Genomic DNA, 55868 nt, shown 5'->3' with positions numbered 1-55868 from the left:
GCTGTGGATTAACTGCCTCGACTGGCTAACGGAACGCGACTGATGACCACCACCCTTCAACTGGCCCGGCAGCTGCTGGGCTTTAACACCATCAACCCGCCGGGTAGCGAAGCTGACTGCATGCGCTTCTTTGCCGACTGGCTTCAAGAGAGCGGCTTTGAGGTTTCGCTGTCGTCGTTCGGCGAGGGACGCAGCAATCTGATCGCCAGTCTGCCCGGGATGACAGCCGGTAAACCGCTGGCTTTTACCGGACATCTGGATACCGTGCCGCTTGGGAACGCGCAGTGGCGATACGATCCTTTCGGTTCACAGACGGAGGACGGTCGTCTTTATGGACGCGGCGCCAGCGATATGAAAGCAGCGGTGGCGGCATTTGCCGTCGCCTGCGTTCATCAGCGGGAAACTATTCTCGCCGGCAGCGGTGCGGTATTGCTGATTACCGGAGGGGAAGAAACCGGCTGTGACGGCGCCCGGGCGCTGATCGCCTCCGCTCCGTTGCCGGAGATCGGGGCGCTGATCGTCGGCGAACCCACCGCCAATTACCCGGTTATCGGGCATAAAGGCGCCCTCTGGCTACGTTGTGAAACGCGAGGGAAAACCGCGCACGGCGCGATGCCGGAACTGGGGATTAACGCTATCTATCTGGCGGCGGATGCGGTAGGTAAGATTCAACATTTCTCGCCAGGCGCGCCGCATCCGCTGATGAAACAGCCCACTCTTAACGTCGGACGAATCGAAGGCGGGCTCAATATCAACTCCGTGCCGGACCGCACGCGTTTTGATGTCGATATCCGTAGCGCGCCCAATTTACAGCACGCCACTATCCGGCAGCGATTGACCACGCTGCTTGGTGAGAGCGTCACGGTGTCGACATTGGTTGACTTGCCCGCGGTACTGAGCGAAGCGGACCACGTTTGGATAAAGCAGGTTTATCAACGCTGCCAGCCGCTGCACGATCGGCCGCTTGAGCCGCGCGTGGTTCCCTACTTTACCGATGCCTCCCTGCTGCTGCCTGCGCTGGGCAACCCGCCCTGTATTATTCTCGGCCCCGGCGAGCCGTCTCTGGCTCATCAAACCGATGAGTACTGCCTGCTCAGCCGACTGGAGGAAGCGGAACAGCTGTACGGAGAAATTATCCGCGACTGGATGCGGTAATCTGCCTGCCGGAGTCGCATAAAAGTGACAGCGTCACACGGAAAGAATGCCTGCGTTCGAACCTCCGCAGGCACACTCGTTGATAAACATTTGAATACCCTCGCTGAATAGCAGAGGATGACCGCATATCACGCCGAATTTATCCTACCAGGCAAGGAGGCATTACCATGACCGTGAGACGCAGTCCGCTACTCTTTTGTTTCCTCTCTTTACTCCTGACGGCCTGCTCAGGCACCGCTTCCCCACCTGAGAGCGCTGAAAAGGCTAAATTATCGGCAGAAGTGGATAAGCTGTTTGCAGATTATGAGATGGGGTCAGACAATTCGCCACGGGCGACTAATTTGCGCTATCTGCATCAGGTCAGAACGGCTATCTTCGCTAAAATAGACCAGCCGCAGGCGTATCAGGGGCAAAAATGCTCCGTGCGCTTAACGTTCCAGCGTGACGGGAAGGTGCAGAATCCAACGCAAGCGCATGGCGATCCGGCTTTATGCGCGGAAATTATAGCCGCGCTACAAGAGGCGCAGATTCCGCCAGCCCCGGATGAACAAACCTATCAGACATTCAACAATGCCATTATGGATTTCAGACCGTGAGCGGGATTTCCGCAATATTGTCTCAGGGGCCCTTGGCCCCTGCATCATTCTCAGAACTCCACGCGGCCGCCGAAATTATAGCGCCGCCCTTCCAGCATCGCGGTCTGCCTGTAGGTGGTGGTGTAAACCGGATTCACATCAAACAGATTGTAGATCCCGCTCATCAACGTGACGTGTTTATTCAGATGGTAACGCGCGCCTAAATCAACCAGCGCATACGCATCCGTTGAGCTGGACTTGCCGATATCCGGCGAGTTGCTGCGCCAGCTCGCCTTGGTCCACAACTCCAGATCGGACGTTGTATTCCACGACAGCGAAACGTTGGCCATACTGCTCGGAAAATCATTTAGCGCATAGCCCTTATACTCACCGCTTTTCTGTTCACTGTGGGTATAGGTATAGTTGGCGTTGGCCTTCAGCGCCGCGGTCACCTGCCAGTCGCCGTTCAGCTCCAGGCCGTAGATCTCCGCATCCCCGACGTTAATATATTGCGACACGCTATCAGCGGTATAGCCATTGTATTGACACTGTTGGCTGGCCGATGAGGTACAGATGGTATGGTCGCTGATTTTATCTTTAAATTTGGTATGGAAAAGCGTCGCATCCAGCGCCAGCGCGTTTTGCTGCCAGTACACGCCCAGTTCGGTGTTGATGCTCTGTTCCGGCTTCAGATCGTCGTTGCCGATACCAATCTCAGAATAGGGATAAGCACCATAGACGCTGGTAAAACCGGCGTTGTTCTGCCGTAAATCCGGTTTTTTATAACCGGCGGAGACACCCCCTTTCAGCGCCCAGGTCTCGTCGATAGTCCAGTTACCATACAGCTTAGGCGTGACGTGATAGCCAAAGTAGCTATCATGATCCAGGCGCGCAGAGGTGGTCAGCGTAAAGTCCGGCACCATCATCCATGCATCTTCCGCAAAAACCGCCCAACCATGACGCGTAATTTTACTCACCGGAGTGACGCCGGGCGCCTGCTTATCCGCAATACCGAAGGTGTCATTCAGCTCATTGCGCGTGAAGTTTACGCCTAACGTCAGCTTGTGATCGGCCAGAGTAAAGGTATTCGCGCTATTGGCCTCAAAATTATTCTGCTTAATAAATTGCGAATCCATCCCGGGCACGCGGTACTCCGTGCGGGCCTTCTCGTAGCTGATAAAGTTCTTCACCTCCACCAGATCATCGCCGTACCAGGCATGCTGTGACAGTGAGGCCGCATCGCGGTCAAAGCCCCAGTACCACGCTTTATCGTTATGGGTTTTCTCCTGATTGCCTTTAGAGGCGTTCAGATCCCAGAGCTGAGTATCGGTAGGCGACAGAGAAATGGTGGCGTCCAGATTCCCGGCCTGATGCTTCACGAAGCGCTCTTTGGTTGGGCTATCATCATCGCGACGATCGAGGTAGTCTGCGCCCACGCTGATCCCGAGTTTGCCCGGGATGACAGGCCCCATCAAGAAAGCGTTGGTCTGATTAGTGTTGCCGTATTCACTTTTTTCCTGCAGGAAATAATTATCCTCCAGCACCCCGGTCCATTTTTCGAGGTTCCAGGACTTTTTGGTGATGACGTTGACCACGCCACCAATCGAGTCAGAGCCATACAGCGAGGACATGGGGCCGCGAATGACCTCCACCCGTTCAATGGCAGCCAGCGGCGGCATAAAAGCCACTTCGCTACCAATGTGATGCCCGTAGGGACGGGATTCGCGGGTAGACTGCTTGATACCGTTGACCATAAACGAGGTATAGGTCGAATCCATACCGCGCATCTGTACATCGCCGGTGGCCAGACTGCCGTGACCGTTGCCCACCAGCACGCCCGGCATCTCGCGCAGCGCTTCCGCGACATTCTGATTGGAACGGGTATTCAGCGCCTTCTCATCAAGCACCGAGATCGTCGCCGGCGCCTCGCGCCTCTCCTGGCTGAAACCCGTGGCGGTGACTACCATCTGCTCTTCGTTTACGGCAACGCTATCTGCAGCGTAGGCAGCCGCGGGCAGATTGACGAAGGCGAGCGCAATCGCCACCTCCATGTGTGTCTTAATCGTCACAAAAAAGTCCTTAGAATTTAGTTAGATCAATCTTGAGAACGTAGTCAGCCTGGTCGCTTTTTTCGTCCTGTTTGACGCTGGCATAAAGCGTTCCGGCATCCGCAGAAAGCGCCAGACTGTTGGGCATGGCCGCCGTTTTGATGGCGTGTTTGAGATGATGGTTTTTTGCGTCGATGACGCTAATCGAACGATCGTTGCGATGGGTAACGTAGATTTCATCGCGCGCGGCGTTATAGAGCACGGCGACCGAATTGGGCGAGGCAATACGATCCACCAGCTTGCCGGAGTCCAGCCGCACCACCAGCACATCGCGAGTGTTGGTATCAGCGATATACCCGACTCCCGCGGCGCTGTTCAGGGCGATATTGAGGAAATAATGGTCCGGTTCAGCCGGGTCGACCTTCACGCGGGCAAGGAGCTTCGACGTTTTGCCATCGAGGGTCACCAACTCCCCGTTGCCGGTAACTACATACACTTTGTTACCCGCGTCATCAACGGCAAACCCCACCGGTTCGAGATGATTCAGCGTTTCGCTAAGCTGCTGCTTTCGCGTATCGACAACCCACAGCAGCCCTTTGTCTTTGCGCCCGATCCCGGACACATACAGACGTTGATTTTGCTTATCCAGCACCACTTCGCGCACGTGAGCCTGTTTCTCAGGATCCGCATCATCGCTTAGCTGAATAGTTTTAATCACCTTATTGGTCAACGTATCCACGAGCGTTAGCGAACCATCCAGCGCATTGCCCAAATACAGGATATGGTTTTCTTCATCCAGAGAAAGTGCAAAGGTACGCCGTTCGGTGGCTATCTTCTGATTAATCTGCAGAGAATCGGCCGCCAGCCGAAATACAACGCCCGTCGTTTTATCTTTCTCAAACGAGGGCGCTGAGGCGGCATAGAGCGTCTTCTGACTGTTGTCATAAGCCAGCTCATAAACGCCGTGGCCAAGAGGCTGTGAGCGGAAGGCCTGCTCGGTAAAATCCTTAGCCGAGGCAGAGAAAACAGGCAGAGAAGATGAAATGGCCAGCGCGCAAAGCGTTACTTTCGTCAGGGATACGGTAGACATGTAATTTTTCTTTACAGTAGTTTACGGAATGCAAACATTAATGAAAATAAATATCATTTGCAATTGCATTTATCTTCATATTCCCTACCATTTTTTGTGCTAGCGTTGAAGCCGCCGCGCTATAAGCTGGTGAAATGACCGGACGAAAATGCTTTATCTTCAGGCGCTCATCATCAGGGCTGAGATATACAGCCCTCCCCCATACGCCAGATGCGTGAGCAGACTGAGCAGACGAGCCAGCCAGGGACGAGGGGTTCGTGAAGCAGCGAAACCAAAACCCAATGCCGGCTGCAGAATGATGAACGGAGCAAATAGCGTCGATAAACCGGCCAGAAGACCGACTTTAAGAGAGGGCTCGCTGAACCAGGCGGTTGCGTTCAGCATAAGCGGTACAAAAGCAAAAACGACCCCGATCAGGTAGTGGAACATCCAGCCGGTGAACATCTCCCCTTGTATTCGCGGCGTTGTCGCAATCGTATAATGCCAGTACTTTCCTCTGGGCAACCATAAAATCCAGCGCCCAACCAGCGCATAGTTTAACGGCGGTACTTTGAGCAGGTATTTCTGCAAAAGTGACCAGATATCCATGATCAGCGTGGCGCCGATGCCTGTTATGACCGTTTTACCGAGAATAATCATATCCAATGTCTGCTCCTTATTGATGGAATGCTAAGCTGACAGCCAGTGTGCAACTTAAAGTGAGGTTTAAGTCAACAATGAAAGAACGGGATATCAGAGAGATCGCTGACCTTGCCGGGGTTAAACCCTCCGCATTGCGATATTACGAAACGAAAGGATTAATTCGGCCTGTCGGGCGAAATGGTCTTCGCAGGCAGTACCATGAGAATGTGCTTTATAAACTGCAACTCATTGCGCTGGGACAGGCCGCAGGGTTTTCTCTGGATGAAATCGCCGTGATGATCGGTACGGAAGCTCCTCCAGATATTAATCGCGAACTGCTCCACAAACGCTCACGGGAAATTGACGTGACCATTCGCAGACTGCAATTATTAAGCCGCGGACTAAAACATGTTGCGCGCTGTACTCAGCCCGAGCATACCCATTGTGAGGAATTCAAGAGAATCGTTTCACGAGGACTTCGACTGGTCAGGTAACATTTCCCAGCGAGCATATGCTGATTATGCCACCGCCTCTCAGAATGCGCGTCGGGTTAGCCCCGTCTGCTACGTGTACAGGGCCGCCGGTCGCCCTGCCAACTTAAAAAAAACAATAAATTCATATCATTACAACGACAAACAAACCTCAGCGCCCCGGTAATGAGCCGGGCTTTATGGCCACTGTGCGGTGAAAACATCAAATACACCTTTAGAGAAAAGCCACTTACTCTAATGCCTATTTATAGGTAGCCTGTCGGGATATCAGCAACGCTATTGGACAATACCCCCATGCTGATTAAACATTTAACATTCGCGGAGAAATAATGATTTTAATTGTTACGATGTTTATATTTTCCCTCACCATGTCATTTTCACCAGGCCCGGTAAATATGATCATTATATCGTCAGCGGCGGCGCATGGATTTAGAAAAACCTTCCCGTTTGTCTCTGGTGCGACAACAGGATTTACTGCCTTGCTTATATTCGTTTGTTTCGGATTCTACGCTGCAATTGAACAGCACCCGTTATTTTTCAAATATCTCAACGTTGCTGGCGCAGTATTTATCATGTACCTGGGTTATAAAATAGCGTCGTCTCACCCTGATTTGTCATTACAAAAAGCAGAGACCCCAGGTTTCATTCAGGGTTTTTTAATGCAATGGTTCAACCCGAAAGCCTGGACTGCCTGCGCATCAGGAGCGGCGTTATTTTCCGACCCGGCAACCAGAACAACGGTATCCGTCTTTATCATGATTTATTTTTTAGTCTGTTATCTCTCACTGGCTTCATGGGCAGTCCTTGGTGACAAAGTGTCAATGCTGCTCAGGAGCAGACAACGTATCCGTACGTTTAACTTATTGATGGGCAGTTCGCTGATCGTTACGGCTGGCTACATGCTCTGTCTGCCATTCCTGAATCATTCATAATTTATGCGACTCAAACGAATTATAAATATTATTAATCAATTTGTAGGCAATACTGCTGGTCGATATATTCGCCGGCCATATGGCGTATACCTTTAGAGGTTCTAATGACCAGTCCGGGAGTACTTCCTGCATTTCTGCGCGCTTAACATCATTCTCACTCAGATAGCGAGGGGGAGCGGCCAGTCCAATGTGTTGCTTTGCAAGAGCATAGGCCGCTTCAACATTATCAACGACAACCGTTGGCGTATACTTTACTAACGCCACCTCGCCATTTTTATGCCTGAACGCCCGCTGGTTCTGCCTCATGGTCAGTCCAATCCAGGGCAGTGGTTCAAGATCATCAGGGTGGTTGATGGGCTTATATTGGCTTAACAACGCCTTTGATGCGACGAGCTGCCGGGGCAGCACAAAAAGATGCCGGGCTTTGAGTGAGCTGTCCGGGAGCTCCCCAATCCGAAAAGCAACATCAATACTCTCTCCGATAATATCTTTCCGCGTGTCGCTATAAGAAATATTGAGGAAAACATCCGGATATTCCTTTATAAAAACCGCAAGATGGCGAGTAAATGCGCTATTGATAAAAACGGCAGGAACAGAAATATGCAGCTTGTTAGCCGTTGATATAGACCGCTGCTTAAATTCAATAACCCCCTTCTCATACAGCTCCAGCATAGATTTGGCCGTCTCCAGCAAACTGAGGCCATCGTGAGTCAGAGAGAATTTCCGGGTATTTCTATATAGCAGAGCACTACCCAGATTTTTTTCCAGTTTTGCCAGATGCGTGCTCGCCGTTGCGGTCGTCAGCCCTAAAGCTTCTGCGCCACCTGAGATGGATCCCGCCTCTACAATTTTTGCAAAAACGATCAGGTAGCGGATGTCATCAATCATTTATATTCCTTTGGTCACTCATTCGCTTTGCCCCTGAGCCTAACCACATCATGGTCAAAGACCAGCGACAAGCAACCCTGGCGCCGTCATGCAAAAAACATCCCTGTCCAGATATATGGCCTTTACTTATCTTGGGACCACGCCCGTCCGCCAGGTCCGCAGGCCGAAAACGTTGATATACAGCCCGGCCATAATCAAAACGGCCCCCAGCAGCTGCAAGCCGTTCAGCGTTTCGCCGAGCAACAGCGCGGCGCTGGCCATCCCCACTACCGGCACCAGCAACGACAGCGGCGCCACGCGCCAGGTTTCATAGCGCCCAAGCAGCGAGCCCCAGATGCCGTAGCCCACAATCGTGGCAATAAACGCCAGATAAAGCAGCGAGAGCACGGTCAGCATATCAATATGAATCAGGCTCGCCACCATCGTCTGCGGGCCATCGATCGCCCATGACGCCAGCATAAACGGCAGCACCGGAATCAGCGCGCTCCACACCACCAGGGACATAATCTGCGGTTTCTCGGCGCGGGACATGATCTTCTTATTAAAGATATTACCGCACGCCCAGCTCAACGCCGCCGCCAGAGTCAGCATAAATCCGACGACCGGAACATGCTGGCCGCCGAGGCTGGCTTCCACCAGCACCAGGATGCCAAAAATAGCCAGCGCAATCCCGGCCAGCTGTTTTCCCTGCAGGCGTTCACCGAAGGCAAAAGCGCCAAGAATAATGGTGAAGAACGCCTGCGCCTGCAGCACCAAAGAGGCCAGGCCAGCGGGCATCCCAAGATTAATTGCGCAGAATAAAAAGGCGAACTGACCAAAGCTGATGGTCAGGCCATAGCCGAGCAGCAGGCGCAGCGGAATTTTGGGACGGGCAACAAACAACAGCGCCGGAAAGGCCACCAGTAAGAAACGCAGTCCCGCCAGCATCAGCGGCGGCATATTGTGGAGTCCGACCTTAATCACCACAAAATTCAGCCCCCACACCACTACCACCAGCAGCGCCAGCAGCCCGTCTTTACGTGTCATACCCTGCCTCTGTTGTTATATGAATTTTTGTGAACAAAATCAAAGTACCCAAAAAAGCGCCCGCCGGATAGATCATTATTTTTAGCAGGGTACCAAAGCACATGATGACACCGGGTTGCGCTATACAAGGTCCTGAGAGCATGGTATTTCTGAGCAGTACCACATAAAAAAAACATTTCATCAGGCAAACAACATGATACCGACCATCAGGCGCTCCACCATCGCGCTGCTGGCATCCTCGCTGCTGCTGACTATCGGCCGTGGTGCAACGCTGCCCTTTATGACCATTTTCCTCACCCGCCAGTACCAGCTTGAGGTGGATAAAATTGGCTATGCGCTCTCCATCGCCCTCACCGTCGGCGTCGTCTTTAGCATGGGGTTTGGCATTCTGGCCGATAAGTTTGATAAAAAGCGCTATATGCTTATCGCCGTGCTGGCCTTTATCTGCGGCTTTATCGCGATTCCGCTGGTCAATAGCGTAAGCCTGGTGGTGTTTTTCTTTGCTCTGATCAACTGCGCCTACTCCGTCTTCTCCACCGTGCTGAAGGCGTGGTTTGCCGATGTTCTGTCGCCGGAAAAGAAAGCGCGGATCTTCTCCCTCAACTATACCTTTCTCAACATCGGCTGGACCGTCGGCCCGCCCATCGGCACGCTGCTGGTGATGCACAGTATCAACCTGCCATTTTGGCTGGCGGCGGCCTGCGCCGCATTGCCGCTGGTTGGTATTCAGCTCTTCGTTCAGCGCTCCTCGGCGACCATTGCCCAGGATAATGCCACCCAATGGTCGCCTTCCGTATTGCTGCGCGACCGCGCGCTGATGTGGTTTACGCTTTCCGGCCTGCTGGCCTCGTTCGTCGGCGGTTCATTCGCCTCCTGTATTTCGCAGTATGTGCTGGTGGTCGCCGATAGCGATTTTGCCGAAAAGGTGGTGGCGGTGGTACTCCCGGTCAACGCCGCCGTGGTGGTTGCGCTGCAGTACGCCGTCGGCCGTCGCCTGAGCGCCAGGAATATTCGTCCGCTCATGACCTTTGGTACGTTCTGTTTCGTCCTCGGTCTGGGGGGATTTATTGTTTCCGACAGCAGCCTGCTGCTATGGGGGCTCTCTGCCGCCGTGTTTACGCTTGGCGAGGTCATTTACGCGCCCGGTGAGTATATGCTGATTGATAACATCGCCCCCGCCGGCATGAAGGCGAGCTACTTTTCCGCCCAGTCGCTGGGCTGGCTGGGCGCCGCCTTCAACCCGATGATTACCGGATCTATCCTGACCCATATGCCGCACTGGTCGCTGTTTGTGGTGCTGATGCTCGCTATTATCGTTGCCTGGCTGATGATCTTCCGCGGAATGAAAATTCGCCCGTGGCAGAATGGCTGTTCGGCCGTCAGCGCGTAACCCCAGGCGTCATGCGGCTGTCGGGTTAATGTCGTGCAACTGTCGGCTGCGGATCGTGGTGCCCGACAGAGCCCGGCGCCACACTCCATCTCAGGTTTTCACCCGGAGATAGACATGATGAACAGCACTAATCAGGTTAAACAATTACGTCTACAGCGCGCCTGGTCCCAGGAGCAGCTGGCAGAACTTGCCGGCCTCAGCGTGCGGACAATTCAGCGCATTGAAAACGGCGACCGCCCAGGGCTGGAAACGCTGAGCGCCCTTGCCGCCGTCTTTGAAGTTAACGTTGCCGATATCACCGGTGACTCCCCGGCGGGGCACGAAGAGTCTCTCGATTTACGCATCGAAGAGGCAAAAGCGCGCGTGCATCAGGAAAGCCGCTTTTTCCGCTCACTGTCGACCGCTGTGGTGGTATGCGTGTTGCTGGTTTTACTTAACCGGTTTACCAACCCGGAGAACAACTGGTCTGCCTGGGTCGCCGGGATCTGGGGGGCGTTGCTGCTGGTGAGAGGCATGCGATTGTTTGTTTTCGGCGGATGGATCCGCAGCTGGCGTCAGACGCGGCTGCAGCGACTGCTGCGCAAATAGCGACAGGAGCGGGGAAGACGCTTATCGGCCCTCACGGGCCGATAAGGTTAAATCGTCACCATGCCGCGCACCCCTTCCGCTTCCATCGCCGCGCCGTTCCCCTGCTGAATAATCGTTCCCCGCGACATCACCAGATAGCGATCGGCCAGCGCCGCGGCAAAGTCATAAAACTGCTCGACCAGCAGAATGGCCATATCGCCACGGTTCGCCAGCTGGCGGATCACTTCGCCAATCTCTTTGATGACCGACGGCTGAATACCTTCCGTCGGCTCATCCAGAATCAGCAATTGCGGCCGGCTGGCCAGCGCGCGACCGATAGCCAGCTGCTGCTGCTGACCGCCGGAGAGATCGCCGCCGCGCCGCTGTTTCATGGTTTTCAGCACCGGAAACAGCTGATAAATCTCCTCCGGTACCTGCCCGGCCTCGCTGGCCGGAAACCGCGACAGCCCCATCAGCAGATTCTCTTCAACCGTCAGGCGAGGAAATATTTCACGACCCTGCGGCACATAGGCAATACCGGCCTGCACCCGCTGGTGCGGTTTACGCTGGGTGATGGTTTTCTCCTGCCAGATGACTTCACCGCTGCGCGCCGGGATCAGCCCCATCAGGCACTTCAGTAAGGTGGTTTTACCCACGCCATTGCGCCCCAACAGACAGGTGACCTCGCCTTGCCGGGCCTCAAAATCGACCCCGCGCAGAATGTGGCTGCCGCCATAGTATTGATGTAACTGATTAACCTGTAACATTCGCTCTCCTTAACGACCGAGATACACCTCAATCACCTGCTCATTCGCCTGTACCTCGCGGAGCGAGCCCTCTGCCAGTACCTGGCCCTGATGCAGCACCGTGACCCGATCAGCGATGGTTTCGACGAACCCCATATCGTGCTCCACCACCATCAGGGAATGTTGCCCGGCCAGGGTGCGGAACAGCTCGGCGGTATACTCGGTTTCAGCATCGGTCATCCCGGCAGCGGGCTCATCCAGCAGCAACAGATGCGGCTCCTGAACCAGCAGCATGCCGATCTCGAGAAACTGTTTTTGCCCGTGAGAAAGCAGCCCCGCCGGGCGCGCGCGTTCGCCATCAAGACGCAGCAGGCGCAGAATGTCGCTGATGCGGTCCTCCTGCTCGCCGTTCAGCCGCGCCCGCAGGCTGGCCCAGACCGACTTATCGCCTTTCAACGCCAGCTCAAGGTTTTCGGCGACGGTCAGCGCCTCAAACACCGTCGGTTTCTGAAACTTGCGGCCGATCCCCTGGCGGGCGATAGCGATAGGATCAAGCCCGAGCAGATCGATCGACTGGTCATACCGCGCCCTGCCGCTCTGCGGCCGGGTTTTGCCGGTAATGACATCCATCAGCGTCGTTTTCCCGGCGCCGTTCGGCCCGATAATACAGCGCAGCTCGCCCACGCCAATCTGCAATGAGAGATCCGTCAGCGCCTGGAAACCATCAAAAGTGACGTTGATGTTCTCCAGCTCGAGCACCGGGTCGGTCTGCTCGCGAAAGCGGTCCGTGGGCTGCTGGCGGGTAAACAGGCCTTCATCCGGTTGCATTAGCGGTCTCCTTTGCGCAGCAGGCCAATAACCCCGCGAGGTAGAAACAGGGTCACGATGATAAAAATCAGACCAAGGAACAGCTGCCAGTATTCCGGCATAGTGACGGTGAACAGGCTCTTCGCTCCGTTCACCAGCCCGGCGCCAAGTACCGGGCCAATTAAGGTGCCGCGACCGCCAAGCGCCACCCAAATAGCCGCTTCAATGGAGTTGGTTGGCGACATTTCGCTGGGGTTAATAATGCCCACCTGAGGCACGTACAGCGCCCCCGCGAGGCCACACAGCACCGCCGACAGCGTCCACACCAGCAGCTTAAAGCCGCGCGGATCGTATCCGCAGAACATCAGCCGGTTTTCCGCATCACGCACCGCCGTCAGGACACGGCCGAATTTACTCTGCGCCAGCAGATAGCCGATCCCTAACGTCAGCAGCAGCAGTAAAACCGTGACCATAAATAGCGCGGCCCGCGTGGTGGTCGCGGTAACGGAATAGCCAAGCAGCGTGGTGAATCCGGTAAAACCGTTGTTGCCGCCAAAACCGGTTTCGTTACGGAAAAAGAGCAGCATGCCGGCGTAGGTCAACGCCTGGGTCATGATCGAGAAGTAGACCCCTTTGATTTTAGAGCGGAAAGCAAACCAGCCGAAGACCAGGGCCAGTACGCCCGGAACCAGCACCACCAGCAGCATCGCCCAGGCAAAATGCTGGGTTCCCCACCAGAACCACGGCAGCTCGCTCCATGACAGAAAAGACATGAATGCCGGCAGACCATCGCCCGCCGCCTGGCGCATCAGATACATCCCCATCGCATAGCCGCCGAGGGCGAAAAAGATGCCGTGGCCCAGCGACAGCATACCGGCGTAACCCCAGACCAGATCCAGCGCTACGGCGACAATCGCGTAACAGAGAATTTTACCGCTGAGGGTCAGCAGCCAGGTGGAGACCGCCAGCGGATGTGACTGCGGCAGCAGCGCCAGAAACGGCATGCTCAGCAACCCCAGCACCAGGAGTACACCAAGCCATTGCAGCGATCGCGGCGCCTTACGCGCTAATGTTAAGCTAATTGGTTGGCTCATCAGTCAATAACCCTCCCTTTTAAGGCAAACAGACCCTGCGGACGCTTCTGAATAAACAGGATGATCAGCACCAGGATCAGGATCTTGCCCAACACTGCCCCGAGCTGAGGTTCGAGGATTTTGTTGAAGATGCCGAGGCCAAAGGCTGCCACTACGCTCCCCGCCAGCTGGCCGACGCCGCCGAGCACCACCACCAGGAAGGAGTCGATGATATAGCCCTGGCCCAGTTCCGGGCCGACATTTCCCAGCTGCGACAGCGCCACACCACCCAGACCGGCGATACCCGAACCGAGACCAAATGCCAGCATATCCACTCGCCCGGTTGGCACGCCGCAACAGGCGGCCATCGCCCGGTTTTGGGTCACCGCCCGCACGTTCATGCCTAAGCGGGTTTTATTGAGAATTAACCAGGTGAAGAACAGCACCAGCAGCACAAAGCCGAGCACCGCCAGGCGGTTCCACGGCAGGATCAGGTTCGGCAGAACCTGCAAGCCGCCGGAGAGCCAGGCCGGGTTTGCCACTTCCAGGTTCTGGGCGCCGAACAGCATGCGCACCAGCTGGATCAGCATCAGGCTAATCCCCCAGGTGGCCAGCAGCGTCTCCAGCGGCCGGCCGTAGAGATGACGAATGATAGTGCGTTCCAGCGCCATACCGATGCCGCCGGTTATCAGGAAAGCGACCGGCAGCGCGACCAGCGGATAGAACGCCAGCCACTGCGGCGCCAGCTGTGCCAGCGCTTGCTGCACCAGCCAGCAGCTGTAGGCGCCGATCATCAGCATCTCGCCATGCGCCATATTGATGACGCCCAGCAACCCGTAGGTGATGGCCAGCCCCAGCGCTGCCAGCAGCAGCACCGACCCCAGCGATAGCCCCATGAATGCCTGGCCGAGAATATCGCCGAGCAGCAGACGCTGTTTAATCTGGCTCAGGCTGTTTGCCGCCGCATCGCGCACGCGGGCGTCAGGCTCATGTTGAAGATCGGTATAGGGAATCAGCAGCGCCTGAGTCTCCGGATCCACGGCGTGACCGAGCTGTTCAACGGCGGCCAGCCGTCTGGCGCTGTCCGGGCTGGCAAGCTGCAGGCGGGCCAGCGCAATGTCCAGCTGCGTTTTAACCCCCTCATCGGTTTCAACCGCCAGCCGTTGTTGCAGCAGCCCCGCCATTTCCGGCGTCGCCTCCCGCTGTAGCGTTTTGACGGCTGCCGCCCTCTCCGTGACACTGTCACTGAAAAGCAAATGGGTGGCCAACGCCCCGGCGACCAGGTTACGCAGGCGGTTGGTGAGGCGAACCGGTTTTGTCGCCCCTTGCGGAGTGCGCGCGGCCCCCAGCGCCTGTTGCTGGCTGAAGGCGTGGCCACTGTCATCAGCCACCAGGGTTTCCGCTTTCAGCGCCCGCAGCAGCGGCAGCCGCCGGGCATCGGGTGCGGCGGCCCACTGTTCCAGCAGGCGCGCCTGCTGGGTACGGTTGGCCGTCACAAAATCATCCGCATCCGCTGCCTGCGCCCGCCACGGCACGATCATCACCAGTAGCGCGAGGTAATACCCCACTATGCGCCATGTGCTCATGAGTATCTCCTTGTGTCATTTCCCCGTTAACGCTAACGAGGGTCGCGCGGGATTCCGGGATAGCCCCGGCAGCGCTGGCGCTTGCCGGGGCTACTTATGTCGCCCGGGCAAGGCGTTCGCGCCCGGGAAAGAGGCGCTTAATTAGCGGCAGTTTTTATCGGATGATCGGGTTTCTTATCGTTGCCGGCGATCCACGGGCTCCACGGCTGGGCGCGTACCGGCTTATCGGTCTGCCAGACGACGTTGAACTGCCCGTTGCTTTCGATTTCGCCAATCATCACCGGTTTGTGCAGATGGTGATTGGTCGCGTCCATAGTCAGAGTAAAGCCTGATGGCGCGTTGAAGGTCTGGCCGGCCATCGCTGCCCGCACCTTATCGACATCGGTGGTTCCCGCTTTGGTTACCGCCTGGGCCCACATGTGCAGCCCAACCCAGGTGGCTTCCATCGGGTCGTTAGTCACCACGGTATCGGCGTTTGGCAGCTTGTGGGCTTTGGCATAGGCACGGTAATCCGCCACAAACTGTTTGTTGGTCGGGTTATCGACGGACTCAAAGTAGTTCCACGCCGCCAGGTTCCCCACCAGCGGTTTGGTATCAATACCGCGCAGCTCCTCTTCACCGACCGAGAAGGCCACCACCGGCACATCGGTCGCTTTCAGCCCCTGGTTTGCCAGCTCTTTATAAAACGGGACGTTGGAATCGCCGTTGATGGTAGAAACCACCGCCGTTTTGCCGCCGGCGGAGAATTTCTTAATGTTGGCAACGATGGTCTGGTAATCGCTGTAACCGAACGGGGTATAGACCTCTTCGATGTCCTTATCCTGGATCCCTTTCGCATGCAGGAATGCGCGCAGAATTTTGTTGGTGGTACGCGGATAGACGTAATCGGTGCCCAGCAGGAAGAAGCGTTTCGCCCCGCCGCCATCTTCACTCAGCAGGTATTCCACCGCCGGAATCGCCTGCTGATTCGGCGCCGCGCCGGTATAGAAGACGTTTGGCGACATCTCTTCGCCTTCGTACTGTACCGGATAGAACAGCAGGCCGTTCAGCTCTTCAAAAACCGGCAGCACCGATTTTCGCGAGACCGATGTCCAGCAGCCAAAGACCGCCGCCACTTTGTCCTGGGTTAGCAGCTGACGGGCTTTCTCCGCAAACAGCGGCCAGTTTGAGGCGGGATCGACAACCACCGGCTCGAGCTTTTTCCCCAGCACGCCGCCTTTGGCATTGATGTCGTCAATTGCCATCAGCGCCACGTCTTTCAACGGTGTTTCGGAAATCGCCATGGTCCCGGAGAGTGAATGCATAATCCCGACTTTAATGGTGTCGGCGGCATAAACCTGGAAAGAGTAGCCCATGAGAACGGTAGAGGCGGAGAGGGCAAAAGCTTTTAATAATGTTCGACGCTGCATGATTCACTCCTGAAAATCGCAAAAACGAAAAATGAATGAACGACTATCCGGAAGTGATAAGGCAAAAACGGTGCCAGGTTGGCTGACGGCGGGAAAGCGCGCGACGGCGCGGCAGGAGAGAAACAGACAGGCAGCGTTGCCTCAAAACGGTGCAACGCTGCGCTATGAAGAGCGGTTACCAGACCTGAGCGGCGATCCCGGTGACCAGGCGGACTTTATCCCACTGTTGGGATTCCGTCAGCGCATTCCCCTCTTCGGTCGAGGCGAAGCCACACTGCGGGCTGAGGCAAATCTGCTGCAGCGCAACATACTGCGCGGCCTCCTGCAGACGGGCCTTCACTCCCTCCGGGTTTTCCAGCTCGCCGTTTTTGGTGGTGATTAATCCCAGCACGACCTGCTGCTTGCCCGGACGGATAAAGCGCAGCGGGGCGAAATCGCCGGAGCGGTCATTATCATACTCAAGGAAGAACGCATCGACGTTGACGCCGCCAAACAGCACCTCGGCAACCGGCTCATAACCGCCTTCCGAGATCCAGGTGGAACGGAAGTTCCCGCGACAAACGTGCAGGCCGATGGTCAAATCGTCCGGTTTGCCTTCCAGAGCCTTATTCAGCACCCGGGCATACGTTTTTGCCAGCTCGTCGGGATCGTCGCCGCGATCGCGCACCTGCTGGCGCTGTTCATCGGAACACAGATAGGCCCAGACGGTATCATCGAGCTGCAGATAGCGGCAGCCGGCATCATAGAAGGCGCGGATGGCATCGCGCCAGGTCGTCGCCAGATCGTCGAAATAGTCGGCGAGATCCGGATAAACCGTGGCATCGATATCTTTACGCCCGCCGCGGAAATGGAGCACGCTCGGGCTTGGAATGGTCATCTTCGGCTGTGCTTCGCCGCTGACGCTTTTCAGATAGCGAAAATCTTCCAGCATCGGATGATCGCCAAACGCCAGTTTGCCAATGACGCGAACGCCGTGTGCCCGGGTCTGCACGCCGTTAAACTGGATCCCTTTGTCGGAATCGTAGCGTTCAACGCCTTCTAAGCCATCGAAGAAATCGAAGTGCCACCACGCGCGGCGAAATTCCCCGTCGGTCACCACGTGCAGCCCGCAGTCACACTGCTGCCTGACCAGCTGGCGGATAGCATCATTTTCAATCTGGCGCAGCTGTTGTGCATCTATGGCGCCTTCGGCAAGCTGCTGACGCGCGACTTTTATTGCCTCTGGACGTAAAAAACTGCCGACGATATCCGCGCGGAACGGGGCCTGTTGACGTTGCATGGTGTCTCCTTAGCGGTAAGCACAATTAGTTGCCTGCCGTGATAGTTCATTATTTGAATTTTAGACTTCTGGATGGCTATATGTCCAGATACTGTCATGCACTGCCGTCAGCGGCAAACGAGAAAATTTCATCGGTCATGAAATAAATTCATTGTGCGGCCTGCTCCCCGCAGGAAACCGGCCGCGGTGAGTTAGTCGGCGAAAGGCAGCCCCTCGTCCTGCCAGCCGGTGAGGCCGCCGAGCATCATTTTGACCGGACGCCCCAGTTCAGCCAGCCTGAGAGCGGCAATATCCGCACCGTTGCAGTGTGGGCCGGCGCAATAGACGACGAACAGCGTCTCAGCTGGCCACTCGCTCATTCGGGCGGCATCGATCAGGCGATGCGGTAAATGCAGCGCCCCGGGCAGATGCCGTCGGGCAAAGGCCTCCGGACTGCCGACAACGTGCAGCAGCACAAAATCGCAGGCCCCGTCGCGCATCGCGCTGTAGACATCCGCGCAGTCGGTTTCAAAACTCAGTTTATGCCGGAACCAGGCGGCAGCCTCGCTGGAGGTGGCTGGGGTAAAAGCAGTTACAACACTCATGGCGTATTCTCCTTGTCTGTGGTACCACTAATTTAATGAATCCGCCCACTTATCCTCTGCCGGCAACCATGACAGAAAACGTTGAAATCCTGACAAACCCTCCCGTGACGTTGTCACGCCATCGGGTCGTTGTGCTGGCCTATGATGGCCTGTGCACCTTTGAGTTTGGTATCGCGGTGGAGATCTTTGGTCTTCCCCGCCCGGAGATGGGCGAACGCTGGTACCAGTTCGCGGTCGCCGCCGTCGATGACGGTGAGCTACGTGCTACCGGCGGTATCCGGTTGATGACCGACGGCGGCATGAATTTGCTTCAGGATGCGCAGACTATCGTGGTGCCCGGCTGGCGCGGGATCGATGCGCCGATCCCGGCGGCGCTGGGTGATGCCTTAGCCGCCGCCCATGCGCGAGGCTGCCGGATTATCTCAATCTGCTCCGGCGTATTTGTTCTCGCGGCCGCCGGGTTACTCAATGGCCGCAAAGCGACAACGCACTGGCGATACACGGAAAATCTGCGCCAGCGCTACCCGCTGATTGATGTCGTCGCCGATGTGTTGTACGTGGGTTCTGACGGCATTATGACCTCCGCGGGCAGCGCCGCCGGCATCGACCTGTGCCTGCACCTTGTGCGTGAGGATTTTGGGATTGAAGCCGCCAATACCGTGGCCAGGCGACTGGTTGTCTCTCCGCATCGCGACGGCGCGCAGGCGCAGCAGGTCGTCCGGCCCGTGGCCCAGGCGCGGGAAAGTCAGCGCCTGGGGCTGGTGTTTGATTATCTGTATCAGCATCTTGCCGCCAGCCATACCGTGGCGTCGCTGGCGCAACAGGCGGGGATGAGTCCTCGCACGTTTTTGCGCCGTTTTCAGGCGGCGACCGGTAAGACCCCTGCCCGCTGGCTGCTGGATGAGCGGTTGCAGCGCGCGCAGCAGCATCTGACCCATAGCCGCATCAGCATCGATAAAATCGCCGAACTCAGCGGTTTCGCCGATGCCGGCACCCTGCGCCACCATTTTCGCCAGCAGTTCGCCATCAGCCCATCTGCCTACCGGAAGAAGTTTTCTGCCGCCGCGGTTGTAAAATCGTAACAGGCGGTCACAATGGCTTTCAGTTTGCTGTCATTACGCAAGGAGCCTGTCAGATGAAAAAAGAGTGTCGAGTCGTTCTGTACAAAGAGGGGATTCTGGGGAGCATGTTTTTTGGTGAAGCGAAAGCTGACCCGGAGAAAATGAGCCGTTTTCTCAATGAGTTCACCCTGCAGGGCTGGGAAGTCAAAACGATGTCCGTGGAGCGCCGCAGAACCGGACTGTTCTGGTCGCGCGAGGCCTATCTGTTCGTCCTTGAACGACCGCTCTAATCACTCACCGCACTATTTATTTTACGGCGAAAAAGTTTTCCTGGTTAATTATTTGTTTAGGTTGACCAGGTTATTCTTTATGCAACAACCGTACACCACGTTCAATAAGGACTACTTAGCGCACACTAATCAATGATGGAGGTTAATCATGCTGGGAAATATGCATGTATTTATGGCAGTACTGGGAACAATTCTGTTCTTTGGTTTTCTTGCCGCGTATCTAAGCCACAAATGGGATGACTGATGAACGACGATAATCCCCACCCGTAACCGCCCCCTGTTGCTGACTGCACCAGGGGGCGTTCCGTTTTTAGCTTTCCGAACATAGTATTAGCTTCATTGTGAGAAATTCATTCCTTCCGCCGTACCCGGCCCCCTGATGGCAACGAGGATCGTCACTTTACCTTCATACTGAGGGTGTAGATTATTCAGCATTATTCGCGATATCGGATTCCTTGCCAGTGAAAACCCATATAGCTATTCCGTTGCTAGCTTTTTTGCTCACATTGCTAGCCGGCGTATTTTTAAACAGACCCTCCTCACGGATTATTCAAGATAAATGCATGTCGTTCGATGGCGTAATGGCATCGTGCATGACCACGCACTACCGCTCCCGCCACCGAATTTCGAAAGCTTTCCTGCATTGACAATGCTCTCTCTCTGCTGGCGGTAAGATCCCACATTTTTTCGTCATAACGACTCGGTTCGGACGCGGTGCCTGGCGCTATGCCGTACTTCGGTACGATGTGGGGAGGATTATCGCCGCCCTTCGCAGAAGCTCTGCCGTCCTACCGACTTCAGGCACAGCGTGAGAGCTAGTCTTCCTGGTCTCATGCCCCGCGATAGTGCTAATTGTCGATTCTCAACAGAAAAATAGCGGTGTTGGACACCCCTTCGGTGAGTCAGCAGAAATATCACTCAGGTCAACACATCGCTTTGATGACCTCGCGGCCAGGCTTCCTCATGGAATATTCCTAATTAAGGTGTGTCGCGAAGGGGAATTATTGATTCTCCATAAAATAATCACATTTTTGGTTTGGAATTGAGGCTCGCCAGTTCAGGAGTTTATTATGAAAAAAATTATCCTTGTCATTTTTGTGCTCTGCGGAGCCATGTCTCTTTCCGGATGCATCCTTCCGCCGGGAGGCCACGGAGGCGGACCCGGCGGTGGTCCTGGTGGTGGACACTTTCACGGGCCAGATCTTCGCTAAGGTGGTAAGGCCATTTTGTTACAGCTGTTAATCAAGCCACCCGCAGATTAATGCCGATCGTTTAAGGTCGGCTGCCCCCGGCATTGCGCTGCCCTCCCGTGGCCGTCACGCTGCGATATCCTTGCTGAAGGTTTTTCAGCGGCGGAATGGTCAGCATGGAATAACGGGACATGCCGCAGGGGGCTGGCGCGGCTGAAAATCGCTGAGCCGGGGCCGCCAGCATGGACAAAAACGCCCGGAGCGTTTTTGAACGACGTTGACGTCGGCCCCGAAGGGGTGAGTCCCAGGGATGGGACGAATAACCTGCAGAAGGTCCATGGGTTTATCCGGGAAATTACCCAGGGCGGTATCGATTATTAGTTCAACAGAATATTCGCGTTTATCGCTATCAACAGATAAAAAGCGACACGCTGATATTATGTTTTTTTATAAAAAAGTAAGTGTTATGCGTTCTTTAACTATTAAAATACCGCTCACCCGGAGAAGAGTCGCCTCTTAACGGCTAAAAAGTGTGACATTGATCAAACTCAAAACATGGCAGGCGCAAAGGCGTATTTATATTACGTCCGTTGCCAGGGCCCGGCCTTGTACGCAATACGGTTTTTTTTGATGCACAGAGAAAAAAGGAGAAATACCCATGGTCACTTACGATCGTAACCGCAATCCTATTACCAACGGAAGCCAGGTGATGATTAATGGGACAGGTAAAACGGGTAAAATTGTTGCTATCCACGCCAGTGGACTCACCCCCGCCCAATTACGTCGCAGCAAAACCGTTGAAGTTGAAGGGAATGAAGGTAAGTTCGAACCCGTTGAACTGATCCGTCTTGGCCTACACTAAAGACGGCAATGCCGCTGCGGCACTGGCGACTAAATATCTGGCAAACTACTGCATAGCCGATATTCAGCAAACCGTACCGGAACGGCATTCTTATTCCCTGCCTTACGCGCCGAATATCCCCTTCTGTCTGGCACAGATTCAGCAACCCGGCCTCATCATGGCTCACATTTCCAGATGGTATTTTGTACCCCGCTGCCCTTCGGCAAATTCGGGTTCATATTTGCGCTATGGACATATACTGCTTTTGATTTGCCATACTGCTGACAGGCTTTAACGGCCGTAGAATGCAAACTATCGAGACCGTACCACGCATCAGCCTGAATGCTGACCTTTTCACCATCGTTATATTGGACTGCTGCGCACCCTGATAACGTTCCTGCGAGCACAATACTCAATACTGCTGTCATACTTTTCATTAAGTTCCCCCACAATAAATGCCGGGGATTATAGTTTAAGCAACCACCCGCGTCTGGCATATTTCAGGCAAACATCGTTTACCAGAGATATCTAAATAGATCGGAGAGACAGACCGAAAGAGCGTCACTCTACAGCCGCCCAGGCATCCCCCTGTAGCATGACGGCTTCAGGTATTCATACCAGAAGCCGTCCGGGCATGAGGAAACAGAATTACCGGATCTTGTCTACGGGCTGGCGCCGACGGTAAACACGCAGAGCATCGATCACCCGCGAAAATGCGGGAGAAACTTGCTTCCGGCTGGGGTAATACAGATAGTAGCCAGGGAAAGGCTGGCACCAGGTTTCCAGCACCCGAATCAGCCGACCTTCTTCAATATGTGCGCCAAACTCTTGCTCAGGTAAAAAAGCGATGCCTAATCCGGCCAGTGCGGCGGTGACAATATGCTCTGAAGTGTTGAACGTCACCTGCCCGTTCACCCGAACGTTCAAATCACCACCTTCCTGATCAAAATCCCAGACGTACAGCCCTCCGGATTTGACCATTCTCTGGTTTATACAGCAGTGTTGCGTCAGTTCATGCGGAGTTTGCGGAATCGGGTAGCGTGAAAAATACTCCGGCGAAGCCACGGCCGCCATGCGTAATTCCGGGCCAATCGGTATCGCAATCATATCTTTATCAATGGTGTCGCCCAGACGCACTCCAGCATCAAAGCGGTCGGCAACAATATCGCGGAAACCGTGATTAGCATCGAACTCAATATGAATATCCGGGTATTCACGCAGAAGCGGCGTCAGTTTGGGTAATAAGGTGGTACGTAACACATCCGGCCCACAGGTAATTCGTACCGTACCGGCAGGTTTGTCACGCAGTTCCGTGAGCATATCCAGTTCAGCTTCAATTTCATCAAAACGATTGCCGATGGCCTGCAGCAGCCGCTCTCCGGCTGCGGTGGGCGACACGCTGCGGGTGGTTCGGGTAAGGAGACGAATTTGCATGCGCTCTTCCAGGGCTGAAATCGCCTGACTGAGAGCGGGTTGCGTCACACCAAGATGCGCCGCCGCTCGGGTAAAACTCCCTTCACGGGCAACAGTGACAAAATAAAGAAGGTCATTCAGGTTGCGTTTCATTCGGCTGACACTCCCGATTAATAACTCAGGCTTATAAGCCTATTAAGTATTCATTAGCTAGTCAGGCTACACCAGTCATGTAAAACTTTCAGCAATTGATAAGCGTCAACAGCATGTTTATGCGTGCGTTTTTTTGTCGTTATTCCCGTGAATAGCGTCCGGCCCCGGCTTGCCTGAATTCAGCCGGGTCGATATTCAGAGGTAGCCGTTTATGTCCACACTCAGTCATGAAAATTCACATCACCAGGAGCGCGCATACTGGAGCGGTGTGCTGGCGATGACGCTCTGCGTCTTTGTGCTTATCGCCTCAGAATTTATGCCTGTTAGCCTGCTGACGCCCATCGCGGCCGACCTCAGGGTGAGTGAAGGGCTGGCTGGACAGGGGATCGCCATTTCCGGGGCGCTGGCGGTGTTGACCAGCCTGTCTCTTTCGACTCTTGCCGGGAATCTGAATCGTAAATATCTGCTGCTGGGCATGACGGCATTAATGGCTTTATCGGCAACTATGGTCGCCCTGTCCCCCAGCTACCTGATTTATATGACGGGTCGCGCCCTGATTGGCATTGCGATCGGTGGCTTCTGGTCGATGTCTGCCGCCACTGCGCTGCGTCTGGTGCCACGGCGCCGGGTCCCTCACGCATTAGCTATTTTCAATGGCGGTAATGCCCTGGCAACCGTTATCGCGGCACCGCTCGGCAGTTATCTCGGCGCCGTAATGGGCTGGCGCGGAGCGTTCCTCTGCCTTGTTCCGGTAGCGATCGCCGCCTTCATCTGGCAGTGCTTCAGCCTCCCCGCGATGGCACCCGACAACAACAGGCGGCCCGGGCGTTCTGCTTTTCATCTGCTCTCCCGTCCCGTTGTTGCCGTTGGTCTGCTGGCCTGCGGGCTGTTCTTTATGGGGCAGTTCTCGTTATTCACCTACGTACGGCCGTTTCTTGAAACCGTCACCCGGGTGGATATCAGCGCCTTATCGCTCATTTTGCTGACCATCGGGATAGCGGGTTTTATTGGCACGCTGGTGATCAGTCATTTTTTAAAGCGGGGCCTTTATTCAACGCTTGCAGCCATCTCTTCACTCATGGCTGTCGTCGCCGTGACGCTCATACTCACGGGCCAACACCTCTGGTTTGTCGTGCCGCTACTGGGGTTCTGGGGACTGATGGCGACAGCTGCACCGACCGGATGGTGGGCCTGGGTCGCGCGTACGCTGCCTGATGATGCCGAAGCCGGCGGCGGCCTGATGGTCGCGGCGATCCAGCTTTCTATCGCCCTGGGTTCCACGCTTGGCGGCCTGGCGTTTGATCACACCGGCTGGCAGAGCACTTTTGCGCTGAGTAGCGGGCTGCTGATTGTCGCTGCGGGGTTAACCATTCTGACATCACGTAAAACACACCACTCACAATAGAGGATAAAACTCCATGAAAAATATGACGCTGGCGCTGGGGCTGTTAATCAGCTCGTTTGCCGCCTCTGCGGCGGATATGTCAAAAGGCGCCGACAACTTTTATAAAAGCGATAAGGTTATCCAGCAAAAGGTGACGTTTAAAAACCAGTACCAGATGAGCGTTGTAGGCAATTTATTTATTCCGAAAACGCTGGATCAGAATGTCAAAAATCCGGCAATTATTGTCGGACATCCGATGGGGGCGGTAAAAGAGCAAAGCTCGAATCTGTATGCGCAAAAACTGGCGGATCGGGGCTTTGTGACGCTGGCAATCGATCTCTCCTTTTGGGGTGAAAGTGAAGGTAAACCGGGTCATCTGATTTCGCCGGAAATATATTCTGATGACTTCAGCGCGGCAGTTGATTACCTCAGTAGCCAGCCGTACGTTGATCCTGAGAATATCGGCGTGCTGGGGATTTGTGGCAGCGGCAGCTTTGTTATCAGCGCGGCCAAAATTGACCCCAGGATGAAAGCGATTGCCACTGTCAGCATGTATGACATGGGCTCGGCTTTCCGCAATGGCCTGAATCATTCCCAGACGCCAGAGCAACGTCAGTCCTTCATCCAGTCGGCCATCGAACAGCGACAGGCCGAATTTAACGGTGCAGAGAAGGCATATATTCCGGGGACCGTAAACAAGCTGGATGACGCCACACCGGCCATACAGCGTGAGTTTTTTGATTTCTATCGTACAGCGCGAGGCGGCTATACCCCGCAGGGCGAGAAAGAGGCGCTGACCACCAAACCGCTGTTAAGCAGCATTGGCAAATTTATGAATTTCTATCCATTCAACGATATTGAAACCATTGCCCCGCGCCCAATGCTGTTTATTACCGGCGCCAATGCGCATTCAAAAGAGTTTAGCGAGGATGCCTATGCGCGCGCAGCTCAACCGAAAGAGCTCTATATCGTTGCTGGTGCAGGCCATGTCGATCTGTACGACCGAACGGATCTGATCCCTTTTGCGAAGCTGACGTCATTCTTTAAAACCAATCTGAAATAGTGCTACCCGCCGCTCCCATAAAGGGAGCGGAAAATTTACAGGAGAGCCATGTTGAATAAACCGTTAGCGCTGTTATTTGTCCTGGTTAATCATTGTGTGTTTCCCGTTTATGCCGGGGGTGCTGTTCCGTCAGGTAAGGAGAAGCCGATGATTGTGAAATTGACCCTCCATCAACAGAGTTACGACGTTGAGCTTGCTGATAATCCGACAGCGAAGGCGTTTATCAAACAGCTGCCGTTAACGCTGACGATGCAGGAGCTTAACGGCAATGAGAAATTCGCTGACTTACCCCATCCTTTACCCCCCAATCCCATCCGCCCTGAAACCCTCTATCAGGGGGATCTCATGTTATACGGTGGTCATACTGTTGTTCTTTTTTACGAGACCTTTCGCACATCCTACAGCTATACGCCGATCGGCAAGGTCGTTGCGGCGAATACGCTGCAAGATGCCGTTGGGCGCGGTAACATTAAAGTCAGCTTCTCGATGATGAAATAGCTTAAACCTGAACGGTCTGCACAAGCGCGAAACGGTTTTCCAGCGCATGCGCAATTTCGTCTTCTGTCAGCCACTGCTTTTCTACCCTGTCTGCAGTAATGGTCTTAAGCATATTGCCCAGCAGAATATAGCGCCCCTCGGGTCGATGCTGGATGACAAGCAGCTTTTGTACAAAGACCGCATCGGGGTGCGTGGAGTTAAGGTAATTAGCCGGAACAAAATCAATCCATTCCTGAGGCGACAGGTCAAAACCGTATTGATCGCACCAGTCTCCGTCAACCATGGCCTGAAGCAGATAGTCTCCACTCGCATCGCGACTCAGCCGGAACGTATCAAAATCCTGAATGATGTCCGTATCCAGTTCGTCTAAGGCCAGCGGCGCGCGGATACCGTAGCTACCAAATCCAAGGTCGCACAGCCATTGACGGCCATCAACTTCGGCAATGACCGCCATATGGGTTTTAGGCCGGCGCGCGGGATAGAACATTGGCCGCGCCGCGACAAAACGGTAGGTTATACCCAGCGTCTCCAGCGCCATCGTAAACAGTCCGTTGAGTTCATAGCAGTAGCCGCCCCGGCTCTGCTGTAATAATTTGTTGGCAATATCATCAGGCTCCATCGAAACGATTTTACCTGCCTGTACGTCCAGATTCTCAAAGGGGAGCGCAAAGAGCTGGTGGCGCATGAGCGCCTGTAGCGTGGCGGTATCGGCAGCCGCAGGCCCGCTATAGCCTATGCGCCGGAAGTAGAGGGAAAGATCAAAATTGTCGCTGTGCATGGGACTTCCTTGGCTGGTTTGTGTTGCCCACACTATAGATGGCGCCTCGTATCGCCTGTATAGTCAGATTTATCAAAAATCAGACTATACAGATTACGATGTCCGACCCGTCCCCGCCGACTCCCCACTATCGCCGAATAGCCGAATTGCTGCGGCTGACGCTGACTTCAGGCGCTTTGCGCACAGGAGATCGGATTATTTCCGCGCGTAAACTGGCCGAGCGCGAGCAGGTCAGCCTTCCCACGGCGCTGGAGGCCCTACGTTATCTTGAAGCGGAGGGGCTGATTATCGCGCGACCACGCTCAGGTTACTTTGTCCACCAGATCATCTCCGCCGGGGAGAGGCCGGGCACCGCCTCTTTACCCGTCCCCGTGCCGGTAACCATGTCCGCAATAGCCCGCTCATTGTTCGGGAGCGCCGAGGCGCGCCTGGTCCCGCTTGGCGCCGCGCTACCGGATCCCGCCTGGCTTCCCGTAGATACTCTGCAAAGGGCATTGCAGACTGCAGGTCGTCGGCTTGATGCGCGCGGGCAGAGCTACAGCCTGCCCCCGGGGAGAGCAGACCTGCGCAGAAAGATTGCCGCGCGCGCGGCACAGTGGGGAGCACTTTTTGGCGCGGATGACCTTATCATTACCGCAGGGGCAACCCAGGCGCTACGCCTGGCTCTCCGCGCCGTGTGCCAACCGGGTGATGCCGTGGCAATTGAGCAGCCTGCCTACTTCGGCACGCTCCTGCTGTTGGAGGATCTGGGCCTGAAGGCATTACAGATCCCCACTGACCCTGTTGAAGGTTTACTGTTGGCGCCGCTTGAAGAAGCCCTCCAGCGCCACCGTCCTGCGGCCGTTCTTGCCTCACCCACGGTGCAGAATCCGTTAGGTGCCAGCATGCCCGTCGCGCGCAAGCGGGATCTGGTGGCCCTGCTTGCCGGCATGGGCATCCCTTTAATTGAGGACGATGTGTATGGCGATCTGGCCGGGGATGCGCAGCGTCCGCCTGCGTGTAAAGCCTTCGACAGGTGCGGAAATGTTATTTATTGCAGCTCACTGTCTAAAACCCTGGCGCCGGGCTGGAGAATCGGCTGGATTGCAGCCGGACGCTATCACTCAACGGTATTGCAGGCTCGAATGGCCGGAGAGTGGGCCGGCGCGCCGCTGATTGAAGCCGCGGCGAGCGAGCTCCTGGCAAGTGGTGATTATGACAGGCATCTGCGGCAGCTGAAGCTCCGCATTGCGCAAGGGATGCAGGCTATCATCGCACAGGTTGAAACAAGCTTCCCACCGGGCACGCGGGTAGCCGCTCCAGAAGCCGGTTTTCTGATTTGGGTAAAGCTTCCGTCAAAGATAGATGCGCTGGAGGTACATCGTCGCGCACTCGCCCTTGGCATTGGCGTCAGTCCGGGACCGTTGTTTTCCCCGGGGGCGGCAGAACTGCAAAACTTCCTGCGCTTGAACGGTGCCAATGAACCCACCCGCCATCTTTTGAAGGCTGTGGAACAACTCGGTCGCTTGTGCCACGACCTGGCCTCGGGACATTGACAGCGGATATTTCTGGGGTCAGCCCATCCACCTTATGATCGGGTCTGCGGGTAAATAATGGCCCGGGTCACGATACCCGCCTTGTGCCAGAGGCAGACGTTACCGGGATATTCCCGTTAAGCCAATGAGGACAAAATCAGCCGCTCGTAAGACGCTTCGCCCTGGCTGCCCTTTGCTGTTTCGCGGATAAAAAAGCCCCACATTTGCGGGGCCTCAGAGCAAACGGTTTACCGTTAGTCAAAAACACCATTAATGATTGATGTAACGATGGCCGTACTTAATGCGACCAGCACCAAATCATGGCCCACCGCACGCCATTCATATCCTGGATAATAGGGTAAATCGTTAATCATGGATGCCGGGAGCGTTTTCTTCGCAATCCCCGGAGGCAATGGCTTGCCCCGGACTAAATTCCTGGCGATACCCGGAGGGAGCGCCTTATAACCCACCAGACCATAATTTACTGCCAGGGAGCGCGCCCGCGAGAAGCTGATATCGGAGTCAACATGGTCTGGTTTCCCATAGTTCTTGCGGTTGCCATGATCCTCAGCCGATTTCCCCTGGCCCTGGTTGCTATGGTCTCCGCTGTTGCCATGATTGCCGCTGTTCCCGTGGTTCCCCCCGCCATTGCCATGCCCACCGCCGTTTCCGTTTCCTGGGTTGGCATAAACCGGCGCAGCAAGAACAACAAGAGATATAACCGCCGCAAGTGCAGTTTTGAGAGTGCGACGCTTAAACATGATAACTGTTCCTTAAGATTACGTTGACACTTAAAACATATGACAAAGCTATACCCTTAACAATTTCATGTTTTCTTATTTTTGGATGATTCTGCAGCCATCATCAATTCCCATCGATATTTCAGCAGATAAACCGGGCATCATTAACCGGAGAGATGTTCAGCGTTTTCGAAAGGCATTGAGGCAATCCCTGGATGAATGTTAGTTTAGGCACAAACTTATCCCGGCGACTTATCCCATCATGATCGTAGCGACGACTTCACGACTTTTTATTCGTTCTTTTAAAGAAAAAGATGCCCTGCCGCTGCTGGAATACCTGTCTTCCCCTCGCGTGCCCTGTTTTCAGGATGAAAAGCTCAATTCCATTGCGCAAGCCAAGGAAGACGTCATCAAAAGGGCCAGTGACGCAAGCCAGTTTGCAGTTTGCCTCAAGGAAAGCGATCGGCTCATCGGGCACCTGTTTGCCGACAACGACGAAGAGCCGGACCACAATACCTGGTCCGTGGGCTGGCATTTTAATCAACGTTATGAGGGTCAGGGCTTTGCGACGGAAGCCGTTTCCGCGCTTTTTCACTATCTGTTTACGGCGAAAGAAGCCCGCCGTTTGTATGCCTATGTTGAAGACTACAATCAGGCCTCTCAGAAACTTTGTGAACGTCTTCAGATGCGCCAGGAAGGCTGTTTTAAAGAGTTTGTTTCGTTTGTGACCGCCAGCGGCGAACGACGATATGACAATACCTGTATTTATGCTCTTCTGAAGAAAGAATGGAATTTACAATATAAGCCGTAAATATTGATGCGCAATTCACGTCTCGCACATGGCCGCCAGGTAAAATCCTGACGGCGTTTTTTGTCGGGCACAATAATGAAACCCCTTTCTCGCGGTAACATGATTATTCAGTCACGGGATTATTCCTTTGGCTGCGGACTTTCAGGAAAATATGCAGTAATCCCATTGCGCCGTGGGCCCAGAAATATGTCTCAATAAATACGGTCAGGAATTTATGCAAGCCCAGGACATCATGTGCCAACGCAGAGGATGGACCAAGCGCTGTATTCAGCACAAACCAGAGCCCGCCACACAGAGCCACGCCCAGCAGTGCCAGAACCCCCAGCCCCTGAATAAATGCCGCCACTCCCCCGGCATGCGCGTCAGGAAGACGTAATGAAATCAGCGTTTTGAAATCGACAACCATGCCGCGAAAATCGAGCTTCAGCCAGGCAAAATAGTAATGAAAACCACGCTGTGTCAGCATCCAGATAAGCATCACAATCCCCAGAGCAATCAATGTAAATCCGGAGATAACGTGAAACCAGGTCACGAACCCAGCCAGGTTAACCTCGCCGAGGGCCTCACTTTCAGTGAAGTCAGAGTTAATAATCTGCAATAAAACCAATATCGCGACGCTGATATGTAGCGCGCGAAAAAAAGGGGTATCGCGGTGAGGAAGCGCCTGACATAACCGGTCTTTCATGATTTAACCACTTTGTTTACGGGAAAGTTAATTTCATCAGTATCGTTGCGGTTAATTAACGAAACCTTAAAGCCGCAGTGAAATTATCAATTTATTCCATTTCAGGATCCGCGCAAGCGCCTGCGGTTGTTCGCGAAGACCGATAACCGACGGGCGCCCGGAATCGACAGTAACGCGGTGGCGGGAAGCGGAATTTAACGTCATCGCGAACGTTGAAATAACGCCGTTCGGCGGCATGAGCGGAACCTGATGTCATCTGCGCAATCGCGGCGACCGCGCAGGGCAACGCGGGCGTCGGTCATTTAACATTTACCCGGTAATAATTCATAGTATATTGGGACTTTTCTCTCTTATCAGGTCTCCTTCATGTCTTACTCCATCGGTGAATTTGCCCGGCTTTGCGGGATCAACCCCACTACGCTTCGCGCCTGGCAGCGCCGATATGGCCTGCTCAAACCGCGGCGTACAGAGGGTGGACACCGTCTGTACAGTGATGATGATGTTCAGCTGGCGCTCAAAATTCTCGACTGGATTCAAAAAGGGGTTCCCGTCAGCCAGGTGAAACCTCTGCTGGATAGCCCCGTCGCGAGGCGGACTGACAACTGGTCAAGCCTGCAGGAAACCATGCTGCAGCGGCTTAAAGAGGGGAAAATCGACGCCCTGCGCCAGCTAATCTACGATGCAGGCCGCGAGTCCCCGCGCCCGGAGCTGGTTACGAAAGTACTGCGTCCGCTGCGCGGTAAACTGTCTGCCCGCATCCCGACAATGATGACGCTGCGCGAAATTCTCGACGGGATCATTATCGCCTATACCTCGTTTTGCCTCGAAGGCGATAAAAAAGCGCCGGGAGATAACTGGCTGATAGCCGGCTGGCATCTCTCCGACCCCTGCGAAATCTGGCTGGAGGCCCTCGCCCGTACCGGCCAGGGCCAGCGTATCGATCTCCTTCCCGTCCCGCCGGCGGCTCTGGCGCCCGAGGTTTTCCCGCAGCGAAACTGGCTGCTGGTCACCTCCGGAACACTGACCGCTGCCCGCAAAAAACAGATCGCATGCTGGCGGCAGCAGGTCAGCGCCCTCGACGTTATCTCCCTTTCCTCCGGCGATATCTCGCCGGACGCGACCGCCGATACCAGTCAAAGAGATTGAGTCCTCCGGACTTTAGTACATCGCCTGACGGTAAAGGACCGATGAAAACCGTTAAATATAACCACTTGAATTAAATAGATAATAATAAATATCCTCTCTAATACTTGGACAAATATTAGTTATTGTGTAAGTTTTAAGTATGTGAAGACGTCGCGCGGGCCGGCAACCGGCGGTCCCCCTGTTCTTCCTACAACCAATGCACTAAGAGGATGGCACCATGAACACGCAACCCGCAGTCGGCATCAGCGCATGTTTAACCGGCTCAGCCGTACGCTTTGACGGCGGGCATAAACGTATGGGCTTTGTCATGGACGAACTGGCGGATTGGGTCGCCTTCAAACCCGTCTGTCCGGAGATGGCCATCGGCCTGCCCGCTCCTCGCCCGGCTCTTCGTCTGGTGCAAACCAACGAAGGAGCCATTGAGATGCGTTTTAGCCAAACGCCCCACGATGATGTGACGGAGAAAATGGCCGAATTTAGCGCCTCATTTCTCCCCCGCGTGGATGCCCTCTCTGGCTTTGTTGTCTGTGCTAAATCGCCCAGCTGCGGTATGGAGCGCGTGCGGCTGTATGACGAAAATGGTCACCGTGGGCGTAAAGAGGGAGTGGGTCTTTTCACGCAGCAATTGCTGATGCACTACCCGTGGCTGCCCGTAGAAGAGGATGGCCGCCTGCACGATCCGGTGCTGCGGGAGAACTTTGTTGAGCGCGTTTTCGCTCTGCACCAGTTAACTACCCTGCGAGCGCAGGGACTTAGCCGCCGTGCGCTCCTGGATTTCCATAGCCAGTACAAACTGCAGCTGCTGGCGCACGACCAGGCGGGCTATCGCGAAATTGGGCCTTTCGTTGCCTCCCTTCACCAGTGGGAAGATCTGGATGCCTTCTTTGTCGCTTATCGCGCGAAGCTGATGGCGATTCTTAAACAACCCGCTTCGCGGAAAAACCATACCAACGTGCTGATGCATATCCAGGGCTACTTTCGCGATCGGCTCAATAGTCGTCAGCGCGGCGAACTTCGCGAGGTGATCCTCAACTATCGCGCCGGTTTGCTGCCAATACTCGCGCCGATGACATTGCTCAAACATTATCTGGGCGAATTTCCAGACCGCTATCTGCTGACGCAAAACTACTTTAACCCCTACCCCCAGGATTTAGGTCTGCGCCTGAGACTCCTCTGATGACGTAAAACGGGCCCGCCGTCGCGAGCCCGTCATTGCCATCGCTTTTCCGGCAATTATCTGAACGGTGAATTCAGCGGAACTTCAGCATCAGGTTCATGAGTGATACGGTTTCGCAGATCGCGGCGGATCATCTCTATCGCCCAGAACCAGAAAATATGCCCGACCAGTTCCGAAATATATTCATCGGCGGGGATATTAAGCAGAGAAGGCGTCAGACCTAATAAAGGGAAAGAGATCCAGTGAACGGCGATAGTAGCGACAATACCCGCCCATACCCCCTGCCATAATTTTACTTTGGGGAAAACTTCTGCCACCACGCAATAGCCAATGGCAAATACCAGCGAGAAAATAATATGCGTCACCATCACCGGATTGATGATGTGCTCTGAGAAGGTATAAACGGTGTGAGTAGGATCAATCCCCAGGTAATCACGTAAAAAAAGATAGGGTGGATTAAATTCATCCCTGCCGCCGGAGAAAGTACGGGGCGGTAACGGAACTTCAGCCCCCCACTTCACAAATGCCGACATAATACCCGCAATGATCCCAACGCCTGTTGCCACGCCATAACGCCGGCGCCCGGGTTCCGTTTGTGCAAAGAAGTCCTTGATAGCCATCGATTACCACCTGATTATTTTTAGAATGAATACATTAGCTATGTTTAATGTTACTCACGACCGGCCATATTGATCGCGATCACACTTTTGTCTATGAGAACAATTTTTATTCGTATCTCTTTGCTCGTCAGGTCAATGCGTTACCTTCTCTCGGCATACGTTTCTCGCCGGCAAAAATCGTCATTAACCCTGTTCTTAGCGCAAAATAGCGGCAAACTAACGCACGTTACCATGAAGAGGCGTCGGGGAGTCCAGCCGTTCAGGCACGGTCATGCCCCCTGCTTTGCCATCGCTGTCCCGGCACGCAGATGTTTTACTGAATGATGAAGGACGGCCAACAGCAAAGAGATACTGAACGATTGCCGGGTGAATCCGGAGCAGAGAGATCGGCTGCCGAATTAGCGTTATCCGGCATTGTTTAATTTAAAGCGGATGGTTTTGGTCATTCCCTTATAGGGCTTATTGCTCTCAAAGCGCCATTTTGCCGCGGCGGAAATGACGGCATCATCGAATAGATGCTGTGGTTCAGAGGTGAGTATCCACATTTTCTCCACTTTACCGTTCGCCCCGACATCAAAACGGATCGTCACTTTCCCGTCGAGATGGTTGGCCAGAGCGTAATAGGGATAATCGGGTAGCGTGGAGACAAGCTGTTGAGGCGCAACGCCTTTCATCTGGCTGGTACAGGCTGATATCAGGCAGCAGCCGGCAAACAGAAATGCCCGGGATAGTTTCATCATCAGCTTCCATATTGATAATAATTCTCAATACTATCACAGACGGCTGATGTTGCGCGGTTTTTTTCCTCTGTTTGTGAGCAGTGAAGGCGCAACCGACAGGCGGCAAAGAGAGAGGCCGCCTGCGTTTATCCGCCGGCGGCCTGTGCGTTAAACGGATTTATCGACGTTGGTATTTGTACCGGAGGTCAGGATACGAACTTTGTCGCCTTTATTGAAGGTCAGTTGACCATCATACGGCTGCAGCACCTGGATTAGCTGGCCAGATTGCGTTTTGATCGTCAGTTCGATCTGCCGGGCGGCCTGGCGCTGCGTTTGCCGGTGATGCGACGCGCTGGCTCCGGCAACCGCCCCCACCACCGTCATCGCCGTTTGCCCGCTCCCGTTACCAAACTGGTGGCCGATGGCCCCGCCAACCGCGCCGGCGGCAAGCGTTCGCAGCGGTTGGTTACGGGCCTGGCTGGTGATGATTTGACTTTGTTGCACAACGCCGTAATCCACCACGGTTTTACTCCCCGCAAAGCCGGGCTGGCTGGTAAAGGCGAGAAAGCTGAGAGCGATGAACAGGAATCTCTTCATAATGGCTCATTTTTCGTTCTGTCGCGGGTGATGCGATCCTGCAAAAAGAGAATCCCGCCATTGCTGGCGGGTTTGCAATTAATTCAGCGCTTGCTGGAGATCTTTTTTAACCTGGGTACGCTGTTCCGGCGTCAGCACCTGGTTGACGCCAAAATAGTATTTCACGCGGTAGTAACGTACCTGCTGATCTAACTGTCCAAAAGCGGCCAGCTGTTGCTTCACTTTCGCTTCATCCCACTTGCCGGACTGGATCACATCGATCAGCGCGCCATCTTTGAAACCTTCGATTTTGATATTGTTGACGTTAGTTTCAAACTCCTGATGCAGGCCCTTAATTTTTGTCACCTGATCGTTACTCAGCTTAAGGTGCTGCACCACCGGGTCCTGAGAAACCGGCGGGACTTCGTCAGCGGTGGCTGCCTGTGCGGCCATGGAGAAACCCGCGGTCATCGCCACGGCAAGCAGGGTGTTACGGAAAAGTTTATTCACAATCAATTATCCTTAATGTGCAAAAGAAGAGATTTGATTATTGCTCTCAAAATGAAAGCCTTCTGTAACAAAGAGTTAAATTTAAATTTGGACAATAATCCGCTGGTGATTGCGCCATTTCTATCGGCACAGAGAGCTGGATGGCCGCCCCTCTTCAGCAGCATTTTATGCTGGGTAAGAAACGACAACCCGCGAGAGCCGCCGCACCACTACCCTGAAAAACAGCGTATTTATTCTGTTGGATGCGCGCTTAATGCGCAATTGGCGGAATAAAGCAAAATTCCGCTAGCTGATGCGGGAATAGCGGCAAAAAAAAACCGCCAGATAGCTGGCGGTGAATAAATGCTTGCATGGATAGATTGTGTTTTGCATTTTACGTAGAGGCATTTTCCCTCTCCTTCTACGCCTGGCCATACGCTAGCATAGTTATCTTCAATGAAAGTTAAACCGACATCTGCTTACAGTTTATCCACCAGCGCTTTGAGCTGCGCAATCAGCGGATCGCGCGGATACTCCCCCTCACGAGGCCAGGTTGACTGACGGACAATCAACCGGGTGGGAAGCAGTTCGCGGATCGGCACCTGCGGCGCCGCCATCTGCTGGATCAGCAGCTCCACCGCCCGTTTCCCCAGCAAATCGAAGTTTTGCGCCACGGTCGTCAGCGGCGGCTGAAAGTAAAGACTGTCCGCCGTATCGTCGTAGCCGGTGACCGAAACAGCGCTGTTACCGGTACGATTAAGCTGCGCCAGCGCGCTAAGTACCCCTAATGCCATCTGGTCATTGGCCACGACGATGGCGCTGAGCCGCGGCTGCAGGTGGAGCAGTTCAAAGGTTTTCTGCCAGCCGCTGGCGGCGCTCCAGTCGCCGAAAACCGTCACGGCCTGGCTTACGCCCAGGCGATGCAATGTCTCCCGCCAGCTACCGAGGCGCATCCGGGCAGAGACCGAGCTTTCCGGACCGGCCAGCAGGCCAAATTCGCGATGGCCGAGTTCCCAGAGATGCCGAACGCAGGCGCCGCAGCCGTCACGATGATCAAAGCGCACGCAGGAGACTTCGGTCTCCGGCGACACATCAAGAAACAGACAGGCGATATCCGGATTTTCCTTCACCAGCCGTTCCGCGATGCTGCTCTCCAGCGGCAGGCTGATAATCGCGCCGCGAATATGCTGAGCACGAAACTCATCCAACCGGGTCTGCAGAGAAGCGTAATCGCTGCGTTCGGGCATGGCGATGGACACTTCCAGCTGATGAGCCCCGGCATGGCTTTTTACCGCCGAGGCGATTTGCGACGGCGCGTGTAGCGTCAGTGACGCCGTAATCAGCCCGATTGAAGGTGCGGCTTTCCCCGCCAGCAGCTGCGCCGATCGGTTGGGCACATAATGCAGCGCCTGCATCGCGCGGATCACCTTCTCGCGAGTCCGCGCGGAGACGACATCGGGACGATTCAGCACCCGGGAGACCGTTTGCTGTGAAACGCCGGCCTCGTGTGCCACATCGTCTAAGGTTGCTGAACGCCGCTGCATAATCCCCCCTGTCTGCGCAAAACTCGTCTGATTACGTTAAATGTCGTCCGCTAACATTTTATGTCTAACTGACGACAAAAATCAGCTCTGATTCTGCAGTTTCGTGATCGTGAGTCGGTTTCATTTTCGCCATTATTGCGGCCTGATAGAAAATATCTGATAACAACATCATCCTTGTCTAGCGAATGACATTTTTTCCACTTATCCGTCAGGTATGCCTATGCAACAACATGACTCAAACGCGGTTCGCTCGTTGACGTTTCAGGACGTGCTGGCCCGTGAAGACTGGCAAAATCAGACTATTACTCACCTTAATCGCTTAGCGGCTCACCCCACGTTTGCCAGTTGGCGATCGCTCGACGACGCCCGGGACAACCGCCCTTCCGACCGCCTCCGCCTGCTCGACGGGCAGTGGCAATTTTGCTGGGCACCCAGCCCGTTTGCCGTCGATGGCCGCTGGATCGAGCGCGATCTCGACACCAGCCGCAGCACGCCGGTGCCCTCTAACTGGCAGATGGAAGGCTACGATGCGCCGATCTATACCAACGTCCGTTATCCCATTGATACGACGCCGCCGCGGGTCCCGGAAGAGAACCCGACCGGCCTGTACTCGCTCAACGTCACCCTGGAGCAACACTGGCTGGCCGATGGCCTGACGCAGATTGTTTTCGACGGCGTTAACTCGGCGTTTCACCTGTGGTGTAACGGCGTGTGGGTCGGTTACTCCCAGGATAGCCGGCTGCCGGCTGCTTTCGACCTGACCCCCTATCTGCGGGCGGGAGAAAACCGCCTGTGTGTGATGGTCATGCGCTGGAGCGCGGGCAGCTGGCTGGAAGATCAGGATATGTGGCGCATGAGCGGGATTTTCCGCTCGGTGTGGCTGCTGAACAAACCAAAGCAGCACCTCAGCGACGTGCAGATTTCCCCGCAGCTGGATGCGCTGTATCGCGACGGCGAACTACAGGTCAATCTGGCCATCTCCGCCGCTGATGAGCAGCTGGCCGGGCTGGAGGCTGAAGTCAGTCTGTGGGACGGCGAGCAGCTGATTGCCCGCCGGCGCCAGCGGCCAGGTTCTGCGCCAGTTGATGAACGGGGCCATTATGCCGAACGGGCAACGCTGGTCCTGGCGGTGGAAAAACCGCGGCAATGGAGCGCGGAAACGCCCCACTGCTATCGCACCGTGGTTGCCCTGTGGCGCGGCGAAGATCTGGTTGAAGCTGAAGCCTGGGACATCGGCTTTCGCCGGGTGGAGATCGGCAACGGCCTGCTGCTGCTCAACGGCAAACCGCTGCTGATCCGCGGAGTGAACCGCCATGAGCACCACCACCAGCGCGGCCAGGTGGTGACCGAAGAGGATATGCTGCAGGACATTCTGCTGATGAAGCAGAATAACTTTAACGCCGTGCGCTGTTCGCACTATCCCAACGCCGCACGCTGGTATGAACTGTGTAACCGCTACGGCCTGTACGTGGTCGATGAGGCGAACATCGAAACCCATGGCATGGTGCCAATGAACCGCCTGTCCGACGATCCTGCCTGGCTGCCGGCCTACAGCGCTCGCGTCACCCGGATGCTGCAAAGCCACCGTAACCATCCGTCGATTATTATCTGGTCACTGGGGAACGAGTCCGGCTGCGGTGCGAACCATGAAGCCATGTATCACTGGCTGAAACGCGAAGATCCTACGCGGCCGGTCCAGTACGAAGGCGGCGGCGCCGACAGCACGGCGACCGATATTATCTGCCCGATGTACGCTCGCGTGGAACGCGATCAGCTGATTCCAGCCGTGCCCAAATGGGGCATTAAAAAGTGGATCGGCCTGCCCGGCGAACAGCGACCGCTGATTCTCTGCGAATACGCGCACGCGATGGGCAACAGCCTCGGTAATTTTGCCGATTACTGGCAGGCCTTCCGGGAATATCCGCGCCTGCAGGGCGGCTTTATCTGGGACTGGGCGGATCAGGCAATTGAAAAGACCTTCGAGGACGGCAGCGTGGGCTGGGCCTACGGCGGGGATTTTGGCGACACGCCAAACGATCGGCAGTTCTGCATGAACGGGCTGGTGTTCCCGGATCGTCGCCCTCATCCTTCGCTGATTGAAGCGAAACATGCCCAGCAATATTTCCAGTTTTCCCTGCTGGCGCACTCCCCGCTGCGGGTCAGCGTTGTCAGCGAATACCTGTTCCGTGCCAGCGATAATGAAGTGCTGAACTGGCAGGTGCAGTCCGCCGGTGAAACCGTCGCCAGCGGCAGCCTGACGCTGAACCTCGCGCCGCAGGGCGAGGAAGATTTTACCTTGTGCGACCAGCTGACCCTGCCGGCAGGCGCCAGGGAGGTCTGGCTGACGCTGGAAGTTGTCCAGCCGCAGGCGACGGCGTGGTCTGACGCCGGACACCGCGTGGCCTGGGCGCAGTTCGCCCTCGCCGCCCCGCTGGCCTTACCCGCGCCCGCCGCCGTCGGCCCGGCTCCGGAGCTGACCGTCGATGATGAGACCTTCAGCGTCCGCCAGGGATCTCAGCAATGGATTATCGATCGTCAGAGCGGTCTGTTAACTCACTGGCTGGCGGAAGGCATAGAGCAGCTGCTGTCTCCGCTGCGCGACCAGTTCGTTCGCGCTCCGCTGGACAACGATATCGGCGTCAGTGAAACGGATCGTATCGACCCCAACGCCTGGGTTGAACGCTGGAAAAGCGCCGGACTCTATGCGCTCGACGCGCGCTGCGTTGACTGTACCGCGCAGCGCCTGGCACATGAGATCATCATCGACAGCCGCTGGCACTATCTGCGCGGCGATGAAGTGGTCATCGTCAGTCAGTGGCGGATGACCTTTGATAGCGATGGCCATCTGCATCTGGCGGTGAGCGGAGAGCGGGCCGGCACGCTGCCGCCGCTGCCGCGCGTGGGCCTTCACTTCCAGGTCCCGGACCAGCGGTCGCCGGTCTCCTGGCTCGGCTACGGGCCGCATGAAAATTACCCTGACCGGAAGAGCAGCGCCTGTTTCGCCCGCTGGCAGCTTCCGTTGGAAGCGATGAGCACGCCCTATATTTTCCCGACGGAAAACGGCCTGCGCTGCGACAACAAAGCGCTGGATTGGGGGCGCTGGCACGTGACCGGTGACTTCCACTTCTCGGTTCAGCCCTACAGCACCGCGCAGCTCATGGAAACCGATCACTGGCACCGGATGACCCCGGAAAAAGGCGTCTGGATCACCCTCGACGGCGCGCATATGGGCGTCGGCGGCGACGATTCGTGGACACCAAGCGTGCTGCCGCAGTGGCTGCTGCTCGGGACCCGCTGGCAGTACCAGCTCTCGCTGTCTTTACGCTAAACCCTCAACGGGGGCTCTCGCCCCCCTTTAAAACGGCTATACCCGCATATTCGGGATGCAGCGTGGCGGAAATGGACAGAATCCGCGCCGAAGGCCAGGAATGGCGAGTATCACGAAGGGAACGGCGTGCCGCCAATAACAGGCAGCTGGAATGATGACGAGTATAATAACCCTGGAACATCTCTATGAAATTCTCTGAACTGGCGCCACGCGAACGGCATAATTTTGTTTATTTCCTGCTGTTCTTTTTCTTTTACTACTTCATTATGTCGGCCTATTTCCCGTTTTTTCCGGTGTGGCTGGCGGATGTAAACCATTTAACTAAAACGGAAACCGGGATTGTCTTCTCTGCTATTTCGCTGTTTGCCATTATTTGCCAACCGATATTTGGCCTGATATCCGATAAGTTGGGACTGCGTAAACACCTGCTGTGGACCATCACCATCTTATTAATTCTGTTTGCCCCGTTCTTTATCTTTGTCTTCTCGCCGCTGCTGCAGGTCAATATTATCGCCGGGGCGCTGGTGGGGGGACTCTATCTGGGAATTGTCTTCTCCAGCGGTTCCGGCGCGGTCGAAGCCTATATTGAGCGGGTCAGTCGCGCCAACCGTTTCGAATACGGCAAGGTTCGCGTTGCTGGCTGTGTCGGCTGGGCGCTCTGCGCGTCAATCACCGGCATCTTGTTTGGTATTGATCCCAATATCACCTTCTGGATCGCCTCCGGCTTTGCGCTGGTGCTTGGGGTGCTGCTGTGGTTCTCCCGTCCGGAAAGCAGCAACAGCGCACAGGTGATGGACGCCTTAGGGGCAAACCGTCAGGCGTTTTCTCTGCGCGTCGCCGCTGAGCTGCTGAGAATGCCGCGATTCTGGGGATTTATTATCTATGTGGTCGGCGTCGCCAGCGTCTATGACGTATTCGACCAGCAGTTTGCTAACTTTTTTAAAGGCTTTTTTGCCGACCCGCAGCGCGGAACTGAAGTCTTTGGTTTCGTCACCACCGGCGGCGAATTGCTGAATGCGCTGATCATGTTCTGCGCCCCGGCTATTGTGAACCGTATCGGGGCGAAAAATGCGCTGCTGACCGCCGGAATAATTATGTCCGTGCGTATTCTCGGCTCCTCATTCGCCACGACGGCGGTCGAGGTCGTGATCTTAAAAATGCTGCATATGTTTGAAGTTCCGTTCCTGCTGGTCGGCACCTTTAAATATATCTCCTCGGCCTTTAACCCGAAACTGTCCGCCACCCTGTTTCTGATCGGTTTTAACTTATCGAAACAGCTCTCTGGCGTGGTGCTGTCGGCATGGGTGGGCCGCATGTACGACACCGTCGGCTTCCACCAGGCTTACTTGATTCTGGGTTCGATTACCCTGGGCTTTACCGTGATCTCACTGTTCACCTTGAAAGGCAGTAAAACGCTGCTGCCGACCGCCGGCTATAACAACGCCGCGTAAACCGCAAATTAGCAGCCCGTTACGCACGACGGGCCGCTACCATTATCCGGCGGCTGCAGCTTTGATTCGCGTCTCGCCGTCGCTGTTTTCCAGCTCGTATAGCCGGCTCTCGGCCTGCGAGGAGATAAGTGCCGCCAGCTCGGCAGAGTGGCTGGTCAACCAGATTTGGCTATAGCGGGAGGCCTCGACAATCAGTCTGGCCAGCGCCGGGAACATCTGCCGATGCAGGCTGTTTTCCGGTTCGTTAATTGCCAGGAATGCCGGCGGGCGCGGGCTCAACAATGCTACCGCCAGACATAAAAAACGCAGCGTGCCGTCCGACATTTCCGCCGCCAGCAGCGGGCGAAACACCCCGTTGCGCCGCATCTTAATCGAGAAACGCGAGTTTTCGTTTTCGCAGAAGAACGTGCACTCCGGAAAAGCGGCGGCCAGAATCTCGTGCAGGAGCGCTTCGGCGCCAATTTCGACAATCGTCTGAAAAGCGGCGGCAAGATTATGCCCGTCGCTGTCGAGGACCGGTGAACGATAACCTACCGTCGGATGTCGGAGCGCCGAATGTCGGCCGATATTAAATTCATGGTAGAAACGCCACTGGCGCATCGTTTCCCGGACGCGAGAAACTTCCGGGAAGCGGTGCGGCTCGCCCAGTTGACCAAAGATCGACTCGTTTTCATAAATCGTGTCGGTGAAGGTATTTTTCTCGCCGTTGACATCGAGCAGGAACGCGGCCTGGTTTTTCCGCTGCAGCACCCTGGCAGAAGGTCGCCGGGAGAATCCCGCCAGCCAGATGGACTCCTCTTTGACAATCGGGTCGAGCATAAACTGAGTGGGATAAGGCAGCTTTTCCGGGAAACCCACCTGGAGCTCATAGTCAAACTCCGCGGTCAGACAGGAAATTTGCAGCCGACGCGGGTGGCGCGCCGTCGGTGCCGTTCGCCCTGACCACATCACATTTTCCAGGCCGCCCTCCTCGCTGATATAGCTTGAGAACTTGCCGTCCGCGGAGGCGGTTAACAGGTGAATCGCTTTGTAGATGTTGGACTTGCCGCAGCCATTCGGCCCAAATACGATATTGAGCGCGCCCAGTTCCAGTTCGATATCCCTGACCGACCTGAAATTTTGTATGCGGATATGGTGAATCATGGTGCTCCCGATGAAAAAACTCCGTGCTGCGGCAGTGGCAAACAAGGGGAATGATAACACGGTCAGGCCGGACGAAGGTCAATCGTCCGGCAAGGACGCACTCAGCGGAGAGACTTTTTCATGCCTCGGGTCAGGGCCACGCGTTTGAGCTTGTCAGCATCGTCATGGGTTTCGCTAAACACACCGAAAAAGTAGCGCTCATCATCGATCGTTTGCGAAACAATCCGATAGCTCAGCGGATTGCCAGATTTCGCGCCATACTGCGCGGCGGTGACGGACAGTTCCGTCGCGGTACCGGCGACGCTGACCAACAGGCCATCCGCCTTTCCCCCCACCAGCATGACCTTAATTAGCGGGTCCACCATGTTCCTCCCGGATGGATCAATGGTTAATATGTGATTGCCGACGGCGTAGAGCATTTATACAACCTTCAGTACATTCTTATAGTTCATACCAGCCTGAATGAAAAAAACTCTTTCATATAGTGAGCTAAGCATTGATTATTACTGGTAAAAGCTGGCAGATGATGAAGGAAAAAAGAGAAATTGTGAATCTTCATAACTCTTATTTGTCTTTATTTTTTGTTTATTTTCCGTGACGTCCGCAAAACCCGCCAGATCGACTTGTGGACAACAACCTGCAGGGAAACATTCCGCTATGCGTCAATATCGATTCGCCCTTCTGCCATTGTTAGCCGCCCTGGCGCTCCCCGGTTGGGCGCATGAAGCCACGGTGACGACGGTTAAACAAGCCGAAAGCCAGCTGCAGGGCCGGGTCGGCTACGCCGAACTGGATTTAGCTTCCGGCCAACTGCTGTCCGGCTATCGCGCTGGCGAACGCTTCCCGATGATGAGCACCTTTAAAGTGCTGCTCTGCGGCGCAGTCTTGTCGCGCGTCGATACCGGTGAAGAACAGCTCGATCGCCGTATCCATTACCGGCAGCAGGATCTGGTGGAATACTCGCCGGTGACGGAGAAGCATCTTGCCGATGGGCTCACCGTGGGCGAACTGTGCGCGGCCGCCATTACCCTGAGCGATAATACGGCGGCAAACCTGCTGTTGACCACTCTCGGCGGCCCGCAGGGGCTGACCACGTTCCTGCGCCACAGCGGCGACCAGACTTCGCGACTCGACCGGTGGGAAACGGAACTCAATGAAGCGCGGCCGGGCGATGTGCGTGATACGACGACTCCGGAAGCGATGGCCAGGACACTGCGAAATCTGTTGACCGGCCGCGTGCTTTCCCCCGCCTCGCAGCAGCAGTTGCAACGCTGGATGGTAGAGGACAAAGTTGCGGGGCCGCTGTTGCGCTCTGCGCTGCCGGCGGGCTGGTTTATTGCCGATAAGACCGGAGCCGGCAACCGCGGCTCGCGCGGAATCATCGCCGCTCTCGGTCCGGACGGTAAAGCCGCGCGCATCGTGGTGATTTATTTAACCGCAACCCCGGCCTCAATGGATGAGCGCAATAAACAGATTGCGGCCATCGGTGAAACGCTGGTCAGGCACTGGTCCAAAGACGATAAAAGACCCTAGCCGGTCAGCGATCGCTCGCCATCCGGAACATCCCCGGACAAAACCTCAGACGTAAAAAAGCCTCGCAAACGCGAGGCCTGACGCGGAGAGATCGCAGCGATGGCCGGGATTAGTTTTCCTCGTAACCTTCGAGCGCATCCTGAATGGCATCGGCTAAGGAAGCGACTTCCTGAGCCACATTGCGTAAATCCATCTGGCTACGAATCCCGGAATTCGCGGTTGATGAAGAGACGGCGGCTTTCGAAATTTCTAATGCCGCCTGAACAGCGAGCAGACGCTTATGTTTCTCGATAGCCGCGTCGCCACTATCGCCATCAAATTGAAAGTATTTTTCTAACATAGCGGATCCTTTTCAGCCATTTCATTATCGGGGAGGATATTCTCGTCTAAGCGGGGGCAAATAAACAGCAAAAAAAATATTAATTACAAAGAGTTAATATTTAGTTGTTTAACAACGTCGTTCAGAGCGCAGGGCGTCACTAAGGACAGCGCCGCAAGAGGTCTGCAGGATGAAGAAGAGATAACACCGGGCGATTCTGTTTGCCGACGTCTGGCTACGTTTAATCAGCGGCTCTTTTCGCGACGAACCGTGTGACGGTTTCGCCAGCGACACACAACAAACCATCGCTGCATCGCGCTATTAGCCTTCCCGTCGTCCACGCAACTTGATACTGTATGCAAATACAGTAAAAATAGCGCCAACAATTAACGCTGAGAGATGAAATATGTTTGTGGAACTGATTTATGACAAACGGAACTTTGAGGGCCTTCCCGGGGCGAAAGAGACGATTGCAGCTGAACTATCGAAGCGAATTCACCGTATCTTTCCCGATGCTGATGTACGTGTAAAGCCGATGATGACGCTACCGGCAATTAACACCGATGCCAGCAAGCACGAAAAAGAACAAATCAGCCGTGCCGTGCAGGAAATGTTTGAAGAGGCTGATATGTGGATGGTCGAGGAGTGACGGAGAGAGAAAATGTCATTGTCCCCAGGGGGTGAATCTATCGGCCTGCGGACAAGATTTTACCCATACCGCCGACATGCATGAGCGATGTTGAGGTACAAAAAGTGGACAAAAAACCGGGCCTCAGGCCCGGTTCTGTTTCCGACACACGGTTAGCCTATGCACTCAGTCCGCGGTTTTCCAGCATCGGCTCAATCTTCGGATCGTGCCCGCGCCACTGGCGATAAAGTTCTGCTAAATCAGTACTGTTACCGCGGGACAAAATCGCCTCGCGGAAGCGCTGGCCGTTTTCGCGGGTTAACCCGCCCTGCTCAACGAACCACTGATAGCCGTCATCGGCCAGCATCTGCGTCCACAGGTAGGCGTAATAACCTGCGGCATAGCCGCCGCCGAAGATATGCGAGAAGTAGCTGCTACGGTAGCGCGGCGGTACCGCGGCGAGGTCCATCTGCTCCTGACGCAACGCCAGCGCTTCAAAGCTATCGACATCGCGCGGAATATCTGCCGACGAGAGGCTATGCCAGTGCATATCCAACAGCGCCGCCGCCAGCAGCTCGCTCATGTCATAGCCCTTATTAAACTTCGCCGCGCGCAGCATCCGCTCACGCAGCGTATCCGGCATCGCTTCCCCGGTCTGATAATGGCGCGCATAGTGGGCGAACACCTGAGACTGACTGGCCCAGTGCTCAAAGATCTGCGACGGAAACTCAACAAAATCGCGCGGCGTATTGGTCCCCGACAGACTGGCGTAACGCTGACTGGCAAACAGCCCGTGCAGCGCGTGACCAAATTCATGGAATAAGGTGATGACCTCATCCCAGGAGAGCAGCGCGCTGTGGCCGGCCTTCGGTTTCTGGTAGTTGCAGACGTTGTAAATCACCGGATGCCGGGCGAGCAGCGTGGATTGTTCAACGAAGACATCCATCCACGCCCCGCCGCTTTTCGAATCCCGCGAGAAGTAGTCGCCGTAAAACAGCGCCAGACCTTCCCCGTTGGCGTCAAAAATTTCCCATACCCGGACGTCCGGATGATAAACCGGAATATCAAACCGTTCGACAAAGCGCAGACCAAACAACTGCGACGCCGTCCAGAACACGCCATCCTCTAAAACGCGGTCGAGGGAGAAGTAGGGTTTTAACTGGGCTTCATCGATGGCGAATGTCGCCCGGCGCACCTGTTCGCCGTAGTACAACCAGTCCCAGGCTTCAGCCTTAAAACCGCCGCCCTCACCATCAATCACCCGTTGGATATCCGCCAGCTCCCGTTCCGCTCTTGCCCGGGCGGCCGGGGCTATCCGACGCATGAACGCAAATGCCGCCTCGGGCGTTGCCGCCATTTGGTCGGCCATCGACCAGCTGGCGTAATCCGCCACGCCCAGCAGTTCCGCTTTCCGGGCGCGAATCTCCGCCAGGCGAAGCACCAGCTCGCGGGTATCATTCGCATCGCCCTTCTGATTGCGTTTCCAGCCGGCAGCAAACAGATTTTCACGCGTCTGGCGACAGCGTAAGGCGAGTAACGCCGGTTGCTGGGTGGTGTTCAGCAAAGGCAGCAGCCAGCGATCGCTCAGCCCTTTTTCCCGCGCGGCATCTGCGGCTTCAGCAATCTCTTCATCGCTGAGTCCGGCTAACTGCTCCGGGTCGTCAACCACTAGACCGCCGGATTTAACCGCCGCCAGCAGCCGCTGCTGAAACTGACTCTGCAAAGCCGCAGCCTGGGTATTCAAAGCCCGCAGCTCCGTTTTTTGCGCATCGGCCAGGGTCGCACCGGCCAGCGTAAAACGCTGCCAGGTGATCTCCAGCAGCCTGCGGGACTCGCTATCTGGCGGCAAGGTGTCACGCTGCTGCCATACCTGCTTCACGCGCTCGAATAGCGCCGCGTTAAGCCAGATATCATTTCCCAGATCCGCCAGCTCAGCAGAAAATTGCTCATCAAGCGCCTGGATCGTCGGGTTGGTATGCGCCCCGGCCATGGCAAAAAATACCCGGGTAACGCGCGCCAGCAGCTGCCCGCTCTGCTCGAGCGCGACCAGCGTGTTGGCAAAGTCCGCCGGCGCCGGATTATTTACTATCGCGGCAATCTCTTCCCGCTGACGGCGAACGCCTTCATCAAAGGCCGGTCGGTAATGGGTATCGTCAATCAGATCAAACTGGGGTGCCTGATAAGGCAACAGACTGACGCGCAAAAAGGGGTTATTGTCGGCCATCATCGTCTCCTGGACTCGGTAATCCAGTAAGATTAGGCAACTCATTGATTGACCGCAATGATTTCCGCCTGCTGGCGAGCGGCGCTACCCGAACGCGGTCATAACAAAAAAAAGAAAACGCCGGCCACCAGCAGCGCGCCCGTTACGCCAAGAATATCGATTGCCGTGCTGATTATGGTGGCGTGCGTCGGAATGCTCTCTTCTTCTTCCCATTCGTTCATCGGAACCCTCCTCAGGCAAAAAAGCGCCGCCGCAACGGGCCGGCGCGACAAGGATTTAGGTGTCAATCCTGTGCTCTTCTGTCGTGTGGCGGCAGAATAACAATCCCCATAATGTCGTCGATGATCAATTCATGCCATGAATGCTTTCTTGTTTATTTTTCCACAAGGTTCGCATAACTGACCAGCCGGCCACCTCTTTTCCGTTAGCCAACAGCGCCGGTTCGCCCACTCTTGCCACAGCGATGTTTATCCCGGCGGAAAGGCGCTCATCCGCGCTCGCCGTCGCAATTACCTGTTTTGGAAACGTATTGCTTGTTCCACGGATGTAGACTCTCTTTTCTTTTGTAGCTACAGTGCTGGTAATGAGCGGTTATCGTCATTGTTTAATCTTTTTCTCCGGATTGGGTCCTTTGGCGCGCAGCAATACGCAGGCGAACCGTTTTTACGCAAAATATTAAGCAAGACGGTATGGAAAGCCCCGACATAAGACGGCTGGGGCATGATGAGAACATTGACAGGAGCGATAATGATTATTCTGATTACCGGGGCAACAGCAGGTTTTGGTGAAAGCATGACTCGCCGTTTTATCGCTAATGGTCACAAGGTGATCGCCACCGGGCGTCGCGAAGAGCGCCTGAAAACGTTGCAGGATGAGCTGGGCGCGAATCTCTACACCGCGCAGCTGGATGTCCGCAACCGTGCCGCGATTGAAGAGATGATTGCCGGACTACCGGCCGAGTGGCAGGCCATCGATGTGCTGGTCAATAACGCCGGTCTGGCGCTGGGCCTTGAGCCGGCGCACAAAGCCAGCGTCGAAGACTGGGAAGACATGATCGACACCAACAACAAAGGGCTGGTCTATATGACCCGTGCCGTGCTGCCGGGTATGGTTGAGCGTAACCGCGGTCATATTATTAATATCGGTTCCACCGCCGGCAGCTGGCCTTATTCCGGCGGCAACGTCTACGGCGCGACCAAAGCCTTTGTGCGTCAGTTCAGCCTGAACCTGCGTACCGATCTGCACGGTACAGCCATTCGAGTGACCGATGTAGAGCCCGGCCTGGTCGGCGGTACTGAGTTCTCTAACGTCCGTTTTAAAGGCGACGATGCTAAAGCGAGTAAAGCCTACGAGAATACCCAGGCATTAACAGCGGAAGATGTGACCGAAGCGGTATGGTGGGTCGCCACCCTGCCCGCGCATGTCAATATCAACACGCTGGAAATGATGCCGGTCAGCCAAAGCTTTGCCGGCCTGAGCGTCCATCGCGCGGGCTAAAACCGGCAGCCCGGCCGCTTTGCGGCCGGGTATGGGCGAATGGACAAATAACGCGTAAAATAGCGCATATCCCCCAATAAAAGTAACCATCAATGGCCGCAGAATTGCAACTTAATCCGACACAGCCTGTAAACCAGCAAATTTATCGTATCCTTCGCCATGATATCGTTCATTGTTTGATCCCGCCGGGTACCCCGCTGTCTGAGAAAGAAGTGTCTGTGCGTTTTAGCGTTTCCCGCCAACCGGTGCGTGAGGCTTTTATCAAACTGGCTGAGAATGGTCTTATTCAAATTCGCCCGCAGCGCGGCAGCTATGTCAATAAGATCTCACTGTCTCAGGTGCGCAACGGATGTTTCGTTCGCCAGGCTATCGAATGCGCCGTGGTGCGCCGTGCCGCCGGAATGATCACCGCCGAACAAATCTATCAGCTTGAGCAAAATCTTAACCAGCAGCGTATTGCGGTTGAGCGTCAGCAGTTAAATGATTTTTTTCAGCTGGATGATGAATTTCACCAAAAACTGTCGCTGATTGCCGACTGTCAGCTGGCGTGGGATACCGTCGAGAATATTAAAGCGACAATTGACCGGGTCCGCTACATGAGCCTCGATCACATTACCTCGCCGGAGATGCTGTTGCGCCAACACCATCAAATTTTTCAGGCTCTGGAAAATCGTGATGCGGAAGCGGTCGGCACCGCGATGAATATTCACCTGCATGAAATCAGTGAATCGGTATTATTAATTCGTCAGGAAAACCGCGACTGGTTTAGTGAAGAGTAAATGATTTCGGCGGCAGCCAAATAAACAGCAACGCTGCCGCCCTGATGGCTAAATACGCTAGCGGACAACCAGCACCGGTATTTTTGCGTAGCGCAGAATTGATTCAGCGTTCGAGCCGAGAAGATGCGTGGATAGGCCCGGTGTGCGTGAGCCAACAACAATCACGTCAAACTCGTCGGCATTGCCGATAGCCAGTATTTCATCGCGGACATTGCCAAAGACTACCCGGGTATGAATCCGCTCAGCCGGAATCGAGAACAGACGGGACAGCGTCTGCATTTTCTTTTCTGACTCTGCTTTCATAAAGGTTTCGAATTTCTGAATATCCGCAGCGAAGCCGCGTAAAACGGAACGACTGCTGTTTGGCAATACGTTTAATAACGTAATTTCGCCCTCTTCAGCCGACGCCAGGAACTCAGCATGACGAACCGCTTTATCACTCAAATCCATTTCAAATACATCGACCGGCAAGAGAATTTTCTTGTACATATGCGGCTCCTTTTTCCGAAGTACTTAATTTCACTGCGCACATCATGACATATTTATTTTCAGTCCCACACAACTAATAACCCTGTAATCTGGCATATTCATTAAAATAAACATCAATTATATATAGTTAGCTCTGGATAGCTAAAGTTATGTATATTCAATGTTCTCGATCAATATTTGTATAAAAGCCACAATAAATATTTTTACCGCCGAAGAAAACGCCCTGCCAGGATGTTAACGAACGTGATTGCAAAAATTAAGACACCCGGATGGGTGTCTTAATGTTGTTCCACAAGGTCGAGCGGGACGGGTGCCGCTAGTGAGTCTGGGCCCAGGCCGCAACGGTCGCCTTCGCGCCCCGCGCTTTCAACGACAGCCAGGCGCTCGTTACGGCATCGACAAAACGACCGTTCTGCGGCAAATCGCGGCCAAAGATGGCTTCGATACCCAGCAACGCTTTCACCCGTTCCGGCCCCTCAGCGCTGTTCTGGACCGCCTGCTGAATCACCGGCAGCAGCGGATCGCAGATCTCAATCGCCTGTCCCTGCTCATCAACGCCGCCGACATAGCACATCCAGCCCGCGATCCCCATCGCCAGCAGGCTGAAGTCGGTACGCTGCGCGAGATGCCAGCGCACGGAATCCAGCATCCGCTGCGGCAGTTTCTGGCTGCCGTCCATCGCAATCTGCCAGGTGCGGTGTTTCAGTGCCGGGTTGCTGTAACGGTCGATGAGAAGCCCGGCGTAACGTTCCAGATCAACGCCCTGGACTTTCAACGTCGGCGCCTGTTCGCTGAGCATTAAGCTGCGCGCCGCGCGGCGGTAATTCTGATCCTGCATACAGTCATTGATATGCTGATAGCCGGCCAGATATCCCAGATAGGCGAGGAAAGAGTGGCTGCCGTTGAGCATACGCAGTTTCATCTCTTCAAAAGGTACGACGTCAGCGACCAGTTCGGCCCCCGCGAGTTCCCACGCCGGGCGACCCGCCACAAAGTTGTCTTCAATGACCCACTGACGGAACGGCTCACAGGCAACGCCCGCCGGATCGCGCACGCCGGTCAACTGCTCAATTTTATCCAGCGTGTCGGCCGTCACCGCCGGCACAATGCGATCAACCATCGTCGACGGGAAGGTCACCTGTTGCGCAATCCAGTCGGCGAGATCGCCGTCAATTGCGCGCGCCAGGGCACAAACCACATTGCGCGTGACATGACCGTTCTCCGGCATATTATCGCAGGACATCACGCTGAATGCCGGCAAGCCTGCAGCTTTGCGCCGCGCCAGGGCTTCAACGATAACGCCCGGCGCAGATTTCGGCTGGTGCGGATTCAGAATATCCGCCGCGATCAGCGGATGCTCCAGCTGTATCTCGCCGGTGGACGGCGAGTGGCAATAGCCTTTTTCGGTAATCGTCAGGGATACAATGGCCACCTGAGGCTCACACATCTTCGCCAGCACACTCTCAAGGCCATCGACCTCTGCATGCATGGCTTGTTTAACCACGCCGACCACGCGGGCCGTCCAGGCATCCGCCGACATTTCGGCAACGGTATACAGGAGATCCTGTTTCTGCAGATCGGCAATCTGCTGCTCGCCGCCAATCAGGTTAACTTCGGTGTAGCCCCAATCGCTGCCCTGTTCTGCCGCCAGAATATCGGCATAGACCGCCTGGTGCGCGCGATGGAATGCGCCAAAACCGAGATGGACAATGCGCGAAACCAGTTTGCTGCGATCGTAGGAAGGAAGCGTTGCCTTGGCTGTTAAAAGCGTGTTTTCCATGGTGACTCTCATTTTTATGATTACTAATCAACCATTCTCGAGGAGAATGCCTCTGTGAGGTAAACCATCTCATGCAATTGGTATGACATCTTTGATTTCCATCAACTACCATACAAGAAGATTTTGCCATTCACAGTCTGTTTCACTACGGGTGAATAGAGGAAATAAAAAGCCGGGTTCCGCACCCGGCCAGTTTGCACGTCGGTCTGTCAACGGTTCAGGTTAACTGACCGCTTCTCACCTCGCGATGTTGAGGAACGGCGTCTGCCGCATCGTCCAGCAAGCTGAGATCGCGGTCCCGCACTTCTGGCATAAGGAGAGCGGAGAGCAAGCCAATAGACGAGTAGCAGATAAGCATGGCAACGATCGGCCACCATGAGTCCGTCATATTACAGAAAATACCGGCCAGTACCGGACCAAAGCCTACGGCAACTAAACCACCGGTTTCTTTTGAAATCGCCATTCGCGTAAAGCGGTTACGCGAACCGAAAATTTCCGCCATGGTGATATTTTCAAGCGCAAACAGACCCAGCACAGCAATATTATGGATGACAATCAACGACGCCATAATTGCGCCGACGCTGTAGCTCTTATCAACAATGATCGAGACCATCGGATAGGCCAGTATAATGGCGGTGATATTCACGATAATATAAGGGACACGGCGACCGATTTTATCGGATAACCACCCGAGGAGAGGGATGGTGATAAAACCGATGCCGGAACTAATCATTAAAGCATCGGTTGGAATAGCTTTATCAAATAATAAGGTCTGTACCAAATAGCCGGCCAGGAACGTCTGCAATAAACCTGAGTTACCCGCCTGACCGAAACGTAACCCGGTTGCCAGCCAGAAGGATTTACTTTTCAGCATCGCGCCAAAAGTAGTCTCCCGCTCCGCTGCGCCGGTTTGCAGCTCGCCTCCCTCGTTGACCTGTTCAAATACCGGACTTTCTTTAAGGTTCAGCCGCAGCCAGATAGCGAATATCATCACCACGGCGCTGGCAAGGAACGGGATTCGCCATCCCCATGCCACCAGCTCCTCCCGGTCAAGCAGGAAAAACATTATCGCCCAGATAGCGGTTGCGCTCAGCGTGCCGCAGTTGGTCCCCATTGCGACCAGCGACGAAATGATGCCGCGTTTCCCCTTCGGCGCATATTCGGCCAGCATGGTACCTGCTCCGGAGATTTCAGCCCCGGCGCCCAGCCCCTGGACAATACGTAAAGTCACCAGTAACACTGGCGCAAAAATGCCAACCTGCGCATAGGTAGGCAACACCCCAATCAGGGTGGTACAAATGCCCATCATCGTAATAGTGATAAAGAGAACGCGTTTACGTCCGATTTTGTCCCCCATCCGGCCAAAGATAAAAGCACCGACTATTCGCGCAATATATCCCGCGCCATAGGTCCCCATCGCCAGAATAAGCGCCATTGCGGCTGATTGCTCAGGAAAAAAGATTTCATGAAAAACCAGCGCAGCCCCTAAAGAATAGAGTTGAAAGTCCATAAACTCCAGAGCGGTCCCTAACCACCCAGACACAGCCGCACGGATGAGATCGGCCGTTGTTCTCTCATTATTTACTGTAGTCATCATTATTTTCTCTAATTGTTAGAAGTCGAGCCTGCATTTATTATTAGAGTCAAAAGGTCAGTAAAACCTTACAACAGCTCTTTCTGTCTTTTTCAAAAGTTTCGATAGCGTCGATAATATTCTGATAGTCAAAAACATGAGTAATGAGAGCTTCAGGATCAATTAACCCTTGCTCTAACCACGCCAATACAATGGGGAATTTATGCGCATTCAGCCGCGATGAAAATATAGACAGTTCTTTACCGGTAATACCCTGCTGGGCAACCTGCGAGGGTTCCGTTGAGAATCCCATGAGCACAATTCTGGCCGCCGGAGAGGCCAGCGTCACGGCCTCCTGAAAAATTGACGGATGACAGGCCGCATCAATAATCAGCGTCGGTTTAATGCCTTTATCCTGCAGGCATTCCGCTAATGACGTTTGACCGTTGTTGATCGTCCAGTCGGCACCATTGCGCTTCGCCATTTGCAGGCGTTCGTCGATCTGGTCAGTCACAATCACTTGCTTAACCCGATAGACCCGCTTCAGCACCTGAATCGTAGTTAAGCCCATCGGCCCGGCGCCAAATACCAGCGCGATGTCCTGTGCCGTCGGTTTAACCTGTCCGGTGACGTTGGCAGCAATGGTGAAAGGCTCAACCATCACCGCGTGCCGATCGGGTACCGTATCCGGCACTAACCAGCAATTTTGAGCAGGCACAACCACATATTCGCTAAAACCGCCATCCCGGTGGACCCCCAGAACCACCAGAGAAGTGCAGACGTTGGGTTTGCCCACTGAGCACGGATAGCAATGACCACAGCTAATCACCGGGTCAACGCTCACCCGCTGGCCGATCTTCCTGTCCAGCACCCCATCGCCAACGGCATCGATGATGCCGTAGAATTCATGGCCAATAACGCGAGGGTATTTAGCAAAAGGATTATGCCCGCGGTAGATATGGCTATCGGAACCGCAAATCCCCGCCAGCTTAACTTTTACCCGCACTTCTCCAGGCGCAGGTTCCGGCCTGTCTCTCTCTTCCACCTTCAGCTCATTGGGTTGTCGTATCACGATGCTTTTCATTTTTATCTCCTTACCAGTTCCATAAGGTGCCGTCGTCCAGTCTGGCTACCGGCAGACAGGCGGGCTCATACGGGTATTTTGCTGCCCGTTTTTCATCAAACTCGATACCCAACCCCGGCTTTTCTCCTGGATGCATATAGCCGTTGTCAAAGGTCCAGCTGTGTGGGAAAACCTCCAGCATCTGCCCGGAATAACCCATATATTCCTGGACGCCGAAGTTCGGCACCCACAGGTCAAAATGAAGCGCCGCAGCCATGCAGATCGGCGACAGATCGGATGGCCCGTGCGAACCGGTACGGACCTGATAAAGCGAAGCAAAATCGGCAATGCGGCGCATGCCGGTAATCCCGCCAGCATGGGTGATAGTGGTGCGGATATAGTCGATCAGCTGTTCTTCAATCAGCTGCTTGCAATCCCAGATGCTGTTGAAGACTTCACCGACGGCAATGGGCGTCACGGTGTGCTGGCGAATCAGGCGGAAGCACGCCTGGTTCTCTGCCGGGGTAGGATCTTCCATCCAGAACAGGCGATACTCTTCGATGCTTTTACCAAAGCGAGCCGCTTCAATGGGCGTCAGCCGATGATGCATGTCGTGCAGCAGATGCTCGTTAAAGCCAAACTTTTCACGCACGGCGGCAAACAGCTGCGGCGTAAAATCCAGATATTTCTCCGTTGACCACAGCTGCTCTTCCGGCCACTGGCCCTTGGTCGCCGGCTCGTACGCCTGGCCTTTCCCCTTCGCCATTCCATAGGTCGTTTTCATACCCGGAACGCCGCACTGCACGCGAATGGCCTTAAAGCCCATCTCCTGATGGCGGGCATAGTCCTCCAGTACTTCATCGATGGAGTGCCCGGTGGTGTGGCAGTAAACCATCACGCCTTCTCGCGATGCACCGCCCAACAGCTGATACAAAGGCATCCCCGCCGCTTTCGCTTTTATATCCCACAGCGCCATATCGACGGCAGAAATAGCCGACATGGTGACCGGCCCACGGCGCCAGTACGCTCCTTTGTAGAAAAACTGCCAGATGTCTTCAATGCGGTGCGCATCGCGGCCAATAAGCTGCGGACAGAGATGATC

Annotated in this window: 56 protein-coding genes (2 of these 56 running past the window's edge); 24 read left to right on the top strand and 32 right to left on the bottom strand. The window is 55.0% G+C overall.

Annotation, left to right across the window (positions count from 1 at the left end):
- The 3 genes from AC236I_RS12100 to AC236I_RS12090 all read left to right on the top strand — a co-directional run.
- Positions 1–43 carry the 3' portion of a glutamine amidotransferase gene (locus AC236I_RS12100; RefSeq protein ID WP_004862251.1) on the top strand. The gene continues 713 nt to the left of window position 1, outside the view, so the window shows 43 of its 756 coding nt (coding positions 714–756); the start codon falls outside the window, past its left edge; the stop codon is at positions 41–43.
- A complete protein-coding gene (locus tag AC236I_RS12095) occupies positions 43–1155 on the top strand; it encodes a M20 family metallopeptidase (RefSeq protein ID WP_015584277.1) in 1113 nt (370 codons plus the stop codon). The genes AC236I_RS12100 and AC236I_RS12095 overlap by 1 nt, the downstream gene beginning before the upstream one ends.
- Before the next feature lie 167 nt (positions 1156–1322).
- Entirely contained in the window at positions 1323–1751 is a 429-nt protein-coding gene (locus AC236I_RS12090) for a cell envelope integrity TolA C-terminal domain-containing protein (protein ID WP_004862255.1), read from the top strand.
- A gap of 50 nt (positions 1752–1801) precedes the next feature.
- Here AC236I_RS12090 and AC236I_RS12085 read toward each other — a convergent pair whose 3' ends face one another.
- The 3 genes from AC236I_RS12085 to AC236I_RS12075 all read right to left on the bottom strand — a co-directional run bounded on the left by AC236I_RS12085 (position 1802) and on the right by AC236I_RS12075 (position 5507).
- Positions 1802–3781 carry a TonB-dependent receptor domain-containing protein gene (locus AC236I_RS12085; protein WP_032724237.1) on the bottom strand — a complete coding sequence of 660 codons (1980 nt, stop codon included), beginning with the start codon at positions 3779–3781 and terminating at the stop codon, positions 1802–1804.
- Between the two features lie 28 nt (positions 3782–3809).
- Positions 3810–4868, bottom strand: coding sequence for a 7-bladed beta-propeller protein YncE (yncE, locus tag AC236I_RS12080; RefSeq protein WP_487608815.1), 1059 nt, complete (start codon positions 4866–4868; stop codon positions 3810–3812).
- A 159-nt stretch (positions 4869–5027) separates the two neighbouring features.
- Complete coding sequence (locus tag AC236I_RS12075) at positions 5028–5507, bottom strand: DUF2938 domain-containing protein (protein WP_004862262.1); 480 nt, start codon at positions 5505–5507, stop codon at positions 5028–5030.
- A gap of 77 nt (positions 5508–5584) precedes the next feature.
- On the opposite strand from AC236I_RS12075, the gene AC236I_RS12070 reads away from it, so the two are divergent.
- Together AC236I_RS12070 and AC236I_RS12065 are read left to right on the top strand one after the other, a co-directional pair.
- Positions 5585–5983, top strand: coding sequence for a MerR family transcriptional regulator (locus AC236I_RS12070; RefSeq protein WP_004862264.1), 399 nt, complete (start codon positions 5585–5587; stop codon positions 5981–5983).
- A gap of 326 nt (positions 5984–6309) precedes the next feature.
- Positions 6310–6912 carry a LysE family translocator gene (locus AC236I_RS12065; RefSeq protein ID WP_015584272.1) on the top strand — a complete coding sequence of 201 codons (603 nt, stop codon included), beginning with the start codon at positions 6310–6312 and terminating at the stop codon, positions 6910–6912.
- Here the strand turns inward: AC236I_RS12065 and AC236I_RS12060 are convergent.
- Both AC236I_RS12060 and eamA read right to left on the bottom strand, forming a co-directional pair.
- Positions 6907–7800: a LysR family transcriptional regulator gene (locus AC236I_RS12060; RefSeq protein WP_126509644.1), complete on the bottom strand. Its 894-nt coding sequence runs from the start codon at positions 7798–7800 to the stop codon at positions 6907–6909. The two genes, AC236I_RS12065 and AC236I_RS12060, sit on opposite strands and share 6 nt — an antisense overlap.
- A gap of 126 nt (positions 7801–7926) precedes the next feature.
- On the bottom strand, positions 7927–8826 hold the full coding sequence (gene eamA / locus AC236I_RS12055) for an O-acetylserine/cysteine exporter (RefSeq protein WP_015584270.1): 900 nt from the start codon (positions 8824–8826) through the stop codon (positions 7927–7929).
- Between the two features lie 193 nt (positions 8827–9019).
- Here eamA and ydeE point away from each other — a divergent pair, with 193 nt between their 5' ends.
- Both ydeE and AC236I_RS12045 read left to right on the top strand, forming a co-directional pair.
- Positions 9020–10216: an efflux MFS transporter YdeE gene (ydeE, locus tag AC236I_RS12050; protein WP_015584269.1), complete on the top strand. Its 1197-nt coding sequence runs from the start codon at positions 9020–9022 to the stop codon at positions 10214–10216.
- Positions 10217–10333: 117 nt separating this feature from the next.
- The gene (locus tag AC236I_RS12045; RefSeq protein WP_048023699.1) at positions 10334–10804 is read left to right on the top strand and encodes a helix-turn-helix domain-containing protein; all 471 of its coding nucleotides are present in this window, start codon (positions 10334–10336) and stop codon (positions 10802–10804) included.
- A 47-nt stretch (positions 10805–10851) separates the two neighbouring features.
- On the opposite strand, the gene urtE is transcribed toward AC236I_RS12045, so the two are convergent.
- From urtE to AC236I_RS12010, 7 genes are all read right to left on the bottom strand, one after another.
- Positions 10852–11550: an urea ABC transporter ATP-binding subunit UrtE gene (gene urtE / locus AC236I_RS12040; RefSeq protein ID WP_004862317.1), complete on the bottom strand. Its 699-nt coding sequence runs from the start codon at positions 11548–11550 to the stop codon at positions 10852–10854.
- A 9-nt stretch (positions 11551–11559) separates the two neighbouring features.
- Positions 11560–12357, bottom strand: coding sequence for an urea ABC transporter ATP-binding protein UrtD (urtD, locus tag AC236I_RS12035; protein ID WP_004862320.1), 798 nt, complete (start codon positions 12355–12357; stop codon positions 11560–11562).
- Complete coding sequence (urtC, locus tag AC236I_RS12030) at positions 12357–13430, bottom strand: urea ABC transporter permease subunit UrtC (protein ID WP_004862322.1); 1074 nt, start codon at positions 13428–13430, stop codon at positions 12357–12359. Before urtC ends, urtD begins: the two co-directional genes overlap by 1 nt.
- Positions 13430–14995 (bottom strand): urea ABC transporter permease subunit UrtB, encoded by a 1566-nt coding sequence (gene urtB / locus AC236I_RS12025; RefSeq protein ID WP_088402557.1) that lies wholly within the window; start codon positions 14993–14995, stop codon positions 13430–13432. The genes urtC and urtB overlap by 1 nt, the downstream gene beginning before the upstream one ends.
- A 137-nt stretch (positions 14996–15132) precedes the next feature.
- Positions 15133–16404, bottom strand: coding sequence for an urea ABC transporter substrate-binding protein (urtA, locus tag AC236I_RS12020; protein ID WP_004862326.1), 1272 nt, complete (start codon positions 16402–16404; stop codon positions 15133–15135).
- Positions 16405–16579: 175 nt separating this feature from the next.
- The gene (locus AC236I_RS12015) at positions 16580–17683 is read right to left on the bottom strand and encodes a cobalamin-independent methionine synthase II family protein (RefSeq protein WP_004862329.1); all 1104 of its coding nucleotides are present in this window, start codon (positions 17681–17683) and stop codon (positions 16580–16582) included.
- 191 nt (positions 17684–17874) lie between these two features.
- On the bottom strand, positions 17875–18267 hold the full coding sequence (locus tag AC236I_RS12010) for a rhodanese-like domain-containing protein (protein ID WP_032717500.1): 393 nt from the start codon (positions 18265–18267) through the stop codon (positions 17875–17877).
- Positions 18268–18335: 68 nt separating this feature from the next.
- Between AC236I_RS12010 and ftrA the strand changes: the two genes are divergently transcribed.
- From ftrA to ydfZ, 4 genes are all read left to right on the top strand, one after another.
- Entirely contained in the window at positions 18336–19349 is a 1014-nt protein-coding gene (gene ftrA, locus AC236I_RS12005; RefSeq protein ID WP_219173701.1) for a transcriptional regulator FtrA, read from the top strand.
- A gap of 53 nt (positions 19350–19402) precedes the next feature.
- On the top strand, positions 19403–19618 hold the full coding sequence (locus AC236I_RS12000; protein WP_004862336.1) for a DUF4177 domain-containing protein: 216 nt from the start codon (positions 19403–19405) through the stop codon (positions 19616–19618).
- Positions 19619–19766: 148 nt separating this feature from the next.
- On the top strand, positions 19767–19862 hold the full coding sequence (gene mgtS / locus AC236I_RS11995; RefSeq protein ID WP_004102377.1) for a protein MgtS: 96 nt from the start codon (positions 19767–19769) through the stop codon (positions 19860–19862).
- A 1604-nt stretch (positions 19863–21466) separates the two neighbouring features.
- The gene (gene ydfZ, locus AC236I_RS11990; protein ID WP_004862340.1) at positions 21467–21670 is read left to right on the top strand and encodes a putative selenium delivery protein YdfZ; all 204 of its coding nucleotides are present in this window, start codon (positions 21467–21469) and stop codon (positions 21668–21670) included.
- 155 nt (positions 21671–21825) lie between these two features.
- Here ydfZ and AC236I_RS11985 read toward each other — a convergent pair whose 3' ends face one another.
- Positions 21826–22086: a hypothetical protein gene (locus AC236I_RS11985; protein WP_004862343.1), complete on the bottom strand. Its 261-nt coding sequence runs from the start codon at positions 22084–22086 to the stop codon at positions 21826–21828.
- 211 nt (positions 22087–22297) lie between these two features.
- The gene (locus AC236I_RS11980) at positions 22298–23215 is read right to left on the bottom strand and encodes a LysR family transcriptional regulator (RefSeq protein WP_064359300.1); all 918 of its coding nucleotides are present in this window, start codon (positions 23213–23215) and stop codon (positions 22298–22300) included.
- 211 nt (positions 23216–23426) lie between these two features.
- On the opposite strand from AC236I_RS11980, the gene AC236I_RS11975 reads away from it, so the two are divergent.
- Genes AC236I_RS11975 through AC236I_RS11965 form a run of 3 tightly spaced genes read left to right on the top strand, consistent with a single transcriptional unit; the run spans position 23427 to position 26160 of the window.
- Positions 23427–24620 carry an MFS transporter gene (locus tag AC236I_RS11975; protein WP_064357021.1) on the top strand — a complete coding sequence of 398 codons (1194 nt, stop codon included), beginning with the start codon at positions 23427–23429 and terminating at the stop codon, positions 24618–24620.
- A gap of 13 nt (positions 24621–24633) precedes the next feature.
- Complete coding sequence (locus AC236I_RS11970) at positions 24634–25662, top strand: alpha/beta hydrolase (protein WP_032717502.1); 1029 nt, start codon at positions 24634–24636, stop codon at positions 25660–25662.
- Between the two features lie 48 nt (positions 25663–25710).
- Entirely contained in the window at positions 25711–26160 is a 450-nt protein-coding gene (locus tag AC236I_RS11965; protein ID WP_048023651.1) for a cyclophilin-like fold protein, read from the top strand.
- A 1-nt stretch (position 26161) separates the two neighbouring features.
- Here AC236I_RS11965 and AC236I_RS11960 read toward each other — a convergent pair whose 3' ends face one another.
- A complete protein-coding gene (locus AC236I_RS11960) occupies positions 26162–26938 on the bottom strand; it encodes an arylamine N-acetyltransferase family protein (protein WP_004862355.1) in 777 nt (258 codons plus the stop codon).
- Between the two features lie 38 nt (positions 26939–26976).
- Between AC236I_RS11960 and AC236I_RS11955 the strand changes: the two genes are divergently transcribed.
- On the top strand, positions 26977–28473 hold the full coding sequence (locus tag AC236I_RS11955) for an aminotransferase-like domain-containing protein (protein WP_015584262.1): 1497 nt from the start codon (positions 26977–26979) through the stop codon (positions 28471–28473).
- Between the two features lie 233 nt (positions 28474–28706).
- Here the strand turns inward: AC236I_RS11955 and AC236I_RS11950 are convergent, their stop codons facing one another.
- Positions 28707–29213: an anti-virulence regulator CigR family protein gene (locus tag AC236I_RS11950; protein WP_015584261.1), complete on the bottom strand. Its 507-nt coding sequence runs from the start codon at positions 29211–29213 to the stop codon at positions 28707–28709.
- A gap of 241 nt (positions 29214–29454) precedes the next feature.
- On the opposite strand from AC236I_RS11950, the gene AC236I_RS11945 reads away from it, so the two are divergent.
- Entirely contained in the window at positions 29455–30003 is a 549-nt protein-coding gene (locus AC236I_RS11945; protein ID WP_004862362.1) for a GNAT family N-acetyltransferase, read from the top strand.
- A gap of 103 nt (positions 30004–30106) precedes the next feature.
- On the opposite strand, the gene AC236I_RS11940 is transcribed toward AC236I_RS11945, so the two are convergent.
- Positions 30107–30688: a cytochrome b/b6 domain-containing protein gene (locus AC236I_RS11940; RefSeq protein WP_004862365.1), complete on the bottom strand. Its 582-nt coding sequence runs from the start codon at positions 30686–30688 to the stop codon at positions 30107–30109.
- Between the two features lie 366 nt (positions 30689–31054).
- Here AC236I_RS11940 and AC236I_RS11935 point away from each other — a divergent pair, with 366 nt between their 5' ends.
- Together AC236I_RS11935 and AC236I_RS11930 are read left to right on the top strand one after the other, a co-directional pair.
- Complete coding sequence (locus AC236I_RS11935) at positions 31055–31834, top strand: MerR family transcriptional regulator (RefSeq protein ID WP_004862368.1); 780 nt, start codon at positions 31055–31057, stop codon at positions 31832–31834.
- A gap of 217 nt (positions 31835–32051) precedes the next feature.
- Positions 32052–33011, top strand: coding sequence for a YbgA family protein (locus tag AC236I_RS11930; protein WP_004862370.1), 960 nt, complete (start codon positions 32052–32054; stop codon positions 33009–33011).
- A gap of 56 nt (positions 33012–33067) precedes the next feature.
- Here the strand turns inward: AC236I_RS11930 and AC236I_RS11925 are convergent, their stop codons facing one another.
- The 5 genes from AC236I_RS11925 to AC236I_RS11905 all read right to left on the bottom strand — a co-directional run bounded on the left by AC236I_RS11925 (position 33068) and on the right by AC236I_RS11905 (position 36959).
- Positions 33068–33631 (bottom strand): YagU family protein, encoded by a 564-nt coding sequence (locus tag AC236I_RS11925; RefSeq protein ID WP_004862371.1) that lies wholly within the window; start codon positions 33629–33631, stop codon positions 33068–33070.
- 404 nt (positions 33632–34035) lie between these two features.
- The gene (locus AC236I_RS11920) at positions 34036–34371 is read right to left on the bottom strand and encodes a TonB family protein (protein WP_404677070.1); all 336 of its coding nucleotides are present in this window, start codon (positions 34369–34371) and stop codon (positions 34036–34038) included.
- A gap of 147 nt (positions 34372–34518) precedes the next feature.
- Complete coding sequence (locus tag AC236I_RS11915) at positions 34519–34947, bottom strand: outer membrane lipoprotein (protein WP_004862376.1); 429 nt, start codon at positions 34945–34947, stop codon at positions 34519–34521.
- Between the two features lie 78 nt (positions 34948–35025).
- Positions 35026–35397: a Spy/CpxP family protein refolding chaperone gene (locus AC236I_RS11910; RefSeq protein WP_048023702.1), complete on the bottom strand. Its 372-nt coding sequence runs from the start codon at positions 35395–35397 to the stop codon at positions 35026–35028.
- 497 nt (positions 35398–35894) lie between these two features.
- A complete protein-coding gene (locus AC236I_RS11905; RefSeq protein WP_004862380.1) occupies positions 35895–36959 on the bottom strand; it encodes a LacI family DNA-binding transcriptional regulator in 1065 nt (354 codons plus the stop codon).
- Positions 36960–37179: 220 nt separating this feature from the next.
- Between AC236I_RS11905 and AC236I_RS11900 the strand changes: the two genes are divergently transcribed.
- Both AC236I_RS11900 and AC236I_RS11895 read left to right on the top strand, forming a co-directional pair.
- The gene (locus tag AC236I_RS11900; RefSeq protein ID WP_004862383.1) at positions 37180–40287 is read left to right on the top strand and encodes a beta-galactosidase; all 3108 of its coding nucleotides are present in this window, start codon (positions 37180–37182) and stop codon (positions 40285–40287) included.
- A gap of 185 nt (positions 40288–40472) precedes the next feature.
- Positions 40473–41738: an MFS transporter gene (locus AC236I_RS11895; protein ID WP_004862386.1), complete on the top strand. Its 1266-nt coding sequence runs from the start codon at positions 40473–40475 to the stop codon at positions 41736–41738.
- 42 nt (positions 41739–41780) lie between these two features.
- Here the strand turns inward: AC236I_RS11895 and AC236I_RS11890 are convergent, their stop codons facing one another.
- Both AC236I_RS11890 and AC236I_RS11885 read right to left on the bottom strand, forming a co-directional pair.
- A complete protein-coding gene (locus tag AC236I_RS11890) occupies positions 41781–42881 on the bottom strand; it encodes an AAA family ATPase (RefSeq protein ID WP_032717509.1) in 1101 nt (366 codons plus the stop codon).
- Between the two features lie 101 nt (positions 42882–42982).
- On the bottom strand, positions 42983–43246 hold the full coding sequence (locus AC236I_RS11885; protein WP_015584254.1) for a hypothetical protein: 264 nt from the start codon (positions 43244–43246) through the stop codon (positions 42983–42985).
- A 292-nt stretch (positions 43247–43538) separates the two neighbouring features.
- On the opposite strand from AC236I_RS11885, the gene AC236I_RS11880 reads away from it, so the two are divergent.
- On the top strand, positions 43539–44414 hold the full coding sequence (locus tag AC236I_RS11880; RefSeq protein WP_004862397.1) for a broad-spectrum class A beta-lactamase ORN-1: 876 nt from the start codon (positions 43539–43541) through the stop codon (positions 44412–44414).
- 109 nt (positions 44415–44523) lie between these two features.
- Here the strand turns inward: AC236I_RS11880 and AC236I_RS11875 are convergent, their stop codons facing one another.
- Positions 44524–44754: a hypothetical protein gene (locus AC236I_RS11875; protein ID WP_004862401.1), complete on the bottom strand. Its 231-nt coding sequence runs from the start codon at positions 44752–44754 to the stop codon at positions 44524–44526.
- A gap of 385 nt (positions 44755–45139) precedes the next feature.
- On the opposite strand from AC236I_RS11875, the gene AC236I_RS11870 reads away from it, so the two are divergent.
- Entirely contained in the window at positions 45140–45382 is a 243-nt protein-coding gene (locus tag AC236I_RS11870) for a DinI family protein (protein WP_004862406.1), read from the top strand.
- A 157-nt stretch (positions 45383–45539) separates the two neighbouring features.
- Here the strand turns inward: AC236I_RS11870 and dcp are convergent, their stop codons facing one another.
- Complete coding sequence (dcp, locus tag AC236I_RS11865) at positions 45540–47585, bottom strand: peptidyl-dipeptidase Dcp (RefSeq protein ID WP_064357013.1); 2046 nt, start codon at positions 47583–47585, stop codon at positions 45540–45542.
- Between the two features lie 98 nt (positions 47586–47683).
- Entirely contained in the window at positions 47684–47806 is a 123-nt protein-coding gene (locus AC236I_RS11860; RefSeq protein ID WP_004862412.1) for a hypothetical protein, read from the bottom strand.
- 526 nt (positions 47807–48332) lie between these two features.
- Here AC236I_RS11860 and ydfG point away from each other — a divergent pair.
- Together ydfG and AC236I_RS11850 are read left to right on the top strand one after the other, a co-directional pair.
- A complete protein-coding gene (gene ydfG, locus AC236I_RS11855; protein WP_004862414.1) occupies positions 48333–49082 on the top strand; it encodes a bifunctional NADP-dependent 3-hydroxy acid dehydrogenase/3-hydroxypropionate dehydrogenase YdfG in 750 nt (249 codons plus the stop codon).
- Between the two features lie 92 nt (positions 49083–49174).
- Positions 49175–49861, top strand: coding sequence for a GntR family transcriptional regulator (locus AC236I_RS11850; RefSeq protein ID WP_004862416.1), 687 nt, complete (start codon positions 49175–49177; stop codon positions 49859–49861).
- A gap of 57 nt (positions 49862–49918) precedes the next feature.
- Here the strand turns inward: AC236I_RS11850 and AC236I_RS11845 are convergent, their stop codons facing one another.
- From AC236I_RS11845 to manD, 5 genes are all read right to left on the bottom strand, one after another.
- On the bottom strand, positions 49919–50350 hold the full coding sequence (locus AC236I_RS11845) for a universal stress protein (RefSeq protein ID WP_015584251.1): 432 nt from the start codon (positions 50348–50350) through the stop codon (positions 49919–49921).
- Positions 50351–50666: 316 nt separating this feature from the next.
- Positions 50667–52130 (bottom strand): mannitol dehydrogenase family protein, encoded by a 1464-nt coding sequence (locus AC236I_RS11840; RefSeq protein WP_004862419.1) that lies wholly within the window; start codon positions 52128–52130, stop codon positions 50667–50669.
- A 217-nt stretch (positions 52131–52347) separates the two neighbouring features.
- On the bottom strand, positions 52348–53724 hold the full coding sequence (locus tag AC236I_RS11835; protein ID WP_165552400.1) for an MFS transporter: 1377 nt from the start codon (positions 53722–53724) through the stop codon (positions 52348–52350).
- 49 nt (positions 53725–53773) lie between these two features.
- Positions 53774–54787, bottom strand: a complete 1014-nt coding sequence (locus AC236I_RS11830; protein WP_411294128.1) for a Zn-dependent oxidoreductase — start codon at positions 54785–54787, stop codon at positions 53774–53776.
- Between the two features lie 10 nt (positions 54788–54797).
- A protein-coding gene (gene manD / locus AC236I_RS11825; protein WP_004862427.1) for a D-mannonate dehydratase ManD crosses the window boundary here: on the bottom strand, positions 54798–55868 show its 3' portion. The gene runs 144 nt beyond the window's last position; the window shows 1071 of its 1215 coding nt (coding positions 145–1215); its start codon lies off the right edge, out of view — the gene reads right to left on this strand; its stop codon occupies positions 54798–54800.

The organism is Klebsiella sp. Sb-30, assembly GCF_057652795.1.
This window is presented reverse-complemented; position numbering and strand designations above follow the sequence as displayed.

Excerpts from the sequence above, each read along its gene's own strand:
- AC236I_RS11940 (WP_004862365.1), bottom strand. The coding sequence starts at position 30,688 with ATGAAAGACCGGTTATGTCAGGCGCTTCCTCACCGCGATACCCCTTTT.
- AC236I_RS11875 (WP_004862401.1), bottom strand. The coding sequence starts at position 44,754 with ATGTTAGAAAAATACTTTCAATTTGATGGCGATAGTGGCGACGCGGCT.
- urtB (WP_088402557.1), bottom strand. The coding sequence starts at position 14,995 with ATGAGCACATGGCGCATAGTGGGGTATTACCTCGCGCTACTGGTGATG.
- mgtS (WP_004102377.1), top strand. The coding sequence starts at position 19,767 with ATGCTGGGAAATATGCATGTATTTATGGCAGTACTGGGAACAATTCTG.
- AC236I_RS11830 (WP_411294128.1), bottom strand. The coding sequence starts at position 54,787 with ATGAAAAGCATCGTGATACGACAACCCAATGAGCTGAAGGTGGAAGAG.
- yncE (WP_487608815.1), bottom strand. The coding sequence starts at position 4,868 with ATGTCTACCGTATCCCTGACGAAAGTAACGCTTTGCGCGCTGGCCATT.
- AC236I_RS11900 (WP_004862383.1), top strand. The coding sequence starts at position 37,180 with ATGCAACAACATGACTCAAACGCGGTTCGCTCGTTGACGTTTCAGGAC.
- AC236I_RS11910 (WP_048023702.1), bottom strand. The coding sequence starts at position 35,397 with ATGACCGCGGGTTTCTCCATGGCCGCACAGGCAGCCACCGCTGACGAA.
- AC236I_RS11965 (WP_048023651.1), top strand. The coding sequence starts at position 25,711 with ATGTTGAATAAACCGTTAGCGCTGTTATTTGTCCTGGTTAATCATTGT.
- urtA (WP_004862326.1), bottom strand. The coding sequence starts at position 16,404 with ATGCAGCGTCGAACATTATTAAAAGCTTTTGCCCTCTCCGCCTCTACC.
- dcp (WP_064357013.1), bottom strand. The coding sequence starts at position 47,585 with ATGGCCGACAATAACCCCTTTTTGCGCGTCAGTCTGTTGCCTTATCAG.
- urtD (WP_004862320.1), bottom strand. The coding sequence starts at position 12,357 with ATGCAACCGGATGAAGGCCTGTTTACCCGCCAGCAGCCCACGGACCGC.
- AC236I_RS11925 (WP_004862371.1), bottom strand. The coding sequence starts at position 33,631 with ATGGCTATCAAGGACTTCTTTGCACAAACGGAACCCGGGCGCCGGCGT.
- AC236I_RS11840 (WP_004862419.1), bottom strand. The coding sequence starts at position 52,130 with ATGGAAAACACGCTTTTAACAGCCAAGGCAACGCTTCCTTCCTACGAT.
- ftrA (WP_219173701.1), top strand. The coding sequence starts at position 18,336 with ATGACAGAAAACGTTGAAATCCTGACAAACCCTCCCGTGACGTTGTCA.
- ydfZ (WP_004862340.1), top strand. The coding sequence starts at position 21,467 with ATGGTCACTTACGATCGTAACCGCAATCCTATTACCAACGGAAGCCAG.
- AC236I_RS11890 (WP_032717509.1), bottom strand. The coding sequence starts at position 42,881 with ATGATTCACCATATCCGCATACAAAATTTCAGGTCGGTCAGGGATATC.
- AC236I_RS11945 (WP_004862362.1), top strand. The coding sequence starts at position 29,455 with ATGATCGTAGCGACGACTTCACGACTTTTTATTCGTTCTTTTAAAGAA.
- AC236I_RS11955 (WP_015584262.1), top strand. The coding sequence starts at position 26,977 with ATGGCGCCTCGTATCGCCTGTATAGTCAGATTTATCAAAAATCAGACT.
- eamA (WP_015584270.1), bottom strand. The coding sequence starts at position 8,826 with ATGACACGTAAAGACGGGCTGCTGGCGCTGCTGGTGGTAGTGGTGTGG.
- AC236I_RS11935 (WP_004862368.1), top strand. The coding sequence starts at position 31,055 with ATGTCTTACTCCATCGGTGAATTTGCCCGGCTTTGCGGGATCAACCCC.
- AC236I_RS12045 (WP_048023699.1), top strand. The coding sequence starts at position 10,334 with ATGAACAGCACTAATCAGGTTAAACAATTACGTCTACAGCGCGCCTGG.
- AC236I_RS11905 (WP_004862380.1), bottom strand. The coding sequence starts at position 36,959 with ATGCAGCGGCGTTCAGCAACCTTAGACGATGTGGCACACGAGGCCGGC.
- AC236I_RS12010 (WP_032717500.1), bottom strand. The coding sequence starts at position 18,267 with ATGAGTGTTGTAACTGCTTTTACCCCAGCCACCTCCAGCGAGGCTGCC.
- AC236I_RS12090 (WP_004862255.1), top strand. The coding sequence starts at position 1,323 with ATGACCGTGAGACGCAGTCCGCTACTCTTTTGTTTCCTCTCTTTACTC.
- AC236I_RS11950 (WP_015584261.1), bottom strand. The coding sequence starts at position 29,213 with ATGTTTAAGCGTCGCACTCTCAAAACTGCACTTGCGGCGGTTATATCT.
- AC236I_RS11980 (WP_064359300.1), bottom strand. The coding sequence starts at position 23,215 with ATGAAACGCAACCTGAATGACCTTCTTTATTTTGTCACTGTTGCCCGT.
- AC236I_RS12075 (WP_004862262.1), bottom strand. The coding sequence starts at position 5,507 with ATGATTATTCTCGGTAAAACGGTCATAACAGGCATCGGCGCCACGCTG.
- AC236I_RS11970 (WP_032717502.1), top strand. The coding sequence starts at position 24,634 with ATGAAAAATATGACGCTGGCGCTGGGGCTGTTAATCAGCTCGTTTGCC.
- AC236I_RS11885 (WP_015584254.1), bottom strand. The coding sequence starts at position 43,246 with ATGGTGGACCCGCTAATTAAGGTCATGCTGGTGGGGGGAAAGGCGGAT.
- AC236I_RS12065 (WP_015584272.1), top strand. The coding sequence starts at position 6,310 with ATGATTTTAATTGTTACGATGTTTATATTTTCCCTCACCATGTCATTT.
- AC236I_RS11930 (WP_004862370.1), top strand. The coding sequence starts at position 32,052 with ATGAACACGCAACCCGCAGTCGGCATCAGCGCATGTTTAACCGGCTCA.
- AC236I_RS12015 (WP_004862329.1), bottom strand. The coding sequence starts at position 17,683 with ATGCAACGTCAACAGGCCCCGTTCCGCGCGGATATCGTCGGCAGTTTT.
- AC236I_RS11850 (WP_004862416.1), top strand. The coding sequence starts at position 49,175 with ATGGCCGCAGAATTGCAACTTAATCCGACACAGCCTGTAAACCAGCAA.
- ydfG (WP_004862414.1), top strand. The coding sequence starts at position 48,333 with ATGATTATTCTGATTACCGGGGCAACAGCAGGTTTTGGTGAAAGCATG.
- AC236I_RS11870 (WP_004862406.1), top strand. The coding sequence starts at position 45,140 with ATGTTTGTGGAACTGATTTATGACAAACGGAACTTTGAGGGCCTTCCC.
- AC236I_RS11880 (WP_004862397.1), top strand. The coding sequence starts at position 43,539 with ATGCGTCAATATCGATTCGCCCTTCTGCCATTGTTAGCCGCCCTGGCG.
- urtC (WP_004862322.1), bottom strand. The coding sequence starts at position 13,430 with ATGAGCCAACCAATTAGCTTAACATTAGCGCGTAAGGCGCCGCGATCG.
- AC236I_RS12000 (WP_004862336.1), top strand. The coding sequence starts at position 19,403 with ATGAAAAAAGAGTGTCGAGTCGTTCTGTACAAAGAGGGGATTCTGGGG.
- AC236I_RS11895 (WP_004862386.1), top strand. The coding sequence starts at position 40,473 with ATGAAATTCTCTGAACTGGCGCCACGCGAACGGCATAATTTTGTTTAT.
- AC236I_RS11835 (WP_165552400.1), bottom strand. The coding sequence starts at position 53,724 with ATGACTACAGTAAATAATGAGAGAACAACGGCCGATCTCATCCGTGCG.
- AC236I_RS11975 (WP_064357021.1), top strand. The coding sequence starts at position 23,427 with ATGTCCACACTCAGTCATGAAAATTCACATCACCAGGAGCGCGCATAC.
- AC236I_RS12070 (WP_004862264.1), top strand. The coding sequence starts at position 5,585 with ATGAAAGAACGGGATATCAGAGAGATCGCTGACCTTGCCGGGGTTAAA.
- AC236I_RS11915 (WP_004862376.1), bottom strand. The coding sequence starts at position 34,947 with ATGAAGAGATTCCTGTTCATCGCTCTCAGCTTTCTCGCCTTTACCAGC.
- urtE (WP_004862317.1), bottom strand. The coding sequence starts at position 11,550 with ATGTTACAGGTTAATCAGTTACATCAATACTATGGCGGCAGCCACATT.
- AC236I_RS12095 (WP_015584277.1), top strand. The coding sequence starts at position 43 with ATGACCACCACCCTTCAACTGGCCCGGCAGCTGCTGGGCTTTAACACC.
- AC236I_RS11845 (WP_015584251.1), bottom strand. The coding sequence starts at position 50,350 with ATGTACAAGAAAATTCTCTTGCCGGTCGATGTATTTGAAATGGATTTG.
- AC236I_RS11985 (WP_004862343.1), bottom strand. The coding sequence starts at position 22,086 with ATGAAAAGTATGACAGCAGTATTGAGTATTGTGCTCGCAGGAACGTTA.
- AC236I_RS11960 (WP_004862355.1), bottom strand. The coding sequence starts at position 26,938 with ATGCACAGCGACAATTTTGATCTTTCCCTCTACTTCCGGCGCATAGGC.
- AC236I_RS11920 (WP_404677070.1), bottom strand. The coding sequence starts at position 34,371 with ATGATGAAACTATCCCGGGCATTTCTGTTTGCCGGCTGCTGCCTGATA.
- AC236I_RS12060 (WP_126509644.1), bottom strand. The coding sequence starts at position 7,800 with ATGATTGATGACATCCGCTACCTGATCGTTTTTGCAAAAATTGTAGAG.
- AC236I_RS11860 (WP_004862412.1), bottom strand. The coding sequence starts at position 47,806 with ATGAACGAATGGGAAGAAGAAGAGAGCATTCCGACGCACGCCACCATA.
- ydeE (WP_015584269.1), top strand. The coding sequence starts at position 9,020 with ATGATACCGACCATCAGGCGCTCCACCATCGCGCTGCTGGCATCCTCG.
- AC236I_RS12085 (WP_032724237.1), bottom strand. The coding sequence starts at position 3,781 with ATGGAGGTGGCGATTGCGCTCGCCTTCGTCAATCTGCCCGCGGCTGCC.